The organism is Amycolatopsis sp. NPDC059027 (genome assembly GCF_042739735.1).
Classification (GTDB): Bacteria; Actinomycetota; Actinomycetes; order Mycobacteriales; family Pseudonocardiaceae; genus Amycolatopsis.
In genome coordinates this window covers 75,154-127,049 of sequence record NZ_JBHYIK010000007.1, presented here as the reverse complement: position 1 = coordinate 127,049, position 51,896 = coordinate 75,154, and the positions used below count along the sequence as shown (strand labels likewise).

General features: G+C 71.7%; 46 protein-coding genes. 18 read left to right on the top strand and 28 right to left on the bottom strand.

Features of this window, described 5'->3' with window-relative positions; genetic code table 11:
• The first annotated feature begins 137 nt into the window (after positions 1–137).
• A complete protein-coding gene (locus ACFWY9_RS07285) occupies positions 138–671 on the top strand; it encodes a hypothetical protein (protein WP_378338401.1) in 534 nt (177 codons plus the stop codon).
• Positions 672–735: 64 nt separating this feature from the next.
• On the opposite strand, the gene ACFWY9_RS07280 is transcribed toward ACFWY9_RS07285, so the two are convergent.
• The 8 genes from ACFWY9_RS07280 to ACFWY9_RS07245 all read right to left on the bottom strand — a co-directional run bounded on the left by ACFWY9_RS07280 (position 736) and on the right by ACFWY9_RS07245 (position 13,229).
• Positions 736–2,847: a 3-hydroxyacyl-CoA dehydrogenase NAD-binding domain-containing protein gene (locus ACFWY9_RS07280; RefSeq protein ID WP_378338400.1), complete on the bottom strand. Its 2,112-nt coding sequence runs from the start codon at positions 2,845–2,847 to the stop codon at positions 736–738.
• On the bottom strand, positions 2,847–4,037 hold the full coding sequence (locus ACFWY9_RS07275; protein ID WP_378329643.1) for a thiolase family protein: 1,191 nt from the start codon (positions 4,035–4,037) through the stop codon (positions 2,847–2,849). The genes ACFWY9_RS07280 and ACFWY9_RS07275 overlap by 1 nt, the downstream gene beginning before the upstream one ends.
• A gap of 174 nt (positions 4,038–4,211) precedes the next feature.
• Complete coding sequence (locus ACFWY9_RS07270) at positions 4,212–4,880, bottom strand: DUF998 domain-containing protein (RefSeq protein ID WP_378329611.1); 669 nt, start codon at positions 4,878–4,880, stop codon at positions 4,212–4,214.
• Positions 4,881–5,039: 159 nt separating this feature from the next.
• Positions 5,040–6,695, bottom strand: a complete 1,656-nt coding sequence (gene atzF / locus ACFWY9_RS07265; RefSeq protein ID WP_378338399.1) for an allophanate hydrolase — start codon at positions 6,693–6,695, stop codon at positions 5,040–5,042.
• The gene (uca, locus tag ACFWY9_RS07260; RefSeq protein ID WP_378338398.1) at positions 6,692–10,246 is read right to left on the bottom strand and encodes an urea carboxylase; all 3,555 of its coding nucleotides are present in this window, start codon (positions 10,244–10,246) and stop codon (positions 6,692–6,694) included. Before uca ends, atzF begins: the two co-directional genes overlap by 4 nt.
• Complete coding sequence (locus tag ACFWY9_RS07255) at positions 10,243–10,872, bottom strand: urea amidolyase associated protein UAAP2 (protein WP_378338397.1); 630 nt, start codon at positions 10,870–10,872, stop codon at positions 10,243–10,245. Before ACFWY9_RS07255 ends, uca begins: the two co-directional genes overlap by 4 nt.
• The gene (locus ACFWY9_RS07250) at positions 10,872–11,696 is read right to left on the bottom strand and encodes an urea amidolyase associated protein UAAP1 (protein WP_378338396.1); all 825 of its coding nucleotides are present in this window, start codon (positions 11,694–11,696) and stop codon (positions 10,872–10,874) included. Before ACFWY9_RS07250 ends, ACFWY9_RS07255 begins: the two co-directional genes overlap by 1 nt.
• Positions 11,697–11,720: 24 nt before the next feature.
• Entirely contained in the window at positions 11,721–13,229 is a 1,509-nt protein-coding gene (locus ACFWY9_RS07245) for an amino acid permease (protein ID WP_378338395.1), read from the bottom strand.
• A gap of 189 nt (positions 13,230–13,418) precedes the next feature.
• Between ACFWY9_RS07245 and ACFWY9_RS07240 the strand changes: the two genes are divergently transcribed.
• Complete coding sequence (locus tag ACFWY9_RS07240) at positions 13,419–14,090, top strand: TetR/AcrR family transcriptional regulator (protein WP_378338394.1); 672 nt, start codon at positions 13,419–13,421, stop codon at positions 14,088–14,090.
• Positions 14,091–14,349: 259 nt separating this feature from the next.
• On the opposite strand, the gene ACFWY9_RS07235 is transcribed toward ACFWY9_RS07240, so the two are convergent.
• The 3 genes from ACFWY9_RS07235 to ACFWY9_RS07225 all read right to left on the bottom strand — a co-directional run bounded on the left by ACFWY9_RS07235 (position 14,350) and on the right by ACFWY9_RS07225 (position 17,630).
• Positions 14,350–15,606 (bottom strand): HRDC domain-containing protein, encoded by a 1,257-nt coding sequence (locus ACFWY9_RS07235; RefSeq protein ID WP_378329618.1) that lies wholly within the window; start codon positions 15,604–15,606, stop codon positions 14,350–14,352.
• Positions 15,607–15,675: 69 nt separating this feature from the next.
• On the bottom strand, positions 15,676–16,392 hold the full coding sequence (locus tag ACFWY9_RS07230; protein WP_345387391.1) for a response regulator transcription factor: 717 nt from the start codon (positions 16,390–16,392) through the stop codon (positions 15,676–15,678).
• Between the two features lie 674 nt (positions 16,393–17,066).
• Positions 17,067–17,630 (bottom strand): DUF3000 domain-containing protein, encoded by a 564-nt coding sequence (locus ACFWY9_RS07225; RefSeq protein ID WP_378329619.1) that lies wholly within the window; start codon positions 17,628–17,630, stop codon positions 17,067–17,069.
• A gap of 87 nt (positions 17,631–17,717) precedes the next feature.
• Between ACFWY9_RS07225 and hemE the strand changes: the two genes are divergently transcribed.
• The 4 genes from hemE to ACFWY9_RS07205 all read left to right on the top strand — a co-directional run bounded on the left by hemE (position 17,718) and on the right by ACFWY9_RS07205 (position 22,384).
• The gene (hemE, locus tag ACFWY9_RS07220; protein ID WP_378338393.1) at positions 17,718–18,806 is read left to right on the top strand and encodes a uroporphyrinogen decarboxylase; all 1,089 of its coding nucleotides are present in this window, start codon (positions 17,718–17,720) and stop codon (positions 18,804–18,806) included.
• Positions 18,803–20,227, top strand: a complete 1,425-nt coding sequence (gene hemG, locus ACFWY9_RS07215; protein WP_378338392.1) for a protoporphyrinogen oxidase — start codon at positions 18,803–18,805, stop codon at positions 20,225–20,227. The genes hemE and hemG overlap by 4 nt, the downstream gene beginning before the upstream one ends.
• Before the next feature lie 100 nt (positions 20,228–20,327).
• Positions 20,328–21,020, top strand: coding sequence for a hydrogen peroxide-dependent heme synthase (gene hemQ / locus ACFWY9_RS07210; RefSeq protein WP_378338391.1), 693 nt, complete (start codon positions 20,328–20,330; stop codon positions 21,018–21,020).
• 5 nt (positions 21,021–21,025) lie between these two features.
• Positions 21,026–22,384, top strand: coding sequence for a CoA transferase (locus ACFWY9_RS07205; RefSeq protein WP_378338390.1), 1,359 nt, complete (start codon positions 21,026–21,028; stop codon positions 22,382–22,384).
• On the opposite strand, the gene ACFWY9_RS07200 is transcribed toward ACFWY9_RS07205, so the two are convergent.
• The 8 genes from ACFWY9_RS07200 to ACFWY9_RS07165 form a co-directional block, all read right to left on the bottom strand.
• Complete coding sequence (locus tag ACFWY9_RS07200) at positions 22,355–22,708, bottom strand: hypothetical protein (protein ID WP_378329624.1); 354 nt, start codon at positions 22,706–22,708, stop codon at positions 22,355–22,357. The genes ACFWY9_RS07205 and ACFWY9_RS07200 overlap by 30 nt on opposite strands.
• Positions 22,705–23,508 carry a DUF692 domain-containing protein gene (locus ACFWY9_RS07195; protein WP_378329625.1) on the bottom strand — a complete coding sequence of 268 codons (804 nt, stop codon included), beginning with the start codon at positions 23,506–23,508 and terminating at the stop codon, positions 22,705–22,707. The genes ACFWY9_RS07200 and ACFWY9_RS07195 overlap by 4 nt, the downstream gene beginning before the upstream one ends.
• Positions 23,501–24,415 carry a TIGR04222 domain-containing membrane protein gene (locus tag ACFWY9_RS07190; protein WP_378329626.1) on the bottom strand — a complete coding sequence of 305 codons (915 nt, stop codon included), beginning with the start codon at positions 24,413–24,415 and terminating at the stop codon, positions 23,501–23,503. The genes ACFWY9_RS07195 and ACFWY9_RS07190 overlap by 8 nt, the downstream gene beginning before the upstream one ends.
• Positions 24,416–24,554: 139 nt before the next feature.
• Positions 24,555–25,451, bottom strand: coding sequence for a TIGR04222 domain-containing membrane protein (locus ACFWY9_RS07185; protein ID WP_378338389.1), 897 nt, complete (start codon positions 25,449–25,451; stop codon positions 24,555–24,557).
• A 91-nt stretch (positions 25,452–25,542) separates the two neighbouring features.
• Positions 25,543–25,965, bottom strand: a complete 423-nt coding sequence (gene msrB / locus ACFWY9_RS07180) for a peptide-methionine (R)-S-oxide reductase MsrB (RefSeq protein WP_378329628.1) — start codon at positions 25,963–25,965, stop codon at positions 25,543–25,545.
• 56 nt (positions 25,966–26,021) lie between these two features.
• Positions 26,022–26,321, bottom strand: a complete 300-nt coding sequence (locus ACFWY9_RS07175; RefSeq protein WP_378329629.1) for a hypothetical protein — start codon at positions 26,319–26,321, stop codon at positions 26,022–26,024.
• 53 nt (positions 26,322–26,374) lie between these two features.
• The gene (locus tag ACFWY9_RS07170; RefSeq protein WP_378329630.1) at positions 26,375–28,003 is read right to left on the bottom strand and encodes a serine/threonine-protein kinase; all 1,629 of its coding nucleotides are present in this window, start codon (positions 28,001–28,003) and stop codon (positions 26,375–26,377) included.
• 164 nt (positions 28,004–28,167) lie between these two features.
• On the bottom strand, positions 28,168–28,839 hold the full coding sequence (locus ACFWY9_RS07165; RefSeq protein ID WP_378338388.1) for a TVP38/TMEM64 family protein: 672 nt from the start codon (positions 28,837–28,839) through the stop codon (positions 28,168–28,170).
• A 67-nt stretch (positions 28,840–28,906) separates the two neighbouring features.
• Between ACFWY9_RS07165 and ACFWY9_RS07160 the strand changes: the two genes are divergently transcribed.
• The 5 genes from ACFWY9_RS07160 to ACFWY9_RS07140 all read left to right on the top strand — a co-directional run bounded on the left by ACFWY9_RS07160 (position 28,907) and on the right by ACFWY9_RS07140 (position 32,582).
• A complete protein-coding gene (locus tag ACFWY9_RS07160; protein WP_378329632.1) occupies positions 28,907–29,470 on the top strand; it encodes a GNAT family N-acetyltransferase in 564 nt (187 codons plus the stop codon).
• Between the two features lie 20 nt (positions 29,471–29,490).
• Positions 29,491–30,504, top strand: coding sequence for a DNA polymerase domain-containing protein (locus tag ACFWY9_RS07155; RefSeq protein ID WP_378338387.1), 1,014 nt, complete (start codon positions 29,491–29,493; stop codon positions 30,502–30,504).
• A gap of 125 nt (positions 30,505–30,629) precedes the next feature.
• Complete coding sequence (locus tag ACFWY9_RS07150; RefSeq protein ID WP_378329634.1) at positions 30,630–31,022, top strand: DUF6221 family protein; 393 nt, start codon at positions 30,630–30,632, stop codon at positions 31,020–31,022.
• A gap of 36 nt (positions 31,023–31,058) precedes the next feature.
• Positions 31,059–32,063 carry an LLM class flavin-dependent oxidoreductase gene (locus ACFWY9_RS07145; protein WP_378338386.1) on the top strand — a complete coding sequence of 335 codons (1,005 nt, stop codon included), beginning with the start codon at positions 31,059–31,061 and terminating at the stop codon, positions 32,061–32,063.
• 267 nt (positions 32,064–32,330) lie between these two features.
• Entirely contained in the window at positions 32,331–32,582 is a 252-nt protein-coding gene (locus ACFWY9_RS07140; protein WP_378338385.1) for a S1 RNA-binding domain-containing protein, read from the top strand.
• Between the two features lie 62 nt (positions 32,583–32,644).
• Here ACFWY9_RS07140 and ACFWY9_RS07135 read toward each other — a convergent pair whose 3' ends face one another.
• Together ACFWY9_RS07135 and ACFWY9_RS07130 are read right to left on the bottom strand one after the other, a co-directional pair.
• A complete protein-coding gene (locus tag ACFWY9_RS07135; protein WP_378338384.1) occupies positions 32,645–33,301 on the bottom strand; it encodes a maleylpyruvate isomerase N-terminal domain-containing protein in 657 nt (218 codons plus the stop codon).
• Between the two features lie 148 nt (positions 33,302–33,449).
• Positions 33,450–35,036 carry a PucR family transcriptional regulator gene (locus ACFWY9_RS07130; protein ID WP_378338383.1) on the bottom strand — a complete coding sequence of 529 codons (1,587 nt, stop codon included), beginning with the start codon at positions 35,034–35,036 and terminating at the stop codon, positions 33,450–33,452.
• 183 nt (positions 35,037–35,219) lie between these two features.
• On the opposite strand from ACFWY9_RS07130, the gene pruA reads away from it, so the two are divergent.
• Both pruA and ACFWY9_RS07120 read left to right on the top strand, forming a co-directional pair.
• Positions 35,220–36,848 carry an L-glutamate gamma-semialdehyde dehydrogenase gene (pruA, locus tag ACFWY9_RS07125; RefSeq protein WP_378338382.1) on the top strand — a complete coding sequence of 543 codons (1,629 nt, stop codon included), beginning with the start codon at positions 35,220–35,222 and terminating at the stop codon, positions 36,846–36,848.
• 33 nt (positions 36,849–36,881) lie between these two features.
• The gene (locus ACFWY9_RS07120; RefSeq protein WP_378338381.1) at positions 36,882–37,811 is read left to right on the top strand and encodes a proline dehydrogenase family protein; all 930 of its coding nucleotides are present in this window, start codon (positions 36,882–36,884) and stop codon (positions 37,809–37,811) included.
• 214 nt (positions 37,812–38,025) lie between these two features.
• Here the strand turns inward: ACFWY9_RS07120 and trxA are convergent, their stop codons facing one another.
• A complete protein-coding gene (gene trxA, locus ACFWY9_RS07115) occupies positions 38,026–38,391 on the bottom strand; it encodes a thioredoxin (RefSeq protein WP_378331807.1) in 366 nt (121 codons plus the stop codon).
• A 98-nt stretch (positions 38,392–38,489) separates the two neighbouring features.
• On the opposite strand from trxA, the gene ACFWY9_RS07110 reads away from it, so the two are divergent.
• Positions 38,490–38,732: a DUF2630 family protein gene (locus ACFWY9_RS07110; RefSeq protein ID WP_378331808.1), complete on the top strand. Its 243-nt coding sequence runs from the start codon at positions 38,490–38,492 to the stop codon at positions 38,730–38,732.
• 4 nt (positions 38,733–38,736) lie between these two features.
• On the opposite strand, the gene ACFWY9_RS07105 is transcribed toward ACFWY9_RS07110, so the two are convergent.
• On the bottom strand, positions 38,737–40,299 hold the full coding sequence (locus tag ACFWY9_RS07105) for an alpha/beta hydrolase (RefSeq protein ID WP_378331809.1): 1,563 nt from the start codon (positions 40,297–40,299) through the stop codon (positions 38,737–38,739).
• A gap of 69 nt (positions 40,300–40,368) precedes the next feature.
• The gene (locus ACFWY9_RS07100) at positions 40,369–41,445 is read right to left on the bottom strand and encodes an ATP-dependent DNA ligase (RefSeq protein WP_378338380.1); all 1,077 of its coding nucleotides are present in this window, start codon (positions 41,443–41,445) and stop codon (positions 40,369–40,371) included.
• A gap of 112 nt (positions 41,446–41,557) precedes the next feature.
• On the opposite strand from ACFWY9_RS07100, the gene zapE reads away from it, so the two are divergent.
• A complete protein-coding gene (gene zapE, locus ACFWY9_RS07095; protein WP_378328563.1) occupies positions 41,558–42,583 on the top strand; it encodes a cell division protein ZapE in 1,026 nt (341 codons plus the stop codon).
• Here zapE and ACFWY9_RS07090 read toward each other — a convergent pair.
• The 4 genes from ACFWY9_RS07090 to rocD all read right to left on the bottom strand — a co-directional run bounded on the left by ACFWY9_RS07090 (position 42,537) and on the right by rocD (position 47,617).
• Positions 42,537–43,133: a phosphatase PAP2 family protein gene (locus tag ACFWY9_RS07090; protein ID WP_378328562.1), complete on the bottom strand. Its 597-nt coding sequence runs from the start codon at positions 43,131–43,133 to the stop codon at positions 42,537–42,539. The two genes, zapE and ACFWY9_RS07090, sit on opposite strands and share 47 nt — an antisense overlap.
• A 240-nt stretch (positions 43,134–43,373) precedes the next feature.
• Positions 43,374–44,759: a cellulase family glycosylhydrolase gene (locus ACFWY9_RS07085; protein WP_378338379.1), complete on the bottom strand. Its 1,386-nt coding sequence runs from the start codon at positions 44,757–44,759 to the stop codon at positions 43,374–43,376.
• A 145-nt stretch (positions 44,760–44,904) separates the two neighbouring features.
• Positions 44,905–46,263, bottom strand: a complete 1,359-nt coding sequence (locus tag ACFWY9_RS07080; RefSeq protein WP_378338378.1) for a DUF2252 domain-containing protein — start codon at positions 46,261–46,263, stop codon at positions 44,905–44,907.
• A 151-nt stretch (positions 46,264–46,414) separates the two neighbouring features.
• Entirely contained in the window at positions 46,415–47,617 is a 1,203-nt protein-coding gene (gene rocD / locus ACFWY9_RS07075; RefSeq protein WP_378328560.1) for an ornithine--oxo-acid transaminase, read from the bottom strand.
• A 161-nt stretch (positions 47,618–47,778) separates the two neighbouring features.
• Between rocD and ACFWY9_RS07070 the strand changes: the two genes are divergently transcribed.
• The 3 genes from ACFWY9_RS07070 to ACFWY9_RS07060 all read left to right on the top strand — a co-directional run bounded on the left by ACFWY9_RS07070 (position 47,779) and on the right by ACFWY9_RS07060 (position 51,762).
• The gene (locus tag ACFWY9_RS07070; protein ID WP_378328559.1) at positions 47,779–48,621 is read left to right on the top strand and encodes a PPK2 family polyphosphate kinase; all 843 of its coding nucleotides are present in this window, start codon (positions 47,779–47,781) and stop codon (positions 48,619–48,621) included.
• Between the two features lie 76 nt (positions 48,622–48,697).
• Positions 48,698–50,812 carry a prolyl oligopeptidase family serine peptidase gene (locus tag ACFWY9_RS07065; protein ID WP_378328558.1) on the top strand — a complete coding sequence of 705 codons (2,115 nt, stop codon included), beginning with the start codon at positions 48,698–48,700 and terminating at the stop codon, positions 50,810–50,812.
• Positions 50,809–51,762, top strand: a complete 954-nt coding sequence (locus ACFWY9_RS07060; protein WP_378328557.1) for an LLM class F420-dependent oxidoreductase — start codon at positions 50,809–50,811, stop codon at positions 51,760–51,762. The genes ACFWY9_RS07065 and ACFWY9_RS07060 overlap by 4 nt, the downstream gene beginning before the upstream one ends.
• The last annotated feature ends 134 nt before the right edge of the window (positions 51,763–51,896 follow it).

Below are 51,896 nucleotides of genomic sequence, written 5' to 3'. Positions count from 1 at the left end.
CTGGGGGGCTTTTTTTTTTTAATAACACCCCCCCCCCCGCGCCGGCGGGGGTGGCTGTGTGGGCGGGCCGTTCCGGGGGGCGTGTGACGGGGGGGTCCCCCGGCGCCCCACGGCCGCCGTTGTGTGATGATCGTCCCGTGAGCGACAGACCGGCCGGGTCGTGGCCGAACCTGATCAAGATCCTGATCCCGGTACTCGTGCTGGCGGCGGCCGCGGGCGTCGGCCTGGCGTTGCTGGTCGCGCGCCTCGTCCAGCCCGAGGCGCTGCCGGTGGACACGAACCCGGTGCCCGCGGCGGGACGGAATGTGTGCGGGGCCTCGGTGACGATGTATTTCGACACCGACGAAATGATGACCCGGGCTTCGGGCAGTTTCCACGGTGATCCGAAAACCCGCCGGGTGTTCACCGAAACCAGGGCCGAAGCCTGGGAACGCTTCAAGCGTATCTTCGCCGACCACCCGAATCTCGTGGAGAACTCGGACCCGGCGGCGATGCCCGCGTCGCTGAACCTGCTTCCGCAGCGCGGCGTGGACCTGGAGGAGTGGACCGCCGAACTACGCAGGCGTTATCCCGAGGCCAAGAAGGTGGTCGTGCTCGATCCCGCTCACCCGCCGCCCGGCATGCCCGCCGCGACGGCGACTCCGTCCTGCCCGCCCAGCGGCGAGTACTGACCCCGGAATGCCGTCAAGGCCACCTTGCGGGCACGAGACGCCCGTAAGGTGGCCTTGACGGAACTTACGCCACCGGCACCGAAGCGACGCCCGGCGCCAGGAACGGCTTGCCGTTGACGCGTTCGGAGACGCCGGAGCGGTCCAGGTACGGCGTGATGCCGCCGAGCCAGAACGGCCAGCCCGCGCCGAGGATCAGGCACAGGTCGATGTCCTGCGCCTCCGCGACCACGCCCTCGTCGAGCATGATCCGGATCTCTTCGGCGATCGCGCCGAGGGCACGCTCACGCACCTGCTCCGCGGTGGACGGCTTGTCGCCCTGCGTCCACAGCTCGACGACCTCGGGGTCGGCGGACTGGTTGCCCTTGTCGTCCCAGACCCAGACGCCCCGCTTGCCCGCCTTCACGAACTTCGCCAGGTTTTCGCTGACGGTGAACCGGTCCGGGAACGCCTCGTGCAGCGTCTCGCCGACGTGCAGCGCGATGGCCGGGCCGACGAGCTGCATGAGCGTCAGCGGGGTCATCGGCAGCCCGAGCGGTTCCAGCGCCGAGTCGGCGACCTCGAACGGCGTGCCCTCGTCGACGGCGACGAGCACTTCGCCGAGGAAGCGCAGCAGCAGCCGGTTGACTACGAACGCCGAAGCGTCCTTCACCAGCACGCTGGACTTCTTGAGCTGCTTGCCGACCGCGAACGCCGTCGCGAGCGAAGCGTCGTCGGTCTGCTCGCCGCGCACGATCTCCAGCAGCGGCAGCACGGCGACCGGGTTGAAGAAGTGGAACCCGACCACGCGCTCGGGGTGCTGGAGCTTCGAGGCCATCGCGGTGATCGACAGCGACGAGGTGTTCGTCGCGAGGATCGCCTCGGGGGACACGTGCTGCTCCAGCTCGGCGAACACCTGCTGCTTGACGCCCAGCTCCTCGAACACCGCCTCGATGACGAAGTCGGCGTCGGAGAAGGCGGCCTTGTCGAGCGAACCGGTCACCAGCGCCTTGAGCCGGTTGGCGCCGTCGGGGGAGACGCGCTTCTTGGCCAGGAGCTTGTCGATCTCGTCGTGGACGTAGCCGACGCCCTTGTCGACGCGCTCCTGGTCGACGTCGGTGAGCACGACCGGCACCTTCAGCCGGCGCACGAACAGCAGCGCGAGCTGGCTGGCCATCAGGCCCGCACCGACGATGCCGACCTTGTTCACCTTGCGCGCCAACGACTTGTCCGGCGCGCCCGCCGGGCGCTTGGCCCGCTTGTTGACCAGGTTGAACGAGTACAGCCCGGCACGCAGGACGTCGCTCATGAGCAGTTCGGCGAGCCCGTCCGTCTCGGCCGCGTAGCCCCGGTCGAGATCGTTCTCCCGCGCCAGCTCCAGCAGCTCGACCGCCTTGGTCGCGCCCGGTGACGCTCCGTGCGTCCGGCCGTCCACAATGGACTTGGCGCGGGCGATGGCCGCGTCCCAGCCGGAACTGCGGTCGATCTCGCGCCGGGCAGGGGTGATCTCACCACGGACCACTTTGGACAGCCAGAGCAGCGACTGCTCCAGGTAGTCCGCGGAGCCGAAGACCTCGTCCACGATGCCCAGCTCGGCCGCCTGCCGCACCTTCAGCATCTTGTTCTGCGCCAAGGCGTTCTCGATGATCACGGTCACCGCGGCGTCCGGGCCGATCAGGTTCGGCAGCAGCTGCGTGCCACCCCAGCCGGGGAACAGGCCGAGGAAGACCTCGGGGAACGCGATGGCCGCGGTGTTCTCCGACAGCGTCCGGTAGTGGCACGACAGCGCGAGTTCGAGCCCGCCGCCCATCACCGCGCCGTTGACGAACCCGAACGTCGGGATCTCGGTCTCGGTGAGCCGCCGGAACACGTCGTGCCCGGTCTGCGCGATCTCCCGCGCGAGCTTCGGATCCGACACGGCCTCGACCCCGGAAAGGTCGGCGCCGACGGCGAAGATGAACGGCTTGCCGGTGACCGCGATCGCGGCCGGCTCGGCGGCGAACGCCTCGTCCAGCGCGGAGTTCAGCGACACGAGACCCTGCGGGCCGAACGTGTTGGGCCGGGTGTGGTCGTGGCCGTTGTCCAAGGTGACCAGTGCGACCGGCTTGTCCAGCCCGGGCACCTTGACCAGCCGGGTCTTCGCGACGGTGACGACCTCGTCGGGGAAGGCGGCCTTGGCTTCTTCAGCGGTGAAAGTCATTACTTGGCCCCCTCGAAAGCCGGGTTCTCCCAGATCACGGTGCCGCCCATGCCGATACCGATGCACATCGTGGTGATGCCGTAGCGCACGTCGGGGCGTTCGGCGAACTGGCGCGACAGCTGCGTCATCAGCCGGACGCCGGACGACGCGAGCGGGTGCCCGCACGCGATAGCGCCGCCCCACTGGTTGACGCGCGGGTCGTCGTCGGCGATGCCGAAGTGGTCGAGGAAGGCGAGCACCTGCACGGCGAACGCCTCGTTGATCTCGAACAGCCCGATGTCGTCGATCGACAGCCCGGTGCGCTGGAACAGCTTCTCGGTGGCGGGCACCGGCCCGATGCCCATCACCTCCGGCTCGACGCCGGCGAAGGAGTAGCCGACCAGCCGCATCCCGACCGGCAGGCCCAGCTCGCGGGCGGTGTCCTCGTCGGCGAGGATCGCCGCGGTGGCACCGTCGTTGAGGCCCGCGGCGTTGCCCGCGGTGACCCGGCCGTGCGGGCGGAACGGCGTCTTCAGCCCGGCGAGCTGCTCGACCGTGGTGCCCGGCCGCGGCGGCTCGTCCTCGGTGGCCAGGCCCCAGCCCAGCTCGGCGGACCGGGTCGCGACCGGCACCAGCTCGGGGCCGATCTTGCCGGTCTTGACGGCTTCGGCGTACTTCTCCTGGCTGCGCGCGGCGAACGCGTCGGTGCGCTGCTTGGTGATCTCGGGGAACCGGTCGTGCAGGTTCTCCGCGGTCTGGCCCATGACGAGCGCGGTCGGGTCGACAAGCTTGTCGGCGATGATCCGCGGGTTCGGGTCGACGCCCTCGCCCATCGGGTGCCTGCCCATGTGCTCGACGCCGCCCGCGATGGCGATGTCGTAGGCGCCGAACCCGATCCCGGACGCGGTCGTGGTGACCGCGGTCATCGCGCCGGCGCACATGCGGTCGATGGCGAACCCGGGCACGGACTTGGGCAGCCCGGCCAGCAGCGCGGCGGTGCGCCCGATGGTCAGCCCCTGGTCGCCGATCTGCGTGGTGGCGGCGATGGCCACCTCGTCGACGCGCTCGGGCGGCAGTTCGGGGTGCCGCCGCAGCAGCTCCCGGATGGCGTTGACGACGAGGTCGTCGGCACGGGTCCCGGCGTAGATGCCCTTGTCGCCCGCCTTGCCGAACGGGGTCCGTACCCCCTCGACGAACACGACGTTGCGCACGCCTCGCGCGTTCGGCGCGAGCGGCGTTGCTGGTGCGGCCACGAATGCTCCTGATGTCGGCAGAGAAATCCTGCCCGCACGATAGCCCTTGTTACCCACGGGTAACCAGGGGAGTGGCCCGGTCGAGTGGGACACGGCACACTCGCGGGTGGTGCCGTGCCCCTTCCTGGCGGCTCAGGCGACCGCGGGACTGACCTCTTCCGCGGGGGACACGTCGGCCAGGATCGCCTCGCCCTTGGTCAGCCATGCGAAGCCGAACGCGAGGATCGCGGCCGTCTCCAGCCACAGCGCGGGATGCAGTGTGGTGGCGACGGGGACCAGGCTGGTGACGACGATGAGCGCCAGTGAGGCCAGGATCACCACGCCCGCGGCGACGTAGACGCGGTTGCGGTCGATCTTGCGCCGCGTCGGGTCCGCCTTGTCCGATTTGGTGAACAGGAACAGGCAGAAGAACGCGAGCGTCAGGAAGAACACCGAGGCGAACACGAGGTGCAGGACGCCCAGCACCCGGTCCGTCGACGTCGCGTGCGCGGGCGTGGTCGGGCACACCGCCAGCCCGATCGCGGCGATCGCGGCGAGGTTGCCGGCGACGTCGTCGAGGCGGCTGTAACCGTGGTAGGACAGCAGGAAGACGCCGATCGCGCACATGCTGCCGACGAACACGTCCCGCGTGGACGTGTAGTAGTAGCCGCTGATCGAGTTCAGCAGCCCGCCGCCGTCGACGGCGAGTGTGCCGACGATGAGCAGCACCGGCAGCGCGAGGCCGATGACGCCGATCGCGCGGCGCAGGAACAGGTACGAATGCACGAGGGTGGTCGACGGGGATGGGGTCGCCGGGGTCATGGGCCGCCTCCGAAGCCGTACGGGACATCCCCGCTGCCCGGCGAGGTGGCGTGCCCACCCCGCCGGGTTCCGGTGGGGAATTGTTTTCTCCCTGTGGTTATCGGCAGTCAGAGGATCACCTCTGAACGGCTCGTACCGCACAGCTGGGCGGCGAAACGGTTACGTTCCGGTGAGCGCTTTCCGGTAGGACAGCCACCCTTCGTGTCCGGTGATGTCGGCGGCGCCGTCGCAAGCGCCCGGTTCGCAGAGGAATCCCGAGACGACCGCGCCGTCCGCGAGCCGGACTTTCCCGATCGTCAACGGTGCCGGGACGCCGCCGACGAATTCGCCGAACCCGCGCACGGGAAGTTCCCACACCTCGGCGGCGATCGCCGCGCCGCCGTCGGCGACCCGGACGAGCCCGGGTTTCGGCGGCGTCGTGTCCAGTGCGTACAGCCGGTATTCCGGCGTGGTGGCGGCCGCCGAGACGAACCGGCCGCCCCGCGACGTCAGCTCGTGGTTCAGCGGCTGGCCTCGCAGATGTGCGCCCACCACGACGATCCTGGCTCGCGCCGGGACGCTCCGGGCGAGGTCGGCGAGGAGCGGATCGTCGAACGCGCGGCCGACGAGCATCACGCCGAACGGCAGCCCGCCCACCTCGCCCGCCGGGATCGCCAGCGAGGACAGGTCGAGCAGATTGGCGAAGTTGGTGAACCGGCCGAGCCGCGTGTTCACCCCGGCCGGATCCGCCGCCACCTCGGCCAGTGCCGGGTGGTCCGTGGTCGTTGGCAGCAGCAGAGCGTCCACTGTGGACAACACCGCGTCCGTGTGGAGCCGGAGCCGGTCCAAGGTTTCGAAGTCCGCGAACACCCGGTGCGCGGGCAGATCCCGCGCACCGGTGATGATCGAGAACACCGTCGGGTCGACGTCGCCCGGGTGACTCTCCAGGAATTCGCCGACCGCCGTGTACCGCTCGGCGACGAAAGCGCCTTCGTACAACAGCCGGGCAGCCTGGAGGAACGGCTCGATGTCCACTGTGACCAGTTCGGCACCGGGGAAATCGGACGCGGCCCGCGCGAAGGCGTCCGCCCAGCCCGCGCGGAGTTCGCCGAGCTGACCGGGCCGCGGGATCCCGATCCGCGCGCGCCCCGGGACGCGCCGGGTGGGCGGAGCCGTCCGTGACGTCGGATCGTCGGCGTCCGGCCCGGCCAGGCAGCCGAGGGCGAGCGTGGCCTCGTCGACCGTCCTCGCGAAGACGCTGACGCAGTCGATGCTCCGGCACGCGGGCACCACCCCGCGCGCCGGGATCAGACCGCGCGTCGGCTTGAGCCCGACGATCCCGTTGAGCGCGGCGGGAACCCGGCCCGATCCGGCGGTGTCGGTGCCGAGCGCGAGATCGACGACGCCCAGTGCGACCGCGACCGCCGACCCCGCACTCGACCCGCCGGAAATCCGGGACGGATCCACGGCGTTGCGGACGGCGCCGTACGGGCTGCGGGTGCCGACGAGCCCGGTCGCGAACTGGTCCAGGTTGGTGGTGCCGAGGATCAGTGCCCCCGCCGCGCGTAACCGGGCCACCGCCGGCGCGTCCTCGGTGGGACGGTAGGCGTAGGCCGGGCAGCCCGCGGTGGTCGGCAGCCCGGCGACGTCGATGTTTCCCTTGACCGCGGCCAGCTTCCCGTACAGCGGCAGTGCCTCACCCATGTCGCGCCGGGCTTCGAGCGCCGCCGCGTCCGCGAGCACCTCGGTCTCGGGACGCAGGTCGATCCAGATCTCCGGCCGGTCCACCTGGGCGATCCGCGCGTAGGCGGCCCGGACCCGCTCCACGACGCTCACGTCAGCACCACCAGCGGCGTTCCGGGAACCACCTGATCGCCGGGGGAGACCAGCACCTCGACCACCTTTCCGTCCGACGGCGCGGGAATCCGGGCCTCGGTCTTCATCGCCTCCAGCGTCACGAGCGACTGCGCGCCGCCGACCCGGTCGCCGGGCCGGACGTCGACGCGCCAGACCGTCGCGGCGAAGGGTGCTTCGACGACGTGCCCGCCCGGCGGTGCCTGGACCCGCACCGGCGCGAGCGTCGTGGGTTCCGGCTCGGGCTTCGGATCGAACTCGCCCGCCGCCGCCCACGCCCGCCGTTCCGCCTCGAACGCCGCCGACTGCCTCGCGCGGAACTCGGCGATGCTCGCCGCGTTGTCCGCGAGGAAGCGCTGGTAGTCCGCCAGTGCGAACTCGCCGTCGGTGATGTCCAGTTCCAGTTGCCCGGCGGCGTTGTGCGCCCGCAGTTCGAGAAGTTCCCCGGCGGACACGGGATACCACGAGATGCGGTCGAAGAACCGCAGCAGCCACGGCGATCCCGGCGCGAACGAGCCGCGCTGGTGCCAGCCGCTCCACACCTGCGTGGTGCGCCCGACGAACTGGTAGCCGCCCGGCCCCTCCATCCCGTAGACGCACAGGTAGGACCCGCCGATGCCGACGGAGTTCTCCGCGGTCCACGTCCGCGCCGGGTTGTACTTCGTGGTCACCAGCCGGTGCCGCGGGTCCAGCGGGGTCGCCACCGGAGCACCGAGGTAGACGTCGCCGAGGCCGAGCACCAGGTATTCCGCGTCGAACACCGTCCGGTACACGTCGTCCACAGTGGACAGCCCGTTGACCCGGCGGATGAACTCGATGTTCCACGGGCACCACGGCGCGTCGTCCCGCACCCCGGTCATGTACCGCTCGATGGCCTCCCGCGTGGCCGGGTCGTCCCAGGACAACGGCAGCCGCACCGACCGGCTCGGCACCACCAGGTCCGCGGTCGGCGGCAGCTCCCGCTCCAGCTCGCGGACCAGGCCGAGCGCCTTCGCCACCGGCAGCGCGTCCGGGTCGACGTGCACCTGCAGCGACCGGATTCCCGGCGTCAGGTCGACGATCCCGGGCACTCCCTCGGCCGCCAGCCGCTCGGCCAGCGCGTGCACCCGCATCCGCAGCGCGAGATCCAGCGTCATCTCGCCGTACTCGATCAGCAGATTGTCGTCCCCGCTGCGCCGGTAGGTCACCGACGGCTCTTCGTCGCTTGTGGACAGACGGCCGAGGACGCCGCCGTCGCCGAGCGCGGGGCGGCTCGGCGCGGGTGCCGTGGCGGGTACGCGGCGGAGTTCGGCGGCGTGCTCGGTGGTGATCGGCACGAACCGCACGGTGTCCCCTGGCCGCAGCTGCCCGAGCTTCCAGCGTTCGCCGGTCGCGACGGTGGCGGGGCAGACGAACCCGCCGAGGCTGGGCCCGTCCGGCCCGAGCAGGATCGGCAGGTCGCCGGTGTAGTCGACGGCGCCGATCGCGTAGGGCGTGTCGTGGATGTTGGACGGGTGCAGCCCGGCCTCGCCGCCGTCCGCGCGGGCCCAGGACGGCCGGGGCCCGATCAGCCGGACGCCGGTGCGCGCCGAGTTGAAGTGCACCCGCCAGCCCGTGCGGTAGAACGTCTCGACGTCCTCGGGGATGAAGAACTCCGGTGCCGCGTGCGGTCCTTCCACCGCCCCGATTTCCCACTGGGCGGGGAATTCCGGCCGGTCGGCCGCCGGGACCGGCCCGGCGACGTCGTCGGCGGGCGCGGGGCCGGGATACAGGACGTCGCCCGCGGCGAGCGTGCGCCCGCCGTGCCCGCCGAACTTCCCGAGCGTGAACGTCGCCGCGCTGCCCAGGAACGCGGGGACGTCGACGCCGCCTCGCACGAGGACGTAGCTGCGCAGCCCCGCCGTGCACGCGCCGACGTCGAGCTCGCCGCCCGCCGGGACGACGACCGGCGTCCACAAGGGAATACCGCCGCCGTCGAGGGTGACCGTGGTGGGCGCGCCCGTGACGCAAACCGTGGTGCCCCGCGAAAAGCGGAGGGTCACACCGTCCACAGTGCACTCGATCCCGGCGGCACCCTCGGGGTTGCCGAGCGCGGTGTTGCCCAGCCGGAACGAACGGTCGTCCATCGGCCCGCTCGGTGGCACCCCGACGTGCCAGAACCCGGTGCGGCCCGGCCATTCCTGCACGGTGGTCATCGTGCCGCCGCGCCGGACCTCGATCCGCGGTTCGTCGTCGGTGACGTCGTCCAGCGTCGCGGTGTCGTGGGCGGCCTCGCGGAACCGGGCGTCCGTCACGGCGGAGCGGAGCTGGCCGAGGTTGGTGCGGACGCCGTCGACCCGGGTCGTGGCCAGCGCGTCCCGTAGCGCCGCCAGCGCCGTCGCGCGGTCCTCACCGGCACAGATCACCTTGGCGAGCAAGGGATCGTAGTGCGTGGTGACGATCGAGCCCGCCTCGATCCAGGTGTCCACACGGGACTCCCGCGGCAGTGAGACACCGGTGACCAGCCCGGCGCTCGGGCGATGTCCCGCGCTCGGATCCTCGGCGTACACGCGGGCCTCGACAGCGTGCCCGCGTGGTTCCGGTGCGTCGTCGAACATTCCGCGGTCGCCCTGGGCGAGCCGCAGCATCCAGGCCACGAGGTCGACGCCGTACACGGCCTCGGTCACCGGGTGCTCGACCTGCAGCCGCGTGTTGACTTCGAGGAACGCGGCCTCCTCGCGCTCGGGGTCGTAGACGAACTCGACCGTCCCCGCCGAGCGGTACCGCACCGAACCGCACAGCGCGACCGCCGACTCGATCAGCCGGGCCTCGACCGCATCGGGGATCCCGGGCGCCGGGCATTCCTCGACGACCTTCTGGTTGCGCCGCTGCAGCGAACAATCCCGGGTCCCCAGCGCGAGGACGTCGCCATCGCCGTCACCGAACACCTGGACCTCGACATGCCGCGCGTGCCGGACGAGCCGTTCGAGGAACACGCCGGAACCGGTGAAGCTCTTCGCCGCGACCGCGCGCACGGATTCCCACGCCTCGGCCAGTTCCCCGGCCGTGGCGCAGGCCCGCATGCCGATGCCGCCGCCCCCGCCGGTCGCCTTGAGCATCACCGGGTAGCCGATCCGGTCCGCCGCGGCCAGCGCGTCGTCGAGGCTCGCGAGCAGGCCGGTGCCCGGCAGCAGCGGCACCCCGGCGGCGACCGCCGCCTCGCGGGCGGTGTGCTTGCCGCCGAACACCTCCAGCTGTCCGGGAGTGGGCCCGGCGAACGTTATTCCGGCGGCCTCGACGGCGTGGGCGAACGCGGCGTCCTCGGACAGGAAGCCGTAGCCGGGGTGGATGGCGTCCGCCCCGGTGGCGCCCGCCGCGTCGAGGATCGCGTCCGCTCTCAGATAGCTCTCGGCGGCCGGGGCCGGGCCGAGCCGCACCGCTTCGTCTGCCAGCCGGACGTGGGGCGCGGTCCGGTCGGCGTCGGAGTACACGGCCACGGTCGGCAGGTCCAGCTCGCGTGCGCTGCGCAGGACGCGGACGGCGATCTCGCCGCGGTTGGCGACCAGCAGCTTCACGCCTCGCCCCCCGGTTCGGTGACGAGAATCCGGATCGGGGTCGGATCGAAGCCGTTGCACGGGTTGTTGATCTGCGGGCAGTTCGAGATCAGCACCAGCACGCCGGTCTCCGCGCGCAGCCGGACCTCCAGTCCGGGCGCGGAGATGCCGTCCACGATGCCGAGCGTGCCGTCGGGCTCGACCGGCACGTTCATGTACCAGTTGACGTTGCTCACCAGATCCCGTTTGCCCAGCCCCCATTTGGCGCCCTCGATGAGGAAGTTCTCCACGCACGCGTGCTGGAACCGGGTGTGCTGGCCGTAGCGGAGGCTGTTGGACTCCTTGCTGCAGGCGCCGCCGAGGGTGTCGTGCCGCCCGCAGGTGTCGGCCACGACGGTCAGCAGCGGCGCGCCCTCGCCGGTGCGCAGGACGCTGCCGGTGGTGAGGAAGATGTTGCGCTGCGCGGTGATCGTCGCCGCCGCGCTGTAGCGTTTGGCCGTGTCGGCCGCGTCGTAGCACAGGAAGTCGACGGCCTGGTTGCCGCCGGTGTCGATGATCGCCAGCTCCTGTCCTTCGCGGAGTACCGTGGAGAACGGGGCGCGCGCCAGGACTTCGGTGTCGAGGACGGTGGTCGTCGCGGTGGTCATCACAGCCCCCGTGCGGTGAGGTAGTCGGCGGTGTTCTCGAACGCGCGCTGCGCCTCCGGCGTGTGTGTCCACTCCGGACTGTCCGGTGTGGAGGGACGGTCGCGCCAGGCCAGTATCTGCAGCGGGCCGCTCGTGTATTCCCGCGGATCCAGCGGATGCGGGACATTGGCGATCAGCACGACGACCGGGAGCTCGGTCCGCAGTTCGACGGTGTGCCCCGCCCCGGCGGAGCCGGTGAACTCCAGCTCGCCCGCGCCGCCGACGCGGACGCCCTGGAAGAACGAGAGGCTCGGCGGCAGATCGCGCGGGGTGAGCCCGTGTTTCGCCGCCGCCAGGGTGAACAGCGCCAGTCCGGCGGGGGAGGGGCCCTGCGGGCTGCCGTCGCCGTAGCGCTCGGCATTACCATCCACAGTGGACGTTCCGCACAGCGCGTCGTGCCTGCCGCCGCTGTCGGCGACGAGGGTGGCGAGCACGCGGGCCTGGTCCGACAGCAACGCCACCGACTCGCCGAGATAGGCGTTCCACTGCACCTTCACCGTGTCCGCCACGTTCAGCCGCTCCCACGGCGCGTCGGCGTTGAACAGCAGCAGATGCGCGCAGGCGTCGCCGGTGGGGTCGGTCAGCCGCAGCCGGGTGCCGCGGGCCAGCACCCTGTGCGTGTAGCCGCCACCGGCCACGGTCTCCGCCCAGGTGAGGTTGGTGGCCGCGACGCCGGCGGGCGGCTCGGCGGTGTGCGCCGGGATGATGGGCATGGTGTCGACGACCGTGCCCGCTTGTGCGCGGGCGTGGTCCCGCGCGCCATAGGTGGTGGCGGTGGTACTCATCGGTGTCCTCCTTCTCGGTAGGGGTTACAGGGCGGGTTCGGCGACGGGCGCGGCGCGGCGGCGCAGCCGGGCCCAGCAGAGCAGGCCGAGCACCAGTGCCGCGCCGGTGAATTCGATCGGGAACAGCAGCATCCCGAGCGAGCCCGTGCCGTCGGTGTCGTACACGCGCGGGCGGGGCCAGGCGATGTTCACGATCATCGCGACGCCGTACGCGACGGCGGCGACGTTGACCGGGATCGCCCAGCGGCCCAAGGAAAACCGGCCGGGCTCGCCCGCGAAGCGGCCGCGCAGCCGGGCGATGAGCAGCGGCGCGGTGACGAGCAGATAGGCGAGGTAGACCACGACCACCGAGGTGCCGGTGATCGTGCTGAACACCGTCGGGTTGCCGACGTTGAGCAGCAGCAGGCCGATCGCGAGCGCGCCGGAGAGGATCGCCGGGGCGATCGGCGTCCCGGTGCGGGGGTTGACGCCGGCGAGCCGGGCGGCGCCGGGCAGTGCGCCGTCGCGAGCCATCGCGTAGATCAGCCGGACCGTGCCGGTCTGGATGGTGAGGGTGCAGACCACCACCGCGATGGCGACGTCGGCGAGGAACACCCTGCCGAGCGTGTCGCCGAAGACGGCCGTGATGACGTACGGCAGGCCGCGTCCGGCGAGCTGCCCGTCGGTGAGGCTCGGGGCCGCCATGAGCGCGGTCAGCACGACCGCGAGCCCGCCCACCCCGGCGACGAGCAACGCGCGCAGGACCGCGCGAGGCGCTTTACGCCGGGCGTCGCGGGTTTCCTCGGCCACCGACGCGGCGGTGTCGAACCCGTAGAGCACGTAGGCGGCCGCGAGTGCCGAGGCGAGCACCCCGGCGATTCCCGGCGCGGACGACGTCTCGTCCACCGGGACGCTGTGGAGCACGACCTGCGGGCCGCGCACGGCGAAGGTCGCCAGCCCGGCGACGAGGACCACGACGCCGATCAGTTCCGCCGCGACGCCGATGTCGTTGATCCGGGCCATGACCCGCACCCCCGCCGCGTTGACCGCGGTGGTGAACAGGATCAGCAGCGAGCCGAGCAGGACGGCGTTGGCCGCGCCGGTCGGCGAGGTGACCGAGGAATCGCCGCCGGCGAACTGGAAGCCGCTCCACACCGACGGCAGCACGATCTGGAGCGCGATGGCCGCGCCCGCCAGCGCGACGACGCAGCCGAGCAGCATCATCCAGCCCGCGAGCCAGCCCGCGAACCCCCGTGTCAGACGTCTTGCCCACTGGTACACGGAGCCGGCCAGCGGGAACCGCGCGGCGAGTTCGGCGAAGACGAGCGCGACGAGCAATTGCCCGCCGAGCACCACCGGCCACGTCCAGAAGAACAGCGGCCCGCCGAAGGAGTAGCCGAGGCCGAAGAGCTGGAAGACGGTGGTGAGGATCGAGACGAACGAAAAGCCGGCGGCGAACGCGGAGAACCCGCCGAGGGACCGGCGAAGTTCTTGCCGGTAGCCGAATTCGGCGAGTTCGTCGGTGCGGGCGTCCTCGGCGGTCGGTGGGGACATCGGGGCTCCCGAATCTTTCGGACATTTTTCGGTCGACCGACCGAAATTAGGCCGATCGCACTACTGGCCGGTCTCGCCGGCATTAGTGCCGGGTTACACGTGAGTGGGCCGCGTTACGGATTCCGGGGCGGCGCCGTAACATGCCTCGGACAGCCTGGCGGGGACGGCGGCGCCTGGCAAGATCGACGGGTGGGGAAGAACGTGACCGGGGTCGGCAGGCCGAGGGCGAGCGGGGCGGCGGCGAGTAGCCAGAACGCCAGGGAAGCGGTCCTCGAGGCGGCGGGCGAGTTGTTCACCGGCGCCGGGTACGCGGCGACCACCACCCGCGCCATCGCCGAACGGGCCGGACTGCGCCAGGCCTCGCTGTACTACCATTTTCCGTCCAAAGAGGACATTCTCGCGGCGCTGCTGGCCGCGACGGTGCGGCCGTCGCTGGAGGTCGCCGGTGGCCTGTCCGGCGGGGACGCGCCCGCCGCGGTGCGCCTGTGGGCGCTGGCCTACGCCGACATCCGCCTGCTGGGCGGCGCGCGGTACAACCTGGGCGCGCTCTACCTGCTGCCCGAGATCGCCTCGCCGAACCTCGCGCCGTTCCGTGCCGAACGTGAGCAGCTCAAGGCCGTGTACCGGGACCTCGTCGCCGAGTCCGGTGCGCCGTCCGGCAGCGGCAGCGACGTCGCCGTCCGGTCGAACCTCGTTTTCGGCCTGGTGGAGAGCATCGCGATCGTCCGCCGGGACGACCCGGTTCTGGACGTCGAAGCACACGCGGTCGAAGGCGCCGACGGCGTGCTGCGCGTCGCCGGTCTCCCGGCGCCGGACGCCACCCTGCGCGCCGCCGCCCGCGCCCTGCTGACCCGCTCCTGATCCTCGCGTTCTCGCGCACGGGGACGCGCTGAAGGACGCTTTCAGTGCGCTGGACGCGATGAAGGACGCTTTCAGTGCATGCGGGCGAGTGGGGGTCCAGGTGGGTGCGACGTGGGGGCCCCTCGGTGCGTCCAGTGCACCTGGGGCGTCCCTCGGATACCGGAGCCGACAACGTCCCGACGGCGAGTTTGAGACATGCCTGTGTGACATGCGGATCCGGTATGTCAACCGGCCGGGGGCACCGGGGGCACGGCGGGGGTCAGGAGGCGGTGGTGTGGAGGGCTTTGGTGAGGGCGGGCAGCGTCAGCTCGATCTGCCACGGCCGGGCACCGCCGGCGGCGAGCGCCGCTGCGATGGCATCGGAGGAGAGATCGGCGGGCGGGCGCCAGCAGGTGCGGCGGACGAGGTCCGGCAGCAGCAGGTTCTCCACCGGCAGCCGGTGGTGTTCGGCGATCGAGGCCAGCGAAGCGCGGGCGGCGGCGAGGCGCGCGGCCGCGTCGGGGTCCTTGTCGGCCCAGCGGTTCACCGGCGGCGGACCGTCGGTGGGCTGGGCCGGGGCGGGCAGCGAACTCGCCGGCAGCGCCCGCGCGGCCTGGAGGTGCCGCAGCCAGTTCGCGCTGTAGCGGCGCTGCACGCGGCCGCCGAACACGGGCAGCGCCTGCAGTTCCTCGACGGTCTTCGGGTCGGCGGTGACGGCGTTGATGATCGCGCTGTCCGGCAGGATGCGGCTCGGCGCGCGGTCGCGTTTGCGGGCCAGTTCGTCCCGGGCCTGCCACAGTTCGCGCACCGCGGCGAGGCCGCGCGGGCTGCGGATCTTGTGCACGCCCGACGTCCGGCGCCACGGCTCGGCCCGCGGTGCCGGCGGCGGGGCGGTGCGGACCGTCTCGAACTCCTGGCGGGCCCATTCCAGCTTGCCCTGCGCGTCCAGCTCGGCTTCGAGCTTCTCGCGCAACGGGATCAGCAGCTCGACGTCGAGCGCGGCGTAGTTGAGCCAGTCGACCGGCAGCGGCCGCTTCGACCAGTCGGCGGCGCTGTGCCCCTTCTCCAGCTGGTACCCGAGCAGCAGCTCGACCAGCGTGCCGAGCGCGACCCGCTCGTACCCGGCCAGCCGCCCGGCCAGCTCGGTGTCGAACAGCGCCGCGGGCCGCAGGTCCAGCTCGGCGAGGCAGGGGAGATCCTGCGACGCGGCGTGCAGCACCCACTCGGCGTCGTTGAGGACGGCCCGCAGCGGGGCCAGGTCGTCGGCCACGGCGATCGGGTCGACGAGCATCGTGCCGGCGCCCTCGCGGCGGATCTGGACGAGGTACGCCTTGGGCCAGTACCGGTAACCGGACGCGCGTTCGGTGTCGACGGCGATCGTGCCGCTGCCCGCGGCGAGCCGCGCGCACGCCTCGGCGAGCGCGGTGGCGTCCGCGATCACCGGGGGAGTGCCCTCGGCGGGCTCGCGAAGAAGTACAGGCCCGGCAGGTTCGGTCGTCACGTCGAGTCCGGTCCTGTCGGCCTGTTCATTTCCCATGGGTAAGGACCCTACGGGACGGGCACACCGCGCCTGGTCCGCCCGCCCCGCAGGGGTGTTCGCCTTTCGCTATCGGATCACGCCTGCCCGCATCGCCAGCGCCACCATCTGCGCCCGGTCGCCGGTGCCGAGCTTGCGCCCGATCCGGGACAGATGCGACTTGACGGTGAGCGCGGAGAGGGACAGTTCCTCGCCGATCTCCTTGTTCGACTGCCCGTCCGCCACGAGCTGCAACACCTCGACCTCGCGAGCGGACAGCTCGCGCGGGGTGTTGTCGGTGCCCGCGACCCGGGTTCCGGTGGCCAGCACCGGAGCCACGCTCGGGTCGGCGTAGACGCCGCCCTCGAGGACCCTGCGCACGCCGTCGGTGACGACCACCGGCGACGCGGACTTCAGCAGGTACGCCTGCGCACCGGCCTGGAAGGCCGATCTGACGGCGTAGGGATCGTCGGAGGACGCGAGCACCACGACACGAGGCCAGCCATGGCTACGGAGTTCCGTAACCAGCTCGATGCCGCTGCCGTCCGGCAGTCCGAGATCGAGGATCGCCAGGTCACACGGCCCGGTGGCCGTGGCTCGCGCCCTTGCCTCGGCCACCGTCGCGGCCTCGTGAACGGTGCCCGCACCCATCTGTGCGAGTCGTGCTGCGATTGCCTCCCTCAACAGCGGGTGGTCGTCGACCACCAATACGGAAAAGAGCTCTTCCCGCGGGTGCGGAACCATGCTCGCCGGCAAGGCACCGGCTGGCGTGGATCGAACGGCCTGAGATAAGCCGACGGTAGCCACGTCACTACCTCCCTGGAGTCGGTCGTGCCCCCCGACCGGCACCGGGACCTTCGGCCGTTCAGCCGCGCCAGCTTTAGACCGAAAGTGGTGTCGTCGAAAGGCACTGTAGCCGCCCGGAGGCTTCCGCGGGGGGATCGAATGGGTATCTATCTGAAACGACTCGTCACTCAGGGGGTTCGTTGTAACACGATCGGGCTAGTACACAGCCGGTGGCTAACGGATCGCCCAGCGAACACGATGCACTCTTGTTACCGGCTTCAAAGTGGCTGTGCAGATGGGTCGTGCACCTGCCGGTGCTGGTCGCGGCGGTGGGCCGCCGCGGGGCGTCGGAGGGATGAAATCGGGCCCCCGCCGGGGCATGATCAACTTTCCGATCGCCGCCCGGCGGTAGCGGAGAGCGACGATACCGGGCGTTCCGGAACGTCCCGCCCCTCGTGAACGGCATCCGACTTCCGTCGGGTCGGCCGTTGAGCCCGTGTTGATCTTGTCGCACTGCGTGATGGTCCAGGTATCACGAACGTGGTCGTCCGGACGTGCTAGCCGGCTACCCGCGAGTGGACGTGAAAAGTCCTCAGCCGCGCCGGGGCGCGCGCGGGGGTGTCCCCACACTTGTCTGGACCACCAAGGCGCGCAGCGGCGCACTCAGGGCCTGGGGCGGGGCTTCCGGGAGGCGATCAGGAACTCTGCCGCTGCCCGAACAGCGTGACGCCGACCGGCGGCAGCCCGACGACGCTCGCCATCACCTGGCAGAAGGCGTTCCCGTGCGGGCGGAGCGCGGCGTCGACCGGCGTCCAGGACGCCCGGAGTTCGAGGTCGTCGGTCCTGGCAGGGCCGGAGATGTCGCCGAAGCGCGCGGAGGAGGTCTCGGTGACCGTGCCGCCCAGCGCCCGCCAGCTCGCGCCGGACGCCTCCAGCGCGTCGGTCAGCCACGACCAGCCGACGGCGGGCAGGAACGGGTCGGTGGCCAGTTCGCGGTCCAGCTCGGCGCGGACGTACATCACCATCCGCAGGACGCCGTCCCAGCCCTCCTGCCCGTCCGGATCGTGCAGCAGGACGAGCCGCCCGGAGGCGAGCACGTCGGCGGGACCGGAGACCTCGCAGCTCAGCGCGTACGACCACGGGGCGAGGCGCTGGGGAGCACGCATCGTCTCCAGCGTCACCTCGGGGCGCGGCCGGACGGACTGCAGCGCCGCGACGGCTTCGCGGAAGAGTTCGGGCACTGGCGTCATCGCGGTCACGCTTCGACTCTAGGGCGGACACGCCCGGTTGCGGGGGCAGGCGCGCCGAAGAACGGGCCCGAGCCGGGGCGTGGCACGATGAAGACGATGTCTTCCTCGCTGTCTTCCCAGCCGTCCCTGTCCACGGCCGCCCGGCGTGCCCTGCCCGGGGCGCCGCTGCTGGCCGCCGCCAGGGGCGAGCGCCCGGCGCACACCCCGGTCTGGTTCATGCGCCAGGCCGGACGGTCGCTGCCCGAGTACCGCGCGCTGCGCGAAGGCGTGCCGATGCTCGACGCCTGCTTCGACCCCGAGATGCTCGCCGAGATCACGCTGCAGCCGGTGCGCCGCCACGGCGTCGACGGCGCGATCCTGTTCAGCGACATCGTCGTGCCGCTCAAGGCGGCCGGGGTGGACATCGACATCGTGCCCGGCACCGGCCCGGTCGTGGCGGAACCGGTCCGCGACCTCGCCGCGGTGCGGGCGCTGCCGGTTCTCGAGACCGGGCAGGTCGCGAAGGTGGCCGACGGCGTGCGGCTGCTGGTGGAGCGGCTCGGAGAGACGCCGCTGATCGGCTTCGCCGGCGCGCCGTTCACGCTGGCCAGCTATCTCATCGAGGGCGGGCCGAGCCGCAACCACGAGCACACCAAGGCGCTCATGCACGCCGACCCCGCGCTGTGGCACGAGCTCGCCGGGCGTCTCGCCGACTTCGCGCTCACCTTCCTGCGCGCGCAGCTCGACGCCGGGGTCGACGCCATCCAGCTGTTCGACTCGTGGGCGGGCGCGCTGTCGGAGCGGGACTACCGCGAGTTCGTCCTGCCGCATTCGGCCAGGGTCCTGGCCGGGGTCGCCGAGTACGGCGTGCCGCGCATCCACTTCGGCGTCGGCACCGGAGAGCTGCTGGTGGCGATGCGCGACGCGGGCGCGGACGTCGTCGGCGTCGACTGGCGGGTCCCCTTGGACGAGGCCGCCCGGCGGTTGTCCGCGACCGGCTCGGCCGCGCCGGTCGTGCAGGGCAACCTCGACCCGGCGCTGCTCTACGCGCCGTGGCCGGTGCTGGAGGCCGAAGTCCGCCGGATCGTCGAGGAGGGCCGCGCGGCCGCGGGGCACATCTTCAACCTCGGGCACGGCGTGCTGCCCGGCGTCGACCCGGACGTGCTGACCCGCGTCGTCGGGCTGGTGCACGAGCTGCGGCCGTGAAGCGGGTTGCCGTCGTCGGCGGGGGCATCTCCGGGCTGACCGCCGCGTACCGGCTGCGGACCCTGCTCGGCGAGGCCGCCGCGATCACGGTGTTCGAGACTTCTCCGGTGCCCGGCGGGAAGCTGCGCACGGCCGAAGTGGCCGGACAGCGTTACGACGTCGGTGCCGAGGCGTTCCTGGCGCGGCGTCCCGAGATGACCGCTTTGGCGCGCGAGATCGGGCTCGGCGAGCTGATCACGCATCCGACGAAGGCGCGGGCGAAGATCCACGCCGGGGGAGCGGTTCTCGGCCTGCCGCCCGGCACGGTCATGGGCGTCCCGGCCTCCGCGGACGCCGTCGCGGACGTGCTTTCGCCCGAGGGACGGCGCGCCGTCGAGGCCGAAACGACGTTGCCGCCGGTGTCCTTGCCAGGGGCCGATGTGCCGCTGGGGCCGTTGCTGCGCGAGCGGTTCGGCGACGAACTCGTGGACCGGCTCGTGGATCCGTTGCTGGGCGGCGTCTACGCCGGGGGAGCCGACGGGCTGGGCCTGCGCGCGACCATGCCGGGGCTGGCCTCGGCGGTCGCCTCCGGCGCGGGTTCGCTGACCGCGGCCGCCGCGACGCTGCTGCCCAGGACGCCGGGGACGGCGCCGGTGTTCGGCACCCTCGTCGGCGGTCTGGGCACGCTGCTCGACCGGCTCGCCGAGCTGTCCGGCGCCGGGATCCGGACCGGCGCGCCGGTCCGCGCACTGAGCCGGACCGCGACGGGATGGCGGCTCGAACTCGGGGCCGCGGCCGCCGTGCACGCGCCTTCGGACACCCCGGTCGACGTCGACGCGGTGGTGCTCGCGGTCCCCGCGCCGTCCGCGCGGCGGTTGCTGGCGGACGTCGTCCCGGCCGCGGCGACGGCGTTCGGCGAGGTCGAGCTGGCGTCGATGGCCGTGGTGGCGCTGGCGTTGCCGCCCGGGACCGTGCTGCCCGAGGCGTCGGGGGTGCTGATCGGCGCGGGGGAGCGGGACACTTCGGGCGTTCCGTACGCGGTCAAGGCGTTCACCTTCTCCAGCCGGAAATGGGCCCACCTCGCTCCTGAGGGTGGTCCGGTGCTCGTGCGGGGTTCGGTCGGCCGGTTCGGCGAGCCGGGCGCGCTGCACGCGGACGACGACGAGCTGGTGCGTGTCGTGCGTGAGGATCTCGCGCGCCTTTCCGGCGTCACGGCTTCGCCGATCGACACACTCGTGACGCGCTGGGGCGGCGGGCTTCCGCAGTACGGGGCCGGGCATCTGGACCGGGTCGAGCGCATCGAACGGGCGGTGGCGGACGTGCCGGGGCTCGCGGTCGCCGGGGCGACGCTGCACGGCGTCGGCCTCCCTGCGTGCGTGGCTACCGCGGACGCCGCGGCGAAGCGCGTCGCGGAGCACCTTTCGGCGATCTCGCGTACCTAGACGGTGATCTCGCGTGCGCGGACGGAGATCTCGCGTGCGTGGACGGAGATCACGTGTACCTGGGCGGACGGCCAGGGGCGACAGGTGCCAAGATGGAAGCATGGCGCGGCTGAACTACAACGAGCTGAACGACACCATCCGCTACACGACCTGGTCGGTCTTCCGGGTCGAGCCCGGGCGGCTCGGCGAGGATCGCGGTGCCGCGGCGCGGGAGACCACCGAGTACCTGGACGCGCTGGCGGGCAAGGGTGTCGTGGTGCGCGGGGTGTACGACCTGTCCGCGCTGCGTGCCGACGCCGACTACATGATCTGGTGGCACGCCGAGGAGATCGAGCAGGTCCAGGCCGCCTACGCCGGGTTCCGCCGCACCCCGCTCGGCCGCGCGTCGGCGCCGGTCTGGAGCCAGACCGCGCTGCACCGGCCCGCCGAGTTCAACAAGAGCCACATCCCGGCGTTCCTCGCCGGCGAGGAGGCCCGCAAGTACATCTGCGTGTACCCGTTCGTGCGGTCCTACGAGTGGTACCTGCTGCCCGACGACGAGCGCCGCAAGATGCTCGCCGACCACGGCAAGGAAGCCCGCGACTACCCGGACGTGCGCGCCAACACCGTCGCCTCGTTCGCGCTCGGCGACTACGAGTGGATCCTGGCGTTCGAGGCCGACGAGCTGCACCGCATCGTCGACCTGATGCGGCACCTGCGCGGCACCGAGGCCCGGCTGCACGTGCGCGAGGAGATCCCGTTCTACACCGGGACCCGCGTGCCGCCCGACGAGCTCGTCGCGGCACTCCCGTAACCGCCGTGCGGGACGCGCTGGCCGGGCTCTGGCACACGCTCACCGGGGACACCCTCGCGCCCGGCGCCGCCGAGCTGACCGGCGGCGAGGACGTGCTGCCCGGCCCGTTCCGGGTCGAGGCGGCAGCGACGTCGAGCATCGCCGCCGCGACCCTTTCCGCCGCGGAAATGCTGCGGCTGCGCGGAATCGAGCCCGGCGTCGCCGGTATCGACACCCGGCACGCGGCCGCCGCCTTCCACAGCGAACGGCTGCTGCGGCTCGACGGCGGATCGCCGGGGAACATCTGGGGCCCGATCGCCGGGGACTACCGCGCCGCCGACGGCTGGGTCAAGCTGCACGCCAACAACCGGCGTCACGAATCGGCCGTGTGCTGGGGCCTCGGCGTGCCCGCGACCCGCGAAGCCGTGGCGAAGACTGTCGCCGCGAAGACCGCGTACGAGGTCGAGTCCGCCGTGGTCACCGCCGGCGGGGCCGCCGCACAGCTGCGCTCGCGCGAGGACTGGCTGGCGCATCCGCAGGGCCAGGCCGTCGCGGCGCTGCCCGTGGTGGATCTGACGCCGCTCGGCGAAGCACCGCCGCGTAGGCTGTTCGACTCGGACCGGCCGCTGGGTGGGGTCCGGGTGCTGGAGCTGACCCACGTCATCGCCGGTCCGGTCGCGGGCCGCGTGCTGGCCGCGCACGGCGCGAACGTGCTGCACATCGGCGCCGCACACCTGCCGAGGATCGAGCCGCTGACGATGGACACCGGGATGGGCAAGCGCTCGGCGTTCGTCGCGCTCGACACCGAGGGCGGCCGCGCGAAACTGCGGAAGCTGATCAGCCGCGCCGACGTCGTCCTCCAGTCCTTCCGGCCGGAATCGCTGGCACGCAAGGGTTTCGCGCCCGAGGACATGGCGGAGCTGCGGCCCGGTCTTGTCGTGGCCGATCTGTCCGCCTACGGCTGGGAAGGGCCGTGGGCGCGGCGTCGCGGTTTCGACAGCCTTGTCCAGATGGCCTCGGGGATCGCGCACGAGGGCGCCCAGGTCGCGGATGCCGACGAGCCGAGGCCGCTGCCGGTGCAGGCGCTCGACCACGCCACCGGCTGGCTCACCGCGGCCGGGATCATGACGGCGCTGCGGCGCACGGTCACCGACGGCGGCACCTGGCACGTCCGGCTTTCCCTGGCTGGTACCGGCCGCTGGCTGGATTCCCTGGGACGTAAGGAAACCAAGGGCGCCGAGGTGTCCTTCGACGACTTGCTCGAAGATGTCGACAGCGACTTCGGCAGGCTCACCAGGGTCAAGATGGCGGGGGTGCTGCCCGGCGCCCCTCCACAGTGGACGGACGCCGCGCCGCTACCGGGCAGTGGTACCCCGACGTGGTAGCCAGCGGCGCTTCGGCTTGGGCAGTTCACCACGGGCGATGAGCCATTCGCCGAACTCGTCGGCGTACGCGCGGGTCCTGGTGTCGGCGGATTTGGGATTCTCGGTGGAATAGGCGAGGAACAGCCCGAAGAACCGGGACCCGAGGGCTTCGGCGAGGTCCGGGCGCAGGAACGCGATGAGCCTGCTTCGCTTGCGCAGCAAGACATCCGACTCGACGCGCAGCCGCTTCGGGTCGAAACCCTCCGGCGCGTCGCCACCCGCGAGCAGCGCCCGCAGCAGCTCCGCCTGCCGCGCGGCCAGTCGCTCGCGGGGATCGGTGTTCACGACGTCAGCACCCCGCGCAGCGCGGCCAGTTCGGCGGCGAGTTCGCTGTCGGTGGGGTAGTCGTCGTCGCGTTCCAGCAGGACGCCGGGCGGGTCGGTGCGGCGGCACAGCTCGGCGAGCAGGTCGAGCACCTCCGGCAGCACGGGATGCGCGTGCGTGTCGTGGTAGACACCGTCGCGTTCGACGCCGCCCGCCATGTGCACGTAGGCCAGCCGCTCCCACGGGATGCCGTCGAGGAACGCCACCGGATCGGTGCCGATGTTGCGCGCGTTGGCGTAGAGGTTCGCGACGTCGATGATCAGGCCGCACCCGGTGCGCTCGGTGAGCTCGGTGAGGAACTGCTCCTCGGACAGCTCCGCGTCCGGCCATTCCAGCAGCGCGGCGATGTTCTCCAGCGCCAGCGGAACCTCCACAATGGACTGCGCGAGGCGGACGTTCGCGACGAGCACGTCCAGCGCGTCCCGCGTCCGCGGCAGCGGCATCAGGTGGCCGGAGTCGAGGCCGCCCGCCCGGACGAAGCACACGTGGTCGCTCACCAGTGGCGCGCCGAGCGCGCGGGCGATCTCGGCCAGATGCTCGACACGGCTCGTGTCGACCGGCTCGGCGCCGCCGAGCGACAGGGACACCGCGTGCGGGAGCACCGGGAGTCCCTTGTCCCGCAAGGCGATCAGCGATTCGGGCAGATGCGGGGCGTGCAGGTTCTCGGCGACCACCTCGACCCAGTCGACGCCCGGCATCCGGGCGATCGAGAGGTCCAGCTCCTCGCGCCAGCCGATGCCCACCCCGAGCCGGTCAGCCACCACAGCCCCCGCCGCCGCAGCCACCGCCCCCGCCGCACGACGACCCGCTGCTGCAGGAGGAACCACTGCTGCACGAGGACCCGCCGGACGAGCCGCCCCCGCCGAAACCCGAGGTGACCGGGGGCATCAGCGCGGCCCGCAGTTCCTCGTCGGGGTACATCGCCAGCCCGCCGAGCGCCACCGCTGCCGCCGCCCCGGCGAGGACCACCCCGGCGGGCACCGCGCCGGAGGCCGGGGCGCCGTGGCGGTGTTCGGCATTGGCCCGGCCGAGGACGGTGTTCCCGGCGGCGGTCGGCAGCCGCGTCCCGGATTTGCGCCGGTCACCGGCGGTCACCACGACGATGAAGATCGTGACGATGATCAGGAAGGCCAGGTAACCGACCGAGTGCCCCGCCCCGATGCCCGCCACGAACCGGACGATAGCGAGCACCAGGACGGCGATGGCGAACAGCTGGATCGCCAGGCGGAGTGTCTTGATCCGCGACACGGGCTGAAGCAGGCCACGCTGTTCGAGGTCGGCCGTCATCGTCCGGATCGGTGCGGTGATCCGGGCCCTGGCCCGGATCGTCGTGGTCGACTTGGCGCTGCGGGCGGCCTCGGCGACCACGCGTTCGATCGGGTCCGCCGGGACCTTCCCGGTCGTCGACGTGATCTTTTTCGTGCTGCTGACACGCAGCTCGCCCCGTTCGACCAGCGCCGCGATCGCCGCGTCGACGACCCGGTCCGGCCCGCCCGCGAGGCAGGCGAGCTGGTACACCGAAAGCGTCGCCTCCGGCTGTGCGACCGTGTTCGGCCGCCCCAGCCGGGACAGCGCCGGCGCGAGCACGCGGGCGAGCAGTACGACACCGAGCAAACCCGCGTGCAACGCCAGGTACTCCGGGCCGGAAATGCCCCACAGGTCCTTCATCGTCCGCCTCCCCCTCCAACGACTGCGCTTACCGTAACCGGGACACCTCAGGCCGGGAGGGCATTTCGGCCGACTCCGGCGGGTGTCCCGCGTCGCGTACTGGGATGGCCGGACCGGCCATCCCGTTCCCGCCACATCCTCAGCCGCCGCAGCCTCCGCCACCCCCACCGCAGGACGAACCCCCGCCCCCACACGAGCAGACACCGCACGACGAAGCCCCGCCGTAGGAAGAGCCGATCCCGCGGGATGAACGACCGACCCGGACGGCCCAGCCCGGGCCGTGATCGCCGGAACCACGGGCCGATACCAGGACCTTGCGGATCTCCCTGTCGGGGTAGGCGGACAGCCCGTACAGGGCGACGTCGGCCGCGGCGCCGTGCAGCAGGCTCCTGTCCGCGCGGGTGGCGTCCAGCGCCCGGTCTCCCGCCGAGGTGACCCGCGCGGGCTTGGGGGTGGACGCGAGCACCGCGGCGACGGCGAGGCCGGTCACGGCGACGATCAGGATCGCGAGGACGACCATCGGCTTGCCCCGCGTGCCTCCGGCGGCAAGCCGCACGAGGCCGAACACGAGGAGCGGGACGTAGGCCGCGGCCGTTCCCAGCCAGGCACGGTGCCGTTTGGCCTCGTCGACGAACAGCCCGGCACCGCTCAGTTCGCCGAGCAACGCCGCCATGGCCGGGTCGGCCGCGAGCACCTCGCGCAGGGAACTCGGTTGTGTCGGCGCTCGCGAACCGATCGCGGTGGCCGCGGCGAGGCCGAGCGCGTCGGCGGGACGCGCGGGGGTGATGTACAGCCTGCCCACGCTGTCGATGCGGACCTGCTCGCGTTCGAGCATCGCCGCGAGCACGGTGTCCGCGACCCGCTCGATGCCACCCGCCAGCGCGGCGACCTGGTAGCCGTTCGTGAGCGGGGCCGTCGTGCGCGGACCGGTGCGCAGGCGAAACAGCCGCAGCTGGTTCACGGCGAGCGGGATCAGCGCCAAGCCCAGGTAGAGCGCGAGAAAGGCGGGGCCGGGAATCCCCCAGGTGTCGGTCATGAGCTCGCCCTCCCTCGTCCGGAGATGCCACGGCCGGAAGCCGTGTCGGTGAGCACGTGCGAGGGAGGGCGCGGGGTTGGCCGCCGGGTGGTTACGACTCGGGAACGAGCTTCAGCGAGATCGAGTTGATGCAGTAGCGCTGGTCGGTCGGGGTGGGGTACCCCTCGCCCTCGAAGACGTGCCCGAGGTGGCTGTGGCAGGAGCCGCAGAGCACCTCGATGCGCTTCATGCCCATGCTGCGGTCCTCCCGCAGCAGGACGGCGTCGGAATCGGCCGGATCGTAGAACGACGGCCAGCCGCAGTGGCTCTCGAACTTCGTGTCGCTGCGGAACAGTTCGGCCCCGCAGGCGCGGCACTCGTAGACACCGGTGGTCTTGGCGTCGGTGTACTCGCCGGTGAACGGGCGTTCCGTCCCGGCCTGGCGGAGCACGGCGTACTCCTCCGCGGAAAGCTGCTGCCGCCACTCCTGCTCGGACTTCACGACGCGCGGGGTGGCTCCGACAACGGGTTTCATACCTTTCACCGGTTCCACGTTACTCCGCGGGATCGGCGGGACGCCGTCCTCGGCGGCTACTGTGCGAGCCACGCCACGGCGCGCGTCACGATGTCCCACGCGGCCACGATCACCCCGACGATGATGAGCACGGCGATCAGCGCCGAGACCCAGTAGCGGAGGCCGCCGAGGCGGTTGCTGGAGTCGGCGAAGTCGGACACGCCGTCGAGGCAGGCTTCGATGGTGAAGTTCGGCCCGCAGCGCTCCATCCGGTCCAGGTGCTCGGCGAACGCGCGAGCCTCCGGATCGTTCGGATCGAGACCGACCAGATCCTCGTGGAAGCGAGGATGCTGGCCGGGTTGTCCGATTTCGGCCATGGGACCACAGTAAGCCACCGGCGCGGCGCGGGACAGCGTTCGCGCCGCACGTCTCACTGGTTAGCGCCGCTCTCCGGGGCCGCCGTGGGGTCGAGGCGGGTGTCGCTGTCGATCACCATCTGCCCGCCCTGCATGACGATCCGGTAGGCGCGCCGTGTCCCGTTGAGGGTGAGGTTCATGATCAGCGAACCGTCGCTCTCGTTGGTCCCGCTGTCGGCGTGGGCGTTGACGTACCCCTTGATGTTCTGCTGCTGCTGGCTCCAGTACTGCTGGTATCCCGACTCACTGCCGTAGACCCGTTGCGCGGCGGGCGTCAGCAGGCTCCAGTTCCCGCCCGGGTTGCCGAAGAAGTTGACCACCAGCTGCCCGGCCCCGCCGTAGTCGCCGACCTTGCCGTCGGTCTTCGTCGTGTTGAGCGCGGGAGAGGCCGTGCTCGGCTTCGTGGACGGCTTGTTCTGCGACGCCGCGGGCGAGTTCGGCGGCTGCTGCGTGCCGGAGGAGGTGCCCTTGTTGTCGGTGGCCGAGTTCAGGATCAAGAACACCACGACGGCCACCACCACGACGGCGGCGCCGACGCCGGCGAAGATCGCGGCCTTCCGCTTCGTGTCGGTGGCAGGGGCGGGTGCGGCGGGGCGCTGGGGCGCGGCGGCCGAGGGCATCGGGCGCGGCGGGGTGTGCGGCTGGCGCGGGGGCTGCTGCGGCACGAACGCGGCGGTCGGCGTACGCGGCGGACCGGCGGGAGGCGGGGCCTGCACCGGGATCGGGGCCGACGACGGCGCGCCGGTGCGCTGCCACGGCGGACGTTCGGTGCCGCGGCCGGGAGTGCTGGGCGCGGCGGGGAGGTCCGCACCGGCGGGCTTGCGGCCACCGGTGCCGGCGCCACCGCCGAAGAGCGGCGGCGAAACCTGGGTGCCCGGGGCGGCCGGGTCCTTGGCGGCCAGCGCGGCGAGCCGGTCCCGCGCCTCGGCCATGGACGGCCGCTCCTCGGGCTCGGCTCTGAGCAGGCTCATCAGCAACGCCGTCGCGGCGCCCGCCTGCTGCGGCGGGTTGATCTGGCCGTTCGCGGCGGCGTAGAGCAGCGCCAGCTGGTTCGTCGAGTTCCCGTAGGGCGTGCTGCCCTCGATGGCCTGATACAGCGTCGCGCCCAGCGCGAAGACGTCGGAGCTGGGCACCGGGTCGGCGCCGCGGGCCAGCTCGGGCGCCAGGTAGGCGGGGGTGCCGCCGATGAGCCCGGTCGCGGTGAGCGTCATGTCACCCGCCGCGCGCGAGATGCCGAAGTCGGTGATCTTCGCGGTGCCGGTCTCGTCGATGAGGATGTTGCCGGGCTTGACGTCGCGGTGCACGATCCCGGCCCGGTGGGCGGCGACCAGCGCCGAGGCCACCTGCTCGCCGATGCGGGCGACCTCGCCCAGCGGCAGCGTGCCGCGTTCGGCGAGGATCGCGGACAGGCTCGGCCCGTTGAGGAACTCCATCACCAGGCACGGGTCGCCGCCGTCCTCGGCGATGTCGAAGACGACGATCGCGTTCGGGTGCTGGAAGCGGGCGGCGTTCTTCGCCTCGCGCATCGCGCGCTGGCGCAGGTTGTCCCGCTCCGCCTCGGACGTGCCGGGCTGCGGCAGGATCTGCTTGATCGCCACGGAGCGTTCCAGGCGCACGTCGACGGCACGCCACACCACGCCCATGGCACCGCTACCAATGTGCTCGGCGAGACGGTAGTGCCCCGCGATCAACTGCCCGGTGTCGATGGCGCCTGCTCCTCGAAAATCCCGGTGATGGTGGCCTTACTCAGCGCGAATTCCCCGCGCGGACCCGTCCGAGTGTAGCGGTCCGAACTTCGCGGCCGCCGTCAGCCAGCGGGTGTCGAGACCGTTTTCCCGGACTCCGTGTCACCGCGCCGTTTTCGGAACACCCGGTACAGCCCGGCCGCGCCGGCGACGGCGAAAACGCCGTAACAGACCAGGAGCGCGGGCGGGGTCCCGCCGGTCAGCGCGTCCCCGAGCACGACGACGGCCACCGTGCCGGGAACGCTCCCCAGCAGCGTGCCGACGAGATACGGCACGACCCGCACGCCCGACACGCCGCAGACGTAGCTGAACGGCGCGAACGGCACCACCGGGATGAGCCGCAGTGAGGTGACGGCCAGCACACCGCCGTCGGAGAGCCGCTCGTTGACCGTGCGCACGACGTTCCGGTGCAGGTGCCGGGTCACCAGGTCGCGGCCGAGCAGCCGGGCGAGCCCGAACGACAGTGCCGACGCGATCGTGGTGGCGGCCAGGCCGATGGCGATCCCGGCGGCGGTGCCCACGAGCAGCCCTGCGGCCAGGTTGAACACCGTCCGCGGCACCGGCGCGACGGTGAGCAGGGAATAGGCGAGGAAGAGCACCAGCGGCGTCGCCGACCCCGTCGCGGCCGCCCAGGCGCGCAGCTGCGCCGGGCCGGGGATCGGCAGGGCCACCGCGGCCGCCAGCAGCAGGGCGAGCACGGCGAGCGCGAGGATCAGCTTGATACGGCCGGACACGCGTCCACGGTAGCGGGCGCGCCGAAACTCGGATGACGTGCGTCACCCGGCGTGCTTCGCTCGGCCCATGATCGACGTCGAGGCACTGCGCGTACAACCCGACCTGACCGGCGAGAAGGTCGTGCTGACCCAGCTGGACGAGTCGCACCTCGACGACTCGTGGGCGTCGCTGCAGGACATGGACCCCGAGTCGCGGCGGCTTACCGGGACACACACGACGTTCACCCACGAGCAGATCCGGAAGTGGAACGCGAGCCGTCCCGGGCTGACCGATCGCGCGGACTGGGCGATCCTGCGCGCCGGAGACCGCGTCTACGTCGGCGACGCCGCACTGACGGACGTCGACGCGGGCAACGCTTCCGCGGGGTTCCGGATCGCGCTTTCCCGGCCGGGGGACTTCGGCCGCGGCTACGGGACCGAGGCCGTCCGCCTCGTGCTCGACTACGCCTTCGGGCTGGTCGGCCTGCATCGGGTCCAGCTCGAGGTGTTCGACTTCAACCCCCGCGCGCGGCGTGTGTACGAGAAGTGCGGGTTCGTCGCCGAAGGCGTGCAGCGGGAAGCGCTGCGCTGGGACGGCGCCTGGCACGACGTGATCCGGATGGGCGTTCTGGAAAGCGACCGGCGCGGCTGAAACCCCACTACGGTGGGCGCATGCCCAAGAACGGTGAGCCGGTCGAGTACCGGGTGGGGGAGCGCACCGTCCGCGTGTCGAGCCCGGACAAGGTCTACTTCCCCGAGCGCGGGATCACGAAGCGCCAGGTCGTCGAGCACTACATCACGGTCGGTGGCCCGCTGCTGCGGGCGATCGGCGAGCGGCCGACGACGCTGAAGCGGTACGTCGACGGCGTCGAGGGTGACGTCTTCTACGCCAAGCGCGTCCCGAAGGGCTCGCCCGCGTGGGTGGACAAGGCCGAGATCACCTTCCCGTCCGGGCGGAAGGCCGAGGAGGTCTGTCCGACCGAGCCCGCGGTGTTCGCCTGGGCGGCCAACCTCGGCACGTTCGACTTCCATCCGTGGCCGGTGCGCCGCGACGACGTCGATCATCCCGACGAGCTCCGCGTCGACGTCGACCCGCCGGACGAGGCCGGGTTCGCCGACGCCGTCGCGGTGGCCGGGGTGGTGCGCGAGGTGCTGGCGGAAGCCGGGCTCACCGGCTACCCGAAGACCTCGGGCGGGCGCGGGGTGCACGTGCTGGTGCGCATCCGGCCGGAGTGGGACTTCGTCGCGGTGCGGCACGCGGTGATCGCGCTCGGGCGGGAGGTCGAGCGGCGGATCCCGGAGCGGGCGACCGTCGCGTGGTGGAAGGAGGAGCGCGGCGGGCGGGTGTTCCTCGACTACAACCAGGCCGCCCGTGACCGCACGGTCGCCTCGTCGTGGTCGGTGCGGGGCACCCGGCGCGCGACCGTGTCGACGCCGCTGACCTGGGACCTGCTGGGCGAGGTGCATCCCGACGACTTCGACGTCCTGACGATCCCGGACTTCCTCGCCGGGCACGGGGATCTGCACGCGCCGATGGACGAGCGGGCGTTCGGCATCGAGACGCTGCTGGAGTGGTACGCCCGTGACGAGCGGGATCACGGCCTCGGTGACATGCCGTATCCGCCGGACTACCCGAAGATGCCGGGCGAACCGAAGCGGGTCCAGCCCAGCAGGGCCCGATCGTAGTGACGGTGTGATCGCACTGTGTCTCGGACGGCTGTGACGAGCGAAAAGGGGGCGTAACGTCCTGGCCCTGACCGGCGACCTTCCCCGGACCGGGGCTGGGGAGCGAGCAGGAGGGAGGGCCTTACGTGGACGACTTGATCGCGTTTCTCGCGGCACGTGTCGGGCAGCGTCAGGCGCTGATCATGCAGGCGGTCAACAAGGCCCAGGCGGGCGAGCCGCTCAGCAGGGGCGAGACGAGAGTCGTTGTCGAGCAACGGATCCGCGCGTTGTCCGATATGGAGCTCGACGTCGTCAACCAGATGATCAACGAGGTCGAGGCCACGCGGCGCATCCTGCTCGCCCACCGCACGACGGTCTCCGAGAAGGTCCCCGGCTTTCCGCTGTACGGCAGCGAATACTGGTGTGAAACCTGCCACGTGCCCGGTGACGAGGCGGGCTCCAACTGGTGTACCACGCTGCGTCTCCTCGCCCTGCCCTACGCCGATCACCCCGACTACAGCGAACGGTGGCGGCCCTGACGGGAATCCGGGCGCGCCGATGGCGTTGAACCCGGTGTGAGCGCATCGCCTGCCCGGCTTTCCGTGTTGGACCGTTCGCCGATCCGCCGCGACACCAGCGGTGCGACGGCGCTGCGGGAGACGGTCGCCTTCGCACGGGAGGCCGAAACGCTGGGGTACCACCGGTTCTGGGTGTCCGAGCACCACAGCGTGCCCGGGGTCGCCGGCTCGGCGCCGACCGTGCTCGCCGCCGCGGTGGCGTCCGCGACCTCGCGGATCCGCGTCGGCACCGGCGGCGTGATGCTGCCGAACCACCGTCCGCTCGTCGTCGCCGAACAGTTCGGGGTGCTGGAGTCGTTGTTCCCCGGCCGGATCGACATGGGGCTCGGCCGTTCGGTCGGGTTCACCGACGGCGTCCGCCGCGCACTCGGGCACGGCAAGGAGGACGCGGCGGATTTCGGCGACCGGGTACGGGAGCTGCTGGGGTTCTTCGGCGGCGCGCAGACGGCGTATCCCGGGGTGCACGCGATCCCGGCCGAGGGGCTGCGCGTGCCGCCGTTCGTGCTGGCGACGGGCGCCGGGGCGGACCTCGCCGCGGAACTGGGACTGCCACTGGTGATCGGCCAGATCCGGGGCGAGGCCGCGATGATCGAGGCGATCACGCGGTACCGGGACGGGTTCCGCCCCTCGGTTTTCGCGCCCGCGCCGTACGTCGTGGTCTCGACCGCGGTGGCGGTGGCCGACACAGCTCCGGCGGCCCGGCGGTTGCTCGTCCCCGAGGCCTGGTCGACGGTTTATTCGCGCAGCCACGGCGTTTTCCCGCCGCTGTCCCCACCGGACGAGATCCTCGCGCTCCCGATGACCGCCCGCGAACGCGAGCGCCTCGACGCGGCCCTGGACACCCAGATCCACGGCACCGCCCCCGAAGTCCTCTCCCGCCTGTCGGCGCTGGCCGCCCGCACCGGCGCCGACGAATTCCTCTTCACCACCGCCACCCACGACCCCGCCGACCGCCTCGCCACCTACCGCGCCCTCGCCCCAGCACACGAGTTCTCCGCCTGATCACGCGAGATACGCCCCCAATCACGCGAGTTGCGCGTCCAATCACGCGAGTTGCGCGTCCAATCACGCGAGATGCGCGGATGCCGGCCAAAAAGGGCTGGTCCGGCGACGTCGGGGGTTGCTACTGTCGCGCCATGACTGCCGGGTCGGCCGAGAGCCGTGAGCAGACGGGTCACCCGGCCACGCGGTGACCTCCGGGCGGGCGCGTGGCCCGCCGCCTCCTTGTGCGCGTTTCCGCGGAACGTGCCGGGAAGGGAGGTGAATCGTATGCCCGGTCAGGAAAACGTCCCATTGCCGAGGTGGCGCGAGTTCGTGTCGGCGCACGCCGGCGGAGGAGCGCTCGACGGCGTGGTGACCAAGGTGGTGCCGTTCGGCGCCTTCGTCGAAGTGGCCGACGGGATCGAAGGTCTGCTGCCGCACACGTTCGGTGCCGACGTCCCCGCGCCCGGCGCCGAGATTTCGGTGCGAATCAACCAGCTCGACGTCGAACGCCGTCGCATGAGCCTGGTGCTGGCGTGACGCCGTGACGGGGTGAGGCAGGGCGCCCTGCCTCACCCCGTTGGATGTCCACAGTGGACGTTTCAGCCGAGGACGAGCGGGATTTTTGTTGCCAGCTCGCCCAGTTCGGCCTTCTCCGCGTCGGTCGCGGATCGACGTCCGGTGCCGATCAGCAACGCGTCCGTGTCGGAGAAAGACGCGGGGAACGCCCCGCCCGCGATCTTCTCCAGCATTTCGCGCGTGCGGGCGAGGCTTTCGGCGGGCGGCCCCGGTACGTGCGGGAGATGGGCGACGAGGTCGAGGTGGTGCAGCGTCCATTCCAGGACGTACGCGGAAAGGTAGTCGCCCGTCGTGAGCACCATGTCCTGGGTGCCGACCCGGACGCCGGGGTCGGCGAGTTCGGCGGCGCGCCCGGCGGCGGCGCCGACGTCGTCGAGGTGGAACTTGAGCAGCGCGGGGTCCTCGTACGCGGCGGCGAGGCGGACGATCAGCGCGTCGAGCGGGTCGTCGCCGGTCGGCGCCGTTTCGGCGACCTTCCAGTAGGTGACCGCGTCGTCGGTCGGCGCGGTTTCGGCGGGGGTGACGAGGGTGATCAGGACGTCCTGCGCGTCGATGATCAGGTGACACGCCAGGTCCCGCACGAGCCAGCCGGTGCAGCCCGACGGCTGCTCGAAGTCCTTGTCGGAAAGGTCGGCGACCGCTGTGCGCAACGCGGTCCACGAGCGTGAGAAGAGATCCACGGCGGAAAGTTAGCAGCGCGCGGCATCCGTGGGCGACCGATTTCGCCCTTTCCGCCGGTGTCGAAAAGCCAGGAACTCGCGTGATCAGACACGGAACTCGCGTGATTGGAGGCGTATCTCGCGTGATCGGACGGAGAACTCGCGTGATCTACAGGCGTAACAGGAGGTGGGTGAGGAGGCGTTCGGTGGGGTCGGTGAAGGAGAGGCCGGAGACTTCGGCGGCTCGGCGGACGCGGTAGCGGACCGTGTTGGGGTGGATGTTCAGCGCGCGGGCGGCGGCGCGAACGTCGCCGAAGGCGTCGAGGTAGGCGAGGACTGCGGGGACGAGGATGCCGCCGTGGTCGGCGTCGTGCGCGAGGAGCTCGGCCAGGCGCGGATCGCGGATGCGTGGCTGCTCGGCGAGGAACGCCAGGATCTCCGAGAGCAGAACCTCGGCGCGGACGTCGGCCAGCGAGGCGACGTCGGAATCCCAGTGCCCCCGCGCCATCGTCGCCAATACCCGGTCGGCGTCGCCACGGGACGCCGCCGCGTCGGACAGCCGGGGTACCACGCCACCCAGCGCGGCCCGCACGCCGACGTCGAGATGACGCCGCGCCGCGGCCACGATTTCCTTGGCCAGCGCGACAATCCGGCCTTCGGCGTGCTCGGTGACGTCGGGGAGATCCGGCAGCAGCGCGTACACGCGGCTGCCGATGACGCTCACCAGCGCGCTGCGCCGGTACGCCGCGGTGTGCACGGCGATCAGGTGCACCAGTTCCGCGCGGTGCAGCTGCCGGTCGGCCTGCGTCCGCTCGCCGGTGAGCGCGAACGCCACCACGACCGCGGGCCGGGCGGGATCGGCGCCGATGTCGTCGGCGACGGAGTCCGCGTCGAGCCGTCCGTCGAGCAGGCTGGCGAGCAGGTCCTCCCGCAGTCGCAGCTCCGGCGTCGGCAACGTCCGCGCGCGGATCAGCCGGGGCGCCAGCGTCCGGCTCGCGCCGAGCAGCGCCACCTCGGCCTGCTCGGTCAGCGGCGCCGCGCCCTCCTGGACCCAGATCGTGCCGAGCGGCTGCGAGCCGGCGTGCACGCCCGCCGCGATCCGCCGCCGGATCCCGAGCTCGGGCCGCTCGTCGATCCGGACGATGCCCTCACCGGCACGTAACCGCTGGTAGACGCCCCATTCGCGGAGCATCGCGAGATAGCGTTCGGGGCCCTCGCGCCCGAGGATCGACAACCGCCGCAATTCGTCGACCTCGTCCGAAGACCGCGAATAGGCGAGCACCCGGCTCGCGGTGTCCTCGATGCTCACCAGCCCGCCGGTCAACGTCGCGATCGTCTGCGCGAGGGAGAACAGATCGCCCAGCACCTCGCCGCTTTCCGCCTCACCGCCCGCGCGCGCCGTGTCGACGACGCCGCGTGCCAGCGCCTCGACCTGCTCCCAGCGCGCCTCGTTCCCGACGGCCAGCAGCGCGACGCCCGCGTCGGCCGCGATCCCTTCCGCCGCACCGGGTTCACCCTTGATCGCGACCGCGGCCGCCCCGCAGCGCCCGGCCGCGCGGATCGCCGCCCCGGCCGCCCGGCCCCTCGCGCCGATCACCAGTGCGAGGTCGCCGGGGTGGGCCTCGGGCGGGTCCTCGGGGTCGAGGATGACGACGTCCTCGACGGGTACCCCCAGGCCACGAGGCGCGACCAGTACCCGGACGAGTGGCTCACCGAGCGTGGCCAGCACGTGGCGTAGTGAGGTTCCCGTGGTCATTCGCCATCTTTCTCCATCCATGCCCCCGCCGCCACCCTCAACGGAGACGCTCCGCGTCCGGCTTTCATTCCATCGGACAAGGTCATCACCCCGATTCTATCCGTTCGGACAAACCGTTGGGCCGTCCGTGGGGTTACCGTTCGGGGCAGAGAGACCCTCACCCGTCGTTGTGGAGGAGCCGCCGTGGACGCCGTGACCCAGACCCCCGCCCCGAAGAACGAGCCGGTGCTGACGTACGCACCGGGCAGCGCTGAGCGCACCGAACTCGAGGGTGCGCTCAAGCGGCTGGGCGAGGCTGATCCTGTCGACATCACCGCCACCATCGGTGGCAAGCAGCGCGCCGGCGGCGGCGAGAAGATCGACGTCGTCCAGCCGCACAACCACCGGTCGGTGCTGGGCGTGATCCACGGCGCCACCCAGCAGGACGCCGCCGACGCCGTCGCCGCGGCCACCGAGGCCGCCCCGGCCTGGCGCGCGCTGTCCTACGACGACCGCGCGGCCATCCTGCTGCGCGCCGCCGACCTGCTGACCGGCCCGTGGCGCGCCACCCTCAACGCCGCCACCATGCTGGGCCAGTCCAAGACCGCGACCCAGGCCGAGATCGACTCCGCCTGCGAGCTCGCCGACTTCTGGCGCTTCAACGTCGACTACGGCCGCCGCGTGCTGGCCGAGCAGCCGAACAGCTCGCCCGGCGTGTGGAACCGGATGGAGCACCGCCCGCTGGAGGGCTTCGTCTACGCGATCACGCCGTTCAACTTCACCGCCATCGCCGGCAACCTGCCGACCGCGCCCGCGCTGATGGGCAACACGGTCGTCTGGAAGCCGTCGCCGACGCAGAGCTTCGCCGCGCAGCTGACCATGCGGCTGCTGGAAGAGGCGGGCATGCCGCCGGGCGTGATCAACCTGCTGCCCGGTCACGGCAAGGTCGTTTCCGAGGTGGCGCTGACCCACCGCGACCTGGCGGGCATCCACTTCACCGGCTCCACCCCGACGTTCCAGCACCTGTGGGGCACCGTCGGCGCGAACATCGCCGGTTACCGGAGCTACCCGCGCCTGGTCGGCGAGACCGGCGGCAAGGACTTCATCGTCGCGCACCCGTCGGCCGACATCGACGTGCTGCGCACCGCGCTGGTCCGCGGCGCCTTCGAGTACCAGGGCCAGAAGTGCTCCGCCGCGTCGCGCGCCTACATCCCGCGCAGCGTCTGGACGCAGCTCAAGGACGGCCTGGTCGCCGAGACCGAGGCGCTGAGCTACGGCGACGTCACCGACCTGAGCCACTTCGGTGGCGCGGTGATCGACCGCCGCGCGTTCGACAAGCACGCCGCGGTGTTCGAGCGGGTCAAGGGCGACGCCGAGGTGGAGATCCTCACCGGCGGCACCGCGGACGACAGCACCGGCTTCTTCGTCCAGCCGACGATCCTGGTCTCGGACAACCCGAAGCACGACATCTTCCGCACCGAGTACTTCGGGCCGATCCTGTCGATCCACGTGTACGAGGACAACCAGTTCGACGACGTCCTCAAGCTGGTCGACGAGACCGCGGTCTACGCGCTGACCGGCGCGATCATCGCGAACGACCGCACCGCGGTGGCGAAGGCGTCCGAGGCGCTGCGGTTCGCCGCGGGCAACTTCTACGTCAACGACAAGCCGACCGGCGCCGTCGTCGGTCAGCAGCCGTTCGGTGGTGGCCGCGCCTCGGGCACCAACGACAAGGCGGGCTCGATCTTCAACCTGCTCCGCTGGACGAGCACTCGCTCGGTCAAGGAGACCTTCGTCCCGCCGACCAGCGTCCCGTACCCCCACCAGGGCTGAGTTCCCCAGTCCCTCGTCTCCCGGGAGATCCCCATGTTGCGAGCCTCTCTCCTCGCCGCCGCCCGATCGCGGCGGATGCGTTCGCTGGTCGAAGCGGTGCCCGCCACGCGATCCGTGGTGCGCCGCTTCGTCGCCGGTGCCGAAACCGCCGACGCGGTGCGGGTGGCCAGGGAACTGGCCGCCGACGGCCGGAAGATCACCCTCGACCACCTCGGCGAGGACACCACCGACGCCGCGCAGGCCTCGGCCACCGTCCGTGCCTACGAAACGCTGCTGAACGCGCTGGGCGCGGAAGGCCTCGCCGACGGCGCGGACGTCTCGGTGAAGCTGTCGGCGGTCGGCCAGTTCCTGCCGTCGAACGGCGAGGACGTCGCGCTGGAGAACGCCCGCAAGATCTGCGCGGCGGCCGACGCGGTGGGCGCCACGGTCACCCTGGACATGGAGGACCACACCACCACGGACTCGACGCTCGGCATCCTCAAGGAGCTGCGTGCCGAGTACCCGTGGGTGGGCGCGGTGCTGCAGGCCTACCTGCACCGCACCGAGCAGGACTGCCGCGAGCTGTCGGGCCCGGGTTCGCGGGTGCGGCTGTGCAAGGGCGCCTACGCGGAGCCGGAGGCCGTGGCGTTCCAGGACAAGTCCGAAGTGGACAAGTCCTATGTGCGCTGCCTGCGGATCCTCATGGCGGGCAAGGGCTATCCGATGATCGCCTCGCACGACCCGCGCATGATCGCCATCGCGGCGAAGCTCGCGGCGGACAACGGGCGCGGGCCGGGCGACCACGAGTTCCAGATGCTGTACGGCATCCGGCCCGAGGAGCAGCGGCGGATCGCCGGCGAGGGGGACACCATGCGCGTGTACGTTCCCTACGGCGACGAGTGGTACGGCTACTTCATGCGCCGTCTGGCCGAGCGTCCGGCGAACCTGACGTTCTTCCTGCGCGGCCTCGCCACGAAGAGCTGAGGAAGAGGTCCGTCAAGGCCGTCCCGTGATCGCCCGCCCAGGAGCCGGGCAGGGCGAAGCACCCCTCGCGGGCGGTCTTGACGGCTCTGGGGCCCCAGTTCTCGGCTCCCGGCGGAACCGGGCGGTCCGCCGGGAGCCGAAGGTCCGTGAATGCCACATGGAGAGACTCACAGTCCCTCGATGTGGCATTCACGGACCATTTCCACATCGGGGGTCAGGCTTCCCCCGCCTTCTCGGCCTGGCGGCGCACCTCGTCCATGTCGACGTCGCGGGCCTGCTGGATCAGCTCCTCCAGCACCGCCTCGGGCAATGCCCCCGGCTGGGCGTAGATCACCGTCTTGTCGCGGATCACCGCGAGCGTCGGGATCGAGCGGATGTCGAAGGCGGCGGCCAGCTGCTGCTCGTTTTCGGTGTCGACGCTGGCGAACACGATGTCGTCGTGCTTCTCGGACACCTTCTCGTACACCGGCGCGAACTGGCGGCACGGACCGCACCAGCTCGCCCAGAAGTCGATCAGGACGAATTCGTTGTCGGTCACGGTCTGGTCGAAGTTGGCCGCGGTCAGCTCTACGGTGCTCATAGGTGGATCAACGGCCGGCACCCGGCCAAGATTCCCCGGGGCGGCGTAGGGTCGGCATCCGGCAGCCGCGGAGAACCTCGAACACGGGAGGACGTGCCATGGCCGACGGGGAAATCCTCAGCCACATCGACCGGCTCATCGCCGAGGAGCACGAACTGCGGTCGCGCGCGGTCGGCGTCGGGCTGAACAGCGCCGACCGCGAGCGCCTCGGCGACCTCGAACGGCAGCTCGACCAGTGCTGGGACCTGCTGCGCCAGCGTCGCGCCCACACCGAGTTCGGCGAGGACCCGGCCGACGCGCGGGTCCGGCCCGAGAGCGAAGTCGAGTCCTACCGGCAGTAAGGCCTCACGCGGGGCACAGGGTCCCGTCGCCGGGGACCTTGCCGTCGACGAGGAAGGCACGCACGGCGTCGGTCACGCACGGCGACGAACCGAGTGCTCCGTGTCCCGCGCCCTGCCACGAGATCGTCACCGAGGTCGGCATCTGGTCGGCGGCGCGGGTGGTGCCCTGCTCCGGGGTCACCGGGTCGGCCGCGGTCGAGGCCACCAGGATGGGCGGCACCCCGGGCACACCCGCCCTCGGCAGCGGCTCGCGGCGCGTCGGCCACGGCGCGCACCAGGCCAGCTGCTGGGCCACGGTGGTGCCGAACTGGGGGTACTTGCCGCGCATGGCGGCGCCCACCTTGGCGAGCTCGTCGGCGGGCAGCCGGGTCGCGCTGTCGTTGCAGCGTGTCGCGAGCGCACCGTCCAAACGGGACGGAAGACTCCTGCTGTCGTGCAGTGCCGGCGCGGCGAACACGGCGAGCGGGGCGAGGTTCCCGTCGCGCGCCGCGATGATCGCGTCGGCCAGTTCGGGCCACCGCGCGCGCTGCGCGAGCCCGGAATAGACCGCGTAGGTCGCGATCCCCGCGTTCATCGGGATGCCGTCGGCGGTCACGACGGGTGTCCGCAGCCGGTCGGTGACCGCCCGCAGCGCGGCCTTCGGATCGCCGAGCGCGCAGTGCCGGTTGGCGCAGTCCGCGCCGAACGCGTCCAAAGTGGACTGAGCGCCCGCGGCGACCGCGTCCAGCACGGCCGCGGTGTCCTGGCCGGGATCGGGGACGCCGTCGAGCACCATCCTGCCCACCTGGGCGGGGAACCGCACCGCGTACTCCGAGAGCACCTTCGACCCGTCGCCGTGCCCGAGCGCGGTGAGCCGCTCCATCCCGAGCTGCTTGCGCAGTTCGTCGAGGTCGCCCGCGGTGCGCCAGCTGTCCAGCCCGGTCTGGGCCACGTCGAGGTCGATCGCGCACTGCTGGCCCGCCCTGCGCGCGGCGTCCAGCACGCCTTCGAGATCGCCCTGCGCGGGGTCCGCGCCGATCAGGTCGCGGCGCACGTCGCCGGGGACGCATTGCGCGGCGCCCGACAGCCCCGTGCCGCGCCGGTCCAGCCCGACCAGCGAGAACTTCTGGAGGAACTCCGGCGGCAGGCTCGCCGCGAGCCGCGCGGCGTACAGCGTCCCGGGTTCGCCGTCGACGTCGTTGACCACGACCAGCGGCACCGGGCCGGTGCCTGCCTTGAGCACGAGGCTGCGCACCATCGCGCGCCGCGGCTGGTCCGGCGCGTCGAGCGGGGTCGTCAGCCGGGCGCAGCTGAAACGCAGCGTGTCCGGCACGGCGGGCCTGCCGAGCCGCTGGCGGGTGTCGTCGTCGCAGTCGTTCCACCGGATCAGCGGGGACTGCGGTTCGCCCAGCGGCGGCAGCGGGACGGGCGGGGCGCTCGTCGGCGCCTTCGGCTGTTTCGAACCGTCGTTGTCCACCACGGCGGGCCGTGCCGAGGGCCCGGTCGTGCAGCCCGCGAGCGTCGCCGCGGCGAGGACGGCCAGCGCCAGCCGGGATCGCGGGCGAAGGCGGCGGGAACGGCGGCGCACGGGCGGGGTCCTCCGATGATCGGGTCCGGGGTCACCGGTGAGCTTGGCACGCCGGGTGTGACAGGGGAGTTAGCGGGTCCGCACGACCTCGCCGCGGAACACGGCATCGAGGTCGTACCGTGCGACCTCGTCGAGCTGCGCGTACCCGCACGACGACGGTTCGCGGTCCGGGCGCCACCGGCCGAACTGCGCGGTGTGCCGGAACCGCGCCGGGACGCCGCCCTCGGTGTGTTCGTAGGACACCTCGACGACGCGTTCCAGCCGCAGCGGCACCCACGGCTGCTCGGTCGAGCGCCAGCGGGTGATGCCGCCGGGGATGCGCTGGCCGGTGCGGACGGCGTCGCCGATCCAGGGGTGCCCGGTGCCGTCGGTGATCAGCGGCGCCAGCTCCTCGGCCAGCTCGCGGCGCCGCTTGACCGGGAACGAGCCGACGACGCCGACGTGGTGCAGCAGCCCGGCGGCGTCGTAGAGCCCGAGCAGGAACGACCCGACCATCTCGCCCGGTTCGCCGTCGACGTGCCAGCGCAGCCCGGCCAGCACGCAGTCGGCGGTGCGCTTGTGCTTGTACTTGAGCAGGACGCGTTTGCCGGGGGAGTAGGGCTCGTCGAGCGGTTTGCCGATGATGCCGTCCAGACCGGCGCCCTCGAACAGTTCGAACCAGTGCCGCGCGGTGTCCGGGTCGGTGGTCGCCGGGGTGAGGTGGATGCCGTCGCCCGCGACGCGCTCGAGCCGTTCGCGCCGCTTCGCCGTCGGTTCGTCGACAAAGGACTCGTCGCCGAGGGCGAGCAGATCGAACGCGACGAACTCGGCGGGTTGCTCGGCCGCGAGCAGGGTGATCCGGCTGGCGGCGGGGTGGATGCGCTCGGTCAGCGCGTCGAAGTCCAGCTTGCCGCCACGCGCGACGACCAGCTCGCCGTCGAGCACGATCCGCTCGGGCAGCGTTTTCGTCAGCCGCTCGACGACCTCGGGGAAGTACCGGTTGAGGGGTTTCTCCGCGCGCGACTGCAGCGTCAGCTCTTCGCCGTCGCGGAACACCAGGCAGCGGAAGCCGTCCCATTTGGGCTCGAACAGCAGCCCGCCGGTGTCCGGGATCGCCTTGGCCGGTTTGGCGAGCATGGGCTTGAGCGGCGGCCGCGGTGGTGTCATGCCCGCATTCTGCGGAAAATCCGGCGTTCTCGCACGTGCTGAAGGGGACCTTCGGCACACTCGGGGCCGGGAGGCGGCGGTACCGGGGAGGCGGCCGTTAGGCTTTCCGACCATGCCCGCCGCGCATCTCACCGACCGCGATCCCCAGCTCAGCGCCGACGAGCTGATCGGCACGCTGGTCCCGCCGCCCCGGTTCGACGCGGTCCGGTTCGCCAACTACATCCCGAACCCGGACGAGCCGAGCCAGGCCGCCGCGGTCACCTCGTGCGCGGCGTTCGCGGCCAGGATCGAGGCCCCGGCGAAGAAGTCGAAACTGCGCTCGCTGTTCGGTGGTGGCACGCAGGCGACCGGCCCGATGGGGCTCTACCTCGACGGCGGGTTCGGCGTCGGCAAGACCCACCTGCTCGCCTCGACCTGGCACGCCACGCCCGGCCCGAAGGCGTACGGGACATTCGTCGAGCTGACCCACCTCGTCGGCGCGCTCGGGTTCGCCGAGGCGGTGCGGCGGCTGTCCGGGCACCGGCTGCTGGCCATCGACGAGTTCGAGCTGGACGACCCCGGCGACACGATGCTGATCGGCCGCCTGCTGCGCGAGCTCACCGAGGCCGGGGTGTACGTCGCGGCGACGTCGAACACCCTGCCCGACAAGCTCGGCGAAGGCCGCTTCGCCGCCGAGGACTTCCTTCGCGAGATCCAGTCGCTGGCCTCGCGTTTCACGGTCGTGCGCGTCGACGGTCCCGACTACCGCCACCGCGGCCTGCCCGAGGCCCCGCCGCCGGTCGCCGACGACGTGCTCACCGCGTCCGCCGAACAGCACGAAGGGTCCACTGTGGACGACTTCGACGCGTTGTGCGCGCACCTCGCCCGGCTGCACCCGTCGCGCTATGGCCGGATGCTCGACGGCGTCGGCCGCGTCCACCTGCGGGACATCCACCCGGCGCCGGACCAGAGCGTCGCGCTGCGGCTCGTCGCGTTCGCCGACCGGCTCTACGACCGCGCCATCCCGGTCGTCGTCTCGGGACAGCCGCTGCCCGCGTTGTTCACCGAGGAGATGATCAACGGCGGCTACCGCAAGAAGTACCTTCGCGCCGTCAGTCGCCTGACCGCACTCGCACGGGACGCGGTGCAAGCCGCGTAAGCAGCCCACGCACCGCGAGGACGGCGAAGACCGCGAAGAGCGTCCCGCCGACGACGTCGGTGAGGTAGTGGTACCCGAGCCCGATCATCCCGATCGAGACGGCGACGAGCAGTACCGCGCCGATGCTGGCGGTGAGCGTCCTGGCCAGGCCGTGGACCAGCAGGAACACCACTACGAGCGTCGCCACCATGCTGACCGTGTGCCCGCTGGGATAGACGAGCGTCGCGCCCTTCCAGCGGTCGAACAACGGTTTCAGCGCCCACGTGTTCGCCATGACGGCGATCCCGGGACCGAGGACGACGAAGAGCGCGTCCCACGGCCGCAGCGCGTACAGGCACCAGACGATCAGCAGCGCCAGCACGGGGAGCAGCACGTACGGCTCTGTCGGCAGCACGAGCGCACGCAGTAGCCCGTGCGGCCACCCGGTGATCGCGGCCTGCGCGGCGGTGTCGAGGCCGCTGGGCGCGTGGTCGCCCGCGAAGACCAGCCCGAGCGCGAGGGCGAGCAACGCGCACACGACGGCGAGGAGCGTCGGCCACCGGAAAGGCATGCCCGACCTTAACGCGGGGCCACCGATGTACCGAGGGACGCCTTTGGTGCGCTGGCTGCACCGAGGGACGCCCTCGTCGCACTCAACGCACCCAGGGCGTCCCTCGGGCCTCCCCGCGTAGCCGACCGCACCGCCCACTGTCGCGAACGCTCCGATGGCGACGCTGAACGTCCCGAACGCGCCGTTCGCGACAGCCTCGGCACTTGCGTCCACAAAGGACGCCCCTGGCAGTCACGTGGGTTACGGGTTCACCAGCTTCGTGATGCCGCGTGCCTTGAGGTGGGCCTGGTCCCCGGCCTTGCTGCGCAGTACGAAGGCCGCGCGCGTCCCGGCCGAGGCGAGGGCGAAGAAGGTGTTCGTCCCGCTCTGCGGATCGTCGTCCGGGATCACGATTCCTGTTGTCCGCGAAGCGGGTTTGGGCGGATTCCGGTCGAATTCGGCCACGATCTCACGGATCGCGGCGCCCGCGGGCTTGAGCTTGCGGTCGTTCGTGTAGAGGCCGAGGTCGTATTCGAGGGGATTCAGCTTCGGCACGAGCGTCGGCGAGACGTCGTGCGAGCACCACCAGGTGAAGCCGTGCGTGTGTGCGCAACTCGCGACGTTGCGTACGGAGCGCTTGATCCATTCTCCCAGCTGAGGCCGAGTCTGGTCGCTGAAGTGGATCGACGGCGCCGCGCCGTCTTCCTGGATCCAGCACGGCCAGGCCGGATCGGCCGCGTACGCCTGCGCGAGCTGCACGAGCCGTTCGGCGTTGTGTGTCGCGAAGGTGCCGAGCGGGTCGGTCTTGAGGATGCCGAAGAACGACGTCCACGGGTGGATGGCGGTGACCGCGCCCGCCGTCGCGAGGGTGGTGCGGCTGAAGTACTTGTCGCCGCGGGTGTCCCATGGCGCGCGGTCGCAGCCGACGGTGTTCCACTTGCCCGGCGCGACTTCGCCCGCCGTGGCGAGCAGGGTTTTCGCCCAGTTGTCGGCCTGCGCGACGGTGACGTTCAAGCCGGCGAACGAGTCCCAGTAGTAGTACGGCTCGTTCGACAGGTCGAAGCCGAGAAAACGTCGGTGCCCGCCGATACGCTTGCCGAGCGCGGTGAGGAACGCGCGCTGGGCCTCGAGAGCGGCGGGGTCGGCGAACCAGTTGACAGGTTGGGGGGTGGTCTGGAGCCAGTTCGGTGTCCAGTAGCGGGCCGAGATGTGCCCGTTGAACACGGTGATCTCGACGTCGAGCCCGGCGTCGCCGGCGTAGTCGAGGAACTCGTGCAGGCGGTCCAGTTTCTCACCGCTGATCAGGTTCGGCTCGGGCTGGAAGTCCGACCACAGCAGCATCATCCGGATGTGGTCGAGGCCCAGCTTCGCGATGTCGTCCAGGTCGCGGCGCAGGTCCCGCTCGCGCCAGTCCTGCCACATGTGGAACCAGCGCGTCGACGGCGTGTAGTTGACGCCGAGCCGGAACGCGCGCCGCCTGCCCTGTGCGGCCGCTTCCGCGGTGCCCGATGCGGCCGTGTCCGATGCCGTGGTGTCCGCCGCGGCCGGTGTCGCGAGGCCGGTCAGCGCTGTGCCGGTCAACGCCGTCCCCGCCAGTGCCGCGCCCACCGCGCCGCCGAGCACCGAGCGCCGCCGAACGTCCGCCATGCCGCCTCCCTAGCCGGTAACCGTTGACGAAGATCTAGCACGGCGGGGAATTCGTTCTCCAGACTTGGCCGGATTTCTGTCCCGTTCCGGTCATCTCGCGTGACTGGAGGGCGAACTCGCGTGATTGGACGGAGAACTCGCGTGATCAGGGGCGCGACACGAAGGCGGCGTGGTCGGCCTCGGTCTGGTCGGCGTAGCGGACGGCGTAGGCGCCGATCGCCTCGTCGAGTTCCTCGTCCTCGGCGAAGTAGCCCGCCAGCAGCTGCGGATGCGCTGATCGGGTGTGCGCGCGGGCGAGCAACGCGCCCGCGAGGCGGCCGTAGTCGTCGAGGTGGTCCTTCGCCAGCTCCGTCGGGTCGATGTCGCCCTTGAGGTTCCGGAACTGGCGCACGATGAACGGCGTTCCGCCGATGGTGGTCCAGCCGAGCAGGATGTCCGTCTCCGCCTGGACGAGCCGCGCGCCGTCGACGATGCGGCGTCCCTCGTGCTCGGGCTCCGGCAGGCCGAGATAACGCGTCAGTGCCGAGGGCTGGGCCTGTTTCACTTGCAGCACAAGGTCTTCGTCGTCGTTGCCGTGGAGCAGGACGACGTAGCTGCGCAGCCCGACACTGCCCGTGCCCACCACCCGGAAGGCGACGTCCGCGACGCGGTACCGCGCGATCAGCGTCCGCCGCGACTCGCGCAGTGTGTCCACATAGGACACCAGACCCGCGGCGACGGCCTCCGCGGTCGCCGCGTCGACGTGCGTGAGCACCGGCGGGTCCTCGACGAACCGGTGCCTGCTCAGGCCGGTTTCGTGATCGTCGATGCGCCGCGTCCACTTCGCGACGACCTTCTTGCTCGTGTTCTTGCGGGCTTTCCCGGCGGCGTCGGCGAAGTCGTCGATCAGCTCGTGCGCCCGCGCCTTGCTCAGCACCGACGAGTCGGGCAACGCGCTCCACGACCGCAGGAACGGCAGCTCGGCCAGCGCGCGGATGGTCCGCCGGTACGACTTGACGGCGTCCTCGGCGGCTTCGCGGCAGCCGGACTCGCCGATCCCGCCCTCACGGCCGGCCAGCACCAGGCTCGCCGAGAGCCGTTTGAGGTCCCATTCCCACGGTCCCGGCACGGTTTCGTCGAAGTCGTTGATGTCCATGACGATGCCGCCCTCGGGCGTGCCGTAGAGCCCGAAGTTGGCCGCGTGGGCGTCCCCGCAGAGCTGCGCCGTGACGCCGGACGCCGGGGTGCCCGCCAGATCGGCGGCCATCAGCCCGGCCGCGCCGCGGAAGAACGTGAACGGCGACGCCGACATCCGCTCACGCCGCAGCTCGATCAGCTCCGGCAGCCGTCCGGCGTTGCTCGCGTCGAAGTACTCGCGGGGCGTGGGCCGGTCCCCTGCCGCCGCCGCGTGGTCATGCGCCCTGGCCGTCGCCTTCTCCCGCAGCGCCTTGCCCCGCGCGTACACCTCACCCGGCGCCTCGCCGCCCTCGACCAGCGGCCGCTCCACCCATTCCCCTGCTCCCATGCCCTCCCCAACGTCCACACCGGACACCAGGTTCCGGAACGGGGCGGACGAGCGCCCCAATGTGGCATTGGGTGCGTTGGACGCACCCAATGTGGCGTTCGGTGCGTTGGACGCAGCGAACGCCACATTGGGGCGTTTGAGTGCCGCTGGGTCAGGAGGCGCGGATCACCTGGGCGATGGCGTCGATGCCGCGGTCCAGGTCGGTGCGTGAGATCACCAGCGGCGGAGCCAGCCGCAGCGTGTAGCCGTGCGTTTCCTTGCACAGCACGCCGAGCCCGGCCAGCGCCTCGGACGCCTCGCGCCCGGACGGGCCGCCCGGGGCGATGTCGATCCCGGCCCACAGGCCGCGGCCGCGGACCTCGGCGAGCCCGTTGCCGACGAGCGCGCCGAGCCGGTCGTGCAGGTGGGCGCCCAGCTCGGCCGAGCGCTGCTGGAACTCCCCGGTGCCGAGCAGCCGCACGACCGCGCGCCCGACCGCGCACGCCAGGGGGTTTCCGCCGAACGTCGACCCGTGCTCGCCCGGCTGGAGCACCCCGAGCACCGCCCGGCTGCCGACCACCGCCGACACCGGCATGATCCCGCCGCCGAGTGCCTTGCCGAGCGTGTAGACGTCGGCGCGGACGCCCTCGTGGTCCAGCGCGAGCACCGTGCCGGTGCGGGCGAGGCCGGACTGGATCTCGTCGGCGATGAGCAGCATGCCGTGCTCGTCGCACAGCTGCCGGACCTCGGCGAAGTACCCGGCCGGCGGCACGTTGACGCCCGCCTCGCCCTGGATCGGCTCCAGCAGGACGGCCGCGGTGCGCTCGGTGACGGCGTCGCGCAGCGCGGCCGCGTCGCCGTACTTCACCGTCACGAAGCCGGGAGTGAACGGGCCGAACCCGGACCGCGCGGTCTCGTCGGTCGAGAACGACACGATCGTCGTAGTGCGGCCATGGAAGTTCGACCCGGCCACGATGATCTCGGCGGTGCCGTCCGGCACGCCCTTGACCTGGTGCGCCCACTTGCGCGCCACCTTCACCGCCGACTCGACGGCCTCGGCGCCGGAGTTCATCGGCAGCACCATCTCGGTGCCGGTCAGCTCGGCCAGCTCGCGGCAGAACAGGCCCAGCTGGTCGTGGTGGAAGGCGCGCGACGTCAGCGTGACGCGGCCCAGCTGCTCGGTCGCGGCGGCGATCAGCGCCGGGTGCCGGTGCCCGAAGTTGAGCGCGGAGTACCCGGACAGGAAGTCGAGATAGCGGCGGCCCTCGACGTCGGTGACCGTCGCGCCTTCGGCCTCGGCGATCACGACCGGCAGGGGGTGGTAGTTGTGCGTGCTCCACTGCTCGTCGAGCGCGACGAAATCGGCGGTCCTCATGTCGTTCAGGCTAAGCGCTGAACGCGGAGAGTTCATCCGGGAAACGTTGCTTCCACCATTCGATCGTTGCGTGCTTGAGGCTTTACAGCAGCGAAACGCTGCGTAACCGATTCGCGATCTTTCGCCGGGCGATCGCGCGCGAACATGGTTATCGTCGCCGGATGGCGAAGAAGCAGGATCCGGCGAGCCGCGTGCGGGACGCGTTGCGGGCGGAGAAGGACACCCCGTTGCCCGCCCCCGGTTCGTCCCCGGTGGGGCCGGACAAGAAGGCCAAGGCGGAGAAGAAGTTCGACAGCGCGGGCGAGCGGCTGTCGGCGTTGCAGGAAGCGCTTTACGCCGAGGGCGTCGGCGGGGGCGGGCGCAGCGTCCTGCTCGTCCTGCAGGGCATGGACACCTCGGGCAAGGGCGGCACCGTCGGGCACGTGCTCGGCCTGGTGAACCCGATGGGCGTGCGCTACGCCGGGTTCAAGAAGCCGACCGCCGCGGAACGCCGTCACCACTTCCTCTGGCGCGTCCGGCGTCAGCTGCCTTCGCCGGGCCTGATCGGCGTGTTCGACCGGTCGCACTACGAGGACATCCTGGTCCCGCGCGTCCAGAAGCTCGTGCCCGCCGCCGAGTGGCGCAAGCGCTACGCCGAGATCAACGCCTTCGAGCGTGAACTGGCCGACGAGGGCACCACGGTGGTCAAGGTCTTCCTGCACATCTCGCCGGAGGAGCAGCTCAAACGGCTCAAGGCGCGGCTGCTCAGGCCGGAGAAACGCTGGAAGTTCGACCCCGCCGACCTCGAAGCCCGTGCCGCGTGGGACGCCTATCAGACGGCCTACGCCGACGTCCTGCGCCGGACGTCGACCACGACCGCGCCCTGGTACGTCGTGCCCGCCGACCGCAAGTGGTACCGCAACTGGGCGGTCGCGGAGCTGCTGATCGAGACGCTCACGGACATGGCACCGAAGTTCCCCGAGCCGGGCTACGACGTCGACGCCGAGCTGGAGAAACTGCGCTGATGGGTTCTCAGCGGTAAAAAGTACTTCGAACCTGCGGTGTTGGCGTAAGCGCCTGATCATCTGAAAGAGTGCGAGCGTGACCGACAGCTCCCTTGATGCTCTTCCGTTCCTCCGCCGCCAGTCCCGCACGCAGCGCTTCACCCTGGGCGCGCCCAAGGAGTTCCGGGTCGCCCCGGACGGCTCGCGCGTGCTCTTCCTGCGTGCCGAAACCGGCACCGACCCGCGGCACAGCCTGTGGTCGCTCGATCTGGCTTCGGGTGAGGAGACGAAGCTGGTCGACGCCGCCGAGCTGCTGCCAGGCGAGGAGGAACTGCCCGCCGAGGAACGGGCCCGGCGCGAGCGCAGCCGTGAGACCGGCGGCGGGGTCGTCGGCTACGCCGTCGACGATGCGTTCACGGTCGCCGCGTTCTCGTTGTCCGGCAAGCTCTACACGCTGGACCTGCGCAGCGGCGCGGTGTCGGTGCTCGTCGAGGGTTCGGTGATCGACCCGCGGCCCAATCCGTCCGGCACGCACGTCGCCTACGTCCGCGATCGCCGCCTGCGGGTGATCGAACTGGCCACCGGCGAGGACCGCGCGCTGGTCGAGGAGGACGGCGAGGACATCGCCTGGGGGCTCGCCGAGTTCATCGCCGCCGAGGAGATGGACCGCGTCCGCGGTTACTGGTGGGCGCCGGACGGGCGGAGCCTGCTCGTCGAGCGGTCGGACCGCGGGCCGGTGCCGCGCTGGACCATCGCCGATCCGGCCAACCCGCAGAACCCGGCCAACGTCGTCGCGTACCCGGCGGCGGGCACCGCGAACGCCGACGTGTCGCTGGCGGTGCTGGGGCTGGACGGCAGCCGCGTCGACGTCGCGCGCGGCGACTGGGAGTACCTGGTCTCGGTGCACTGGTCGGCCGCGGGCAGGCCGCTGCTGACGGTCCAGTCGCGGGACCAGCGGCGGATGGAGATCCTCGCGCTCGACGTCGCGGACGGTTCGGTCGGGACGCTGCACGCCGAGGTGGACGGCCGGTGGGTCGAGATCACCCAGGGTGTCCCGGCGTGGACGTCGGGCGGGAAGCTGGTGCGGGAGAGCGCGGCCGACGGCGACCACCGGCTGGTGGTCGACGGCGTCGCGGTGACGCCGCCCGGCACGCAGGTCCGCTCGGTGCTGCACGTCGGGGACGAGGTGCTGTTCAGCGCGTCCGAAGCGGACTCGACGCAGATCCACGTCTACCGCACCGAAAACGGCACCGTGCGTCGTCTGTCCACTGCGGACGGTGTGCACCACGGCGCCGGCTCCGCCGCGCTGACGGTGATCGCCTCGTGGAGTCTCGAGTACAGCGGACCCCGGGTGAGCGTGCTGCGCGACGGCGAGCGCGTCGCGGAGATCGTTTCGTCCACTGTGGACCCGGAGGTCGTGCCGAACCTGACCTGGCTGACGCTGGGGGAGCGGGGCCTGCGCGCCGCGCTCCTGCTGCCGCGCGGGTACGAGGAGAGCGAAGGCAAGCTGCCGGTGCTGCTCGACCCGTACGGCGGCCCGCACGCGCAGCGCGTCCTGCAGAGCCGCAACGCCTTCCTGACGTCGCAGTGGCTGGCGGATCAGGGTTTCGCCGTGCTCGTCGCGGACGGGCGGGGTACGCCGGGGCGCGGGCCGGAGTGGGAGAAGGCGATCGCCGGCCGCCTTGCCGACGTCACGCTGGCCGACCAGGTCGACGCGCTGCACGCCGCCGCCGAGCTGCACCCGGAGCTGGACCTGGAGCGGGTCGCGATCCGCGGCTGGTCGTACGGCGGGTACCTTTCCGCGCTGGCCGTGCAGCGCCGCCCGGACGTCTTCCACGCGGCCGTCGCGGGCGCGCCGGTGACCGACTGGTCGCTCTACGACACGCACTACACCGAGCGCTATCTCGGGACGCCGCAGGAGAATCCGCACACCTACGAGCAGAACTCGCTGATCGCCGACGCCGGGGAGCTGAGCCGCGCGCTGCTGATCATCCACGGGCTGGCCGACGACAACGTGTTCGTGGCGCACGCTTTGCGGCTCTCCTCGGCGTTGCTGGCGAAGGGACGCCCGCACGTGTTCCTGCCGCTGGCCGGGGCCACCCACATGACGCCGCAGGCCGAGGAGGTCGCGGAGAACATGATGCGCACGCAGGTCGACTGGATCGTGCGTGAACTGTCCGCCGTCGCCGCCGTGAAGGAGAACGCCTCATGAGCCGCTGGGGTCTGACGATTCCGCTGACCGGGGTCCCGCTCGCCGCGCACCGCGAGCTGGTCGAGCAACTGCCCGATCTGGGCTACACCGATGTCTGGTCGGCCGAGACCGCGGGTGTCGACGCGTTCACTCCGCTCGTGCTCGCCTCGCAGTGGGCGCCGTCCTTGCGGCTCGGAACGGCGATCGTGCCGGTGTACACGCGCGGGCCGGGTCTGCTGGCGATGCAGGCTTCGACGGTGGCCGAGCTGGCGCCGGGCCGGTTCGTGCTCGGCATCGGCGCGTCGTCCCCGGTGATCGTGGAGAACTGGAACGCCGCTTCCTTCGAGGCGCCGTTCGCGCGGACGCGGGACACTCTGCGGTTCCTGCGCTCGGCGCTGGCGGGGGAGAAGGTGAGCGAGAAGTACGAGACGTTCGCGGTGAGCAAGTTCCGTTTGGAGCGTCCGGTGGACCCGCCGCCGTCGGTGATGCTGGCGGCGCTGCGGCCGGGCATGCTGCGGCTCGCCGCGCGTGAGGCGGACGGCGCGATCACGAACTGGCTGGCCGCGTCGGATGTTCCGCGCGTGCGCGCCGAGATCGGCCCGGACGTCGAGCTGGCCGCGCGGATCTTCGTGTGTCCCACGGAAGACGCGGACGCCGCCCGGGGGCTCGGGCGGATGCTGATTTCGAGCTATCTCACGGTGCCGGTGTACGCCGCGTTCCACGACTGGCTGGGCCGGGGCGGCGCGCTGGCCCCCATGCACGAGGCGTGGGCGGCCGGGGACCGGAAGAAGGCGAACGAGGTCATCCCGGACTCGGTGGTCGACGAGCTGGTCATCCACGGCAGCCCCGACTCCTGCCGCGAGCAGGTCCAGTCCTATGTGGACAATGGACTGACGACGCCGGTCATCGCGCTGCTGCCCACCGGCGAGGATCCCTTCGAGCAGGCCCGCGCCCTGGCCCCACGCCGCTGAGCTGAAGGGGACGTTCGTCGCGTAGGACGTGGGGTATGGGGTGTGTGTGGGGCAGGGGATGGAGCGAGAGAACAAGAACAACACACGGGCGTGTCGCGACAACAGTGTCGCGGGAGTTGTCGCAGAGAGGGGCT

Coding starts and splice junctions, on each gene's coding strand:
- ACFWY9_RS07185 (WP_378338389.1), bottom strand. CDS start 25,451: ATGACCGACACCTGGGGGATTCCCGGCCCCGCCTTTCTCGCGCTCTAC.
- ACFWY9_RS07060 (WP_378328557.1), top strand. CDS start 50,809: ATGAGCCGCTGGGGTCTGACGATTCCGCTGACCGGGGTCCCGCTCGCC.
- ACFWY9_RS07080 (WP_378338378.1), bottom strand. CDS start 46,263: ATGGGAGCAGGGGAATGGGTGGAGCGGCCGCTGGTCGAGGGCGGCGAG.
- ACFWY9_RS07090 (WP_378328562.1), bottom strand. CDS start 43,133: ATGCCTTTCCGGTGGCCGACGCTCCTCGCCGTCGTGTGCGCGTTGCTC.
- ACFWY9_RS07130 (WP_378338383.1), bottom strand. CDS start 35,036: ATGACCACGGGAACCTCACTACGCCACGTGCTGGCCACGCTCGGTGAG.
- ACFWY9_RS07110 (WP_378331808.1), top strand. CDS start 38,490: ATGGCCGACGGGGAAATCCTCAGCCACATCGACCGGCTCATCGCCGAG.
- ACFWY9_RS07175 (WP_378329629.1), bottom strand. CDS start 26,321: ATGGCCGAAATCGGACAACCCGGCCAGCATCCTCGCTTCCACGAGGAT.
- msrB (WP_378329628.1), bottom strand. CDS start 25,965: ATGAAACCCGTTGTCGGAGCCACCCCGCGCGTCGTGAAGTCCGAGCAG.
- ACFWY9_RS07140 (WP_378338385.1), top strand. CDS start 32,331: ATGCCCGGTCAGGAAAACGTCCCATTGCCGAGGTGGCGCGAGTTCGTG.
- ACFWY9_RS07270 (WP_378329611.1), bottom strand. CDS start 4,880: ATGACCCCGGCGACCCCATCCCCGTCGACCACCCTCGTGCATTCGTAC.
- trxA (WP_378331807.1), bottom strand. CDS start 38,391: ATGAGCACCGTAGAGCTGACCGCGGCCAACTTCGACCAGACCGTGACC.
- ACFWY9_RS07235 (WP_378329618.1), bottom strand. CDS start 15,606: ATGGGAAATGAACAGGCCGACAGGACCGGACTCGACGTGACGACCGAA.
- ACFWY9_RS07255 (WP_378338397.1), bottom strand. CDS start 10,872: ATGACCACCGCGACGACCACCGTCCTCGACACCGAAGTCCTGGCGCGC.
- ACFWY9_RS07070 (WP_378328559.1), top strand. CDS start 47,779: ATGGCGAAGAAGCAGGATCCGGCGAGCCGCGTGCGGGACGCGTTGCGG.
- ACFWY9_RS07280 (WP_378338400.1), bottom strand. CDS start 2,847: ATGACTTTCACCGCTGAAGAAGCCAAGGCCGCCTTCCCCGACGAGGTC.
- zapE (WP_378328563.1), top strand. CDS start 41,558: ATGCCCGCCGCGCATCTCACCGACCGCGATCCCCAGCTCAGCGCCGAC.
- hemE (WP_378338393.1), top strand. CDS start 17,718: ATGTCTTCCTCGCTGTCTTCCCAGCCGTCCCTGTCCACGGCCGCCCGG.
- hemQ (WP_378338391.1), top strand. CDS start 20,328: ATGGCGCGGCTGAACTACAACGAGCTGAACGACACCATCCGCTACACG.
- ACFWY9_RS07160 (WP_378329632.1), top strand. CDS start 28,907: ATGATCGACGTCGAGGCACTGCGCGTACAACCCGACCTGACCGGCGAG.
- ACFWY9_RS07100 (WP_378338380.1), bottom strand. CDS start 41,445: ATGACACCACCGCGGCCGCCGCTCAAGCCCATGCTCGCCAAACCGGCC.
- ACFWY9_RS07120 (WP_378338381.1), top strand. CDS start 36,882: ATGTTGCGAGCCTCTCTCCTCGCCGCCGCCCGATCGCGGCGGATGCGT.
- ACFWY9_RS07170 (WP_378329630.1), bottom strand. CDS start 28,003: ATGGGCGTGGTGTGGCGTGCCGTCGACGTGCGCCTGGAACGCTCCGTG.
- ACFWY9_RS07085 (WP_378338379.1), bottom strand. CDS start 44,759: ATGGCGGACGTTCGGCGGCGCTCGGTGCTCGGCGGCGCGGTGGGCGCG.
- rocD (WP_378328560.1), bottom strand. CDS start 47,617: ATGAGGACCGCCGATTTCGTCGCGCTCGACGAGCAGTGGAGCACGCAC.
- ACFWY9_RS07250 (WP_378338396.1), bottom strand. CDS start 11,696: ATGAGTACCACCGCCACCACCTATGGCGCGCGGGACCACGCCCGCGCA.
- ACFWY9_RS07155 (WP_378338387.1), top strand. CDS start 29,491: ATGCCCAAGAACGGTGAGCCGGTCGAGTACCGGGTGGGGGAGCGCACC.
- ACFWY9_RS07190 (WP_378329626.1), bottom strand. CDS start 24,415: ATGAAGGACCTGTGGGGCATTTCCGGCCCGGAGTACCTGGCGTTGCAC.
- ACFWY9_RS07245 (WP_378338395.1), bottom strand. CDS start 13,229: ATGTCCCCACCGACCGCCGAGGACGCCCGCACCGACGAACTCGCCGAA.